Source organism: Helicobacter pylori, assembly GCA_008032955.1.
Taxonomy (GTDB): domain Bacteria; phylum Campylobacterota; class Campylobacteria; order Campylobacterales; family Helicobacteraceae; genus Helicobacter; species Helicobacter pylori_DC.
On sequence record CP032046.1, the window covers coordinates 1153432 to 1207559 of the forward strand.

69 protein-coding genes, 7 pseudogenes and 1 riboswitch (2 of these 77 only partly in view) are annotated in these 54128 nt (G+C 40.0%); of the genes and pseudogenes, 30 read left to right on the forward strand and 46 right to left on the reverse strand.

Going from position 1 to position 54128, the window contains the following annotated elements; genetic code table 11:
- The 5 genes and pseudogenes from D2C72_05580 to D2C72_05600 all read left to right on the forward strand — a co-directional run.
- Positions 1-344, forward strand: partial view of an NADH-quinone oxidoreductase subunit M gene (locus D2C72_05580; protein QEF43754.1) — the 3' portion only. The gene continues 1195 nt to the left of window position 1, outside the view; only the last 344 of its 1539 coding nucleotides appear in the window; the start codon falls outside the window, past its left edge; the stop codon is at positions 342-344.
- Positions 331-1803, forward strand: a complete 1473-nt coding sequence (gene nuoN / locus D2C72_05585) for an NADH-quinone oxidoreductase subunit NuoN (protein ID QEF43755.1) — start codon at positions 331-333, stop codon at positions 1801-1803. The genes D2C72_05580 and nuoN overlap by 14 nt, the downstream gene beginning before the upstream one ends.
- On the forward strand, positions 1793-4198 hold the full coding sequence (locus D2C72_05590) for a flagellar protein (GenBank protein QEF43756.1): 2406 nt from the start codon (positions 1793-1795) through the stop codon (positions 4196-4198). Before nuoN ends, D2C72_05590 begins: the two co-directional genes overlap by 11 nt.
- Position 4199: 1 nt before the next feature.
- Positions 4200-5579: a phosphomannomutase/phosphoglucomutase gene (locus tag D2C72_05595; GenBank protein QEF43757.1), complete on the forward strand. Its 1380-nt coding sequence runs from the start codon at positions 4200-4202 to the stop codon at positions 5577-5579.
- Positions 5580-5755: 176 nt separating this feature from the next.
- A pseudogene (locus tag D2C72_05600) lies at positions 5756-6176 on the forward strand (hypothetical protein).
- Between the two features lie 232 nt (positions 6177-6408).
- Here D2C72_05600 and D2C72_05605 read toward each other — a convergent pair.
- Entirely contained in the window at positions 6409-6651 is a 243-nt protein-coding gene (locus D2C72_05605) for a hypothetical protein (protein ID QEF44193.1), read from the reverse strand.
- On the opposite strand from D2C72_05605, the pseudogene D2C72_05610 reads away from it, so the two are divergent.
- Positions 6566-6837, forward strand: a pseudogene (locus D2C72_05610) (hypothetical protein). The gene D2C72_05605 and the pseudogene D2C72_05610 sit on opposite strands and share 86 nt — an antisense overlap.
- 6 nt (positions 6838-6843) lie before the next feature.
- On the opposite strand, the gene D2C72_05615 reads toward D2C72_05610, so the two are convergent.
- The 4 genes from D2C72_05615 to D2C72_05630 form a co-directional block, all read right to left on the reverse strand.
- Positions 6844-7458, reverse strand: coding sequence for a thiamine diphosphokinase (locus D2C72_05615; protein ID QEF43758.1), 615 nt, complete (start codon positions 7456-7458; stop codon positions 6844-6846).
- Positions 7446-8108, reverse strand: coding sequence for a nicotinamide riboside transporter PnuC (locus tag D2C72_05620; GenBank protein QEF43759.1), 663 nt, complete (start codon positions 8106-8108; stop codon positions 7446-7448). Before D2C72_05620 ends, D2C72_05615 begins: the two co-directional genes overlap by 13 nt.
- A riboswitch (TPP riboswitch) is annotated at positions 8097-8208 on the reverse strand. It overlaps the preceding gene by 12 nt.
- A gap of 84 nt (positions 8209-8292) precedes the next feature.
- Positions 8293-8763: a hypothetical protein gene (locus D2C72_05625; protein QEF43760.1), complete on the reverse strand. Its 471-nt coding sequence runs from the start codon at positions 8761-8763 to the stop codon at positions 8293-8295.
- A 23-nt stretch (positions 8764-8786) separates the two neighbouring features.
- Entirely contained in the window at positions 8787-9167 is a 381-nt protein-coding gene (locus D2C72_05630; protein QEF43761.1) for a pantothenate kinase, read from the reverse strand.
- Positions 9168-9849: 682 nt separating this feature from the next.
- Between D2C72_05630 and tenA the strand changes: the two genes are divergently transcribed.
- A complete protein-coding gene (gene tenA / locus D2C72_05635) occupies positions 9850-10503 on the forward strand; it encodes a thiaminase II (GenBank protein QEF43762.1) in 654 nt (217 codons plus the stop codon).
- Between the two features lie 64 nt (positions 10504-10567).
- On the opposite strand, the gene D2C72_05640 is transcribed toward tenA, so the two are convergent.
- A complete protein-coding gene (locus D2C72_05640; GenBank protein QEF43763.1) occupies positions 10568-11116 on the reverse strand; it encodes a polyisoprenoid-binding protein in 549 nt (182 codons plus the stop codon).
- Positions 11117-11239: 123 nt separating this feature from the next.
- Here D2C72_05640 and D2C72_05645 point away from each other — a divergent pair, with 123 nt between their 5' ends.
- From D2C72_05645 to D2C72_05685, 9 genes are all read left to right on the forward strand, one after another.
- Positions 11240-11977, forward strand: coding sequence for a 5'-nucleotidase, lipoprotein e(P4) family (locus D2C72_05645; GenBank protein QEF43764.1), 738 nt, complete (start codon positions 11240-11242; stop codon positions 11975-11977).
- A 67-nt stretch (positions 11978-12044) separates the two neighbouring features.
- On the forward strand, positions 12045-13103 hold the full coding sequence (locus D2C72_05650; protein QEF43765.1) for a lipopolysaccharide heptosyltransferase family protein: 1059 nt from the start codon (positions 12045-12047) through the stop codon (positions 13101-13103).
- 230 nt (positions 13104-13333) lie between these two features.
- On the forward strand, positions 13334-14836 hold the full coding sequence (gene trpE, locus D2C72_05655) for an anthranilate synthase component I (protein ID QEF43766.1): 1503 nt from the start codon (positions 13334-13336) through the stop codon (positions 14834-14836).
- Positions 14833-15417 carry an aminodeoxychorismate/anthranilate synthase component II gene (locus D2C72_05660; protein QEF43767.1) on the forward strand — a complete coding sequence of 195 codons (585 nt, stop codon included), beginning with the start codon at positions 14833-14835 and terminating at the stop codon, positions 15415-15417. Before trpE ends, D2C72_05660 begins: the two co-directional genes overlap by 4 nt.
- The gene (gene trpD, locus D2C72_05665) at positions 15414-16421 is read left to right on the forward strand and encodes an anthranilate phosphoribosyltransferase (protein QEF43768.1); all 1008 of its coding nucleotides are present in this window, start codon (positions 15414-15416) and stop codon (positions 16419-16421) included. The genes D2C72_05660 and trpD overlap by 4 nt, the downstream gene beginning before the upstream one ends.
- Positions 16414-17772, forward strand: coding sequence for a bifunctional indole-3-glycerol-phosphate synthase TrpC/phosphoribosylanthranilate isomerase TrpF (trpF, locus tag D2C72_05670; GenBank protein QEF43769.1), 1359 nt, complete (start codon positions 16414-16416; stop codon positions 17770-17772). The genes trpD and trpF overlap by 8 nt, the downstream gene beginning before the upstream one ends.
- 1 nt (position 17773) lies before the next feature.
- Entirely contained in the window at positions 17774-18961 is a 1188-nt protein-coding gene (trpB, locus tag D2C72_05675) for a tryptophan synthase subunit beta (protein QEF43770.1), read from the forward strand.
- Complete coding sequence (locus D2C72_05680) at positions 18951-19739, forward strand: tryptophan synthase subunit alpha (GenBank protein QEF43771.1); 789 nt, start codon at positions 18951-18953, stop codon at positions 19737-19739. The genes trpB and D2C72_05680 overlap by 11 nt, the downstream gene beginning before the upstream one ends.
- A 358-nt stretch (positions 19740-20097) precedes the next feature.
- Complete coding sequence (locus D2C72_05685) at positions 20098-20346, forward strand: hypothetical protein (protein ID QEF43772.1); 249 nt, start codon at positions 20098-20100, stop codon at positions 20344-20346.
- Here the strand turns inward: D2C72_05685 and D2C72_05690 are convergent.
- Positions 20341-20578, reverse strand: a pseudogene (locus D2C72_05690) (hypothetical protein). The gene D2C72_05685 and the pseudogene D2C72_05690 sit on opposite strands and share 6 nt — an antisense overlap.
- A gap of 38 nt (positions 20579-20616) precedes the next feature.
- Here D2C72_05690 and D2C72_05695 point away from each other — a divergent pair.
- Positions 20617-20838 (forward strand): annotated as a pseudogene (locus D2C72_05695) (hypothetical protein).
- 213 nt (positions 20839-21051) lie between these two features.
- Here the strand turns inward: D2C72_05695 and rplQ are convergent.
- From rplQ to D2C72_05840, 29 genes are all read right to left on the reverse strand, one after another.
- Positions 21052-21402: a 50S ribosomal protein L17 gene (rplQ, locus tag D2C72_05700; protein ID QEF43773.1), complete on the reverse strand. Its 351-nt coding sequence runs from the start codon at positions 21400-21402 to the stop codon at positions 21052-21054.
- A complete protein-coding gene (locus D2C72_05705) occupies positions 21402-22436 on the reverse strand; it encodes a DNA-directed RNA polymerase subunit alpha (protein QEF43774.1) in 1035 nt (344 codons plus the stop codon). The genes rplQ and D2C72_05705 overlap by 1 nt, the downstream gene beginning before the upstream one ends.
- An 11-nt stretch (positions 22437-22447) precedes the next feature.
- On the reverse strand, positions 22448-23074 hold the full coding sequence (gene rpsD / locus D2C72_05710; protein QEF43775.1) for a 30S ribosomal protein S4: 627 nt from the start codon (positions 23072-23074) through the stop codon (positions 22448-22450).
- 9 nt (positions 23075-23083) lie between these two features.
- Positions 23084-23479, reverse strand: coding sequence for a 30S ribosomal protein S11 (locus D2C72_05715; GenBank protein QEF43776.1), 396 nt, complete (start codon positions 23477-23479; stop codon positions 23084-23086).
- A 22-nt stretch (positions 23480-23501) separates the two neighbouring features.
- Entirely contained in the window at positions 23502-23864 is a 363-nt protein-coding gene (locus D2C72_05720) for a 30S ribosomal protein S13 (GenBank protein QEF43777.1), read from the reverse strand.
- 3 nt (positions 23865-23867) lie between these two features.
- Positions 23868-23981, reverse strand: a complete 114-nt coding sequence (gene rpmJ, locus D2C72_05725; protein ID QEF43778.1) for a 50S ribosomal protein L36 — start codon at positions 23979-23981, stop codon at positions 23868-23870.
- A gap of 78 nt (positions 23982-24059) precedes the next feature.
- A complete protein-coding gene (locus tag D2C72_05730) occupies positions 24060-24278 on the reverse strand; it encodes a translation initiation factor IF-1 (protein QEF43779.1) in 219 nt (72 codons plus the stop codon).
- Positions 24278-25039 carry a type I methionyl aminopeptidase gene (map, locus tag D2C72_05735; GenBank protein QEF43780.1) on the reverse strand — a complete coding sequence of 254 codons (762 nt, stop codon included), beginning with the start codon at positions 25037-25039 and terminating at the stop codon, positions 24278-24280. The genes D2C72_05730 and map overlap by 1 nt, the downstream gene beginning before the upstream one ends.
- Complete coding sequence (locus D2C72_05740) at positions 25039-26301, reverse strand: protein translocase subunit SecY (protein QEF43781.1); 1263 nt, start codon at positions 26299-26301, stop codon at positions 25039-25041. Before D2C72_05740 ends, map begins: the two co-directional genes overlap by 1 nt.
- A 39-nt stretch (positions 26302-26340) precedes the next feature.
- The gene (locus tag D2C72_05745) at positions 26341-26742 is read right to left on the reverse strand and encodes a 50S ribosomal protein L15 (protein QEF43782.1); all 402 of its coding nucleotides are present in this window, start codon (positions 26740-26742) and stop codon (positions 26341-26343) included.
- A 17-nt stretch (positions 26743-26759) separates the two neighbouring features.
- Positions 26760-27203 (reverse strand): 30S ribosomal protein S5, encoded by a 444-nt coding sequence (gene rpsE, locus D2C72_05750; GenBank protein ID QEF43783.1) that lies wholly within the window; start codon positions 27201-27203, stop codon positions 26760-26762.
- Between the two features lie 14 nt (positions 27204-27217).
- Complete coding sequence (locus tag D2C72_05755; GenBank protein QEF43784.1) at positions 27218-27574, reverse strand: 50S ribosomal protein L18; 357 nt, start codon at positions 27572-27574, stop codon at positions 27218-27220.
- A gap of 13 nt (positions 27575-27587) precedes the next feature.
- The gene (locus D2C72_05760; GenBank protein QEF43785.1) at positions 27588-28124 is read right to left on the reverse strand and encodes a 50S ribosomal protein L6; all 537 of its coding nucleotides are present in this window, start codon (positions 28122-28124) and stop codon (positions 27588-27590) included.
- A 10-nt stretch (positions 28125-28134) separates the two neighbouring features.
- The gene (locus tag D2C72_05765; protein ID QEF43786.1) at positions 28135-28530 is read right to left on the reverse strand and encodes a 30S ribosomal protein S8; all 396 of its coding nucleotides are present in this window, start codon (positions 28528-28530) and stop codon (positions 28135-28137) included.
- 9 nt (positions 28531-28539) lie between these two features.
- Complete coding sequence (locus D2C72_05770) at positions 28540-28725, reverse strand: 30S ribosomal protein S14 type Z (protein QEF43787.1); 186 nt, start codon at positions 28723-28725, stop codon at positions 28540-28542.
- Between the two features lie 10 nt (positions 28726-28735).
- Entirely contained in the window at positions 28736-29281 is a 546-nt protein-coding gene (locus tag D2C72_05775) for a 50S ribosomal protein L5 (GenBank protein QEF43788.1), read from the reverse strand.
- Between the two features lie 12 nt (positions 29282-29293).
- Positions 29294-29515: a 50S ribosomal protein L24 gene (locus D2C72_05780; GenBank protein QEF43789.1), complete on the reverse strand. Its 222-nt coding sequence runs from the start codon at positions 29513-29515 to the stop codon at positions 29294-29296.
- Positions 29515-29883 (reverse strand): 50S ribosomal protein L14, encoded by a 369-nt coding sequence (locus D2C72_05785; protein QEF43790.1) that lies wholly within the window; start codon positions 29881-29883, stop codon positions 29515-29517. The genes D2C72_05780 and D2C72_05785 overlap by 1 nt, the downstream gene beginning before the upstream one ends.
- Positions 29884-29885: 2 nt before the next feature.
- Positions 29886-30146 carry a 30S ribosomal protein S17 gene (rpsQ, locus tag D2C72_05790; protein ID QEF43791.1) on the reverse strand — a complete coding sequence of 87 codons (261 nt, stop codon included), beginning with the start codon at positions 30144-30146 and terminating at the stop codon, positions 29886-29888.
- 14 nt (positions 30147-30160) lie between these two features.
- Entirely contained in the window at positions 30161-30361 is a 201-nt protein-coding gene (locus D2C72_05795) for a 50S ribosomal protein L29 (protein ID QEF43792.1), read from the reverse strand.
- Positions 30348-30773, reverse strand: coding sequence for a 50S ribosomal protein L16 (locus D2C72_05800; protein QEF43793.1), 426 nt, complete (start codon positions 30771-30773; stop codon positions 30348-30350). The genes D2C72_05795 and D2C72_05800 overlap by 14 nt, the downstream gene beginning before the upstream one ends.
- Positions 30774-30775: 2 nt before the next feature.
- Positions 30776-31480: a 30S ribosomal protein S3 gene (gene rpsC, locus D2C72_05805; GenBank protein QEF43794.1), complete on the reverse strand. Its 705-nt coding sequence runs from the start codon at positions 31478-31480 to the stop codon at positions 30776-30778.
- Positions 31481-31483: 3 nt separating this feature from the next.
- Positions 31484-31852, reverse strand: coding sequence for a 50S ribosomal protein L22 (gene rplV / locus D2C72_05810; protein ID QEF43795.1), 369 nt, complete (start codon positions 31850-31852; stop codon positions 31484-31486).
- 9 nt (positions 31853-31861) lie between these two features.
- Positions 31862-32143, reverse strand: a complete 282-nt coding sequence (gene rpsS / locus D2C72_05815; GenBank protein QEF43796.1) for a 30S ribosomal protein S19 — start codon at positions 32141-32143, stop codon at positions 31862-31864.
- A gap of 11 nt (positions 32144-32154) precedes the next feature.
- Positions 32155-32985 carry a 50S ribosomal protein L2 gene (gene rplB / locus D2C72_05820; GenBank protein ID QEF43797.1) on the reverse strand — a complete coding sequence of 277 codons (831 nt, stop codon included), beginning with the start codon at positions 32983-32985 and terminating at the stop codon, positions 32155-32157.
- 15 nt (positions 32986-33000) lie between these two features.
- Positions 33001-33282: a 50S ribosomal protein L23 gene (locus D2C72_05825; GenBank protein ID QEF43798.1), complete on the reverse strand. Its 282-nt coding sequence runs from the start codon at positions 33280-33282 to the stop codon at positions 33001-33003.
- Positions 33283-33285: 3 nt separating this feature from the next.
- Entirely contained in the window at positions 33286-33933 is a 648-nt protein-coding gene (locus D2C72_05830; protein QEF43799.1) for a 50S ribosomal protein L4, read from the reverse strand.
- Between the two features lie 34 nt (positions 33934-33967).
- The gene (locus D2C72_05835; protein ID QEF43800.1) at positions 33968-34543 is read right to left on the reverse strand and encodes a 50S ribosomal protein L3; all 576 of its coding nucleotides are present in this window, start codon (positions 34541-34543) and stop codon (positions 33968-33970) included.
- 36 nt (positions 34544-34579) lie between these two features.
- Positions 34580-34894: a 30S ribosomal protein S10 gene (locus D2C72_05840; protein QEF43801.1), complete on the reverse strand. Its 315-nt coding sequence runs from the start codon at positions 34892-34894 to the stop codon at positions 34580-34582.
- 164 nt (positions 34895-35058) lie between these two features.
- Between D2C72_05840 and D2C72_05845 the strand changes: the two are divergent.
- Together D2C72_05845 and D2C72_05850 are read left to right on the forward strand one after the other, a co-directional pair.
- A pseudogene (locus D2C72_05845) lies at positions 35059-36188 on the forward strand (ATP-binding protein).
- Between the two features lie 241 nt (positions 36189-36429).
- Entirely contained in the window at positions 36430-36867 is a 438-nt protein-coding gene (locus D2C72_05850; GenBank protein QEF43802.1) for a hypothetical protein, read from the forward strand.
- On the opposite strand, the gene D2C72_05855 is transcribed toward D2C72_05850, so the two are convergent.
- The 4 genes and pseudogenes from D2C72_05855 to D2C72_05870 form a co-directional block, all read right to left on the reverse strand.
- Positions 36841-37470 (reverse strand): ribonuclease HII, encoded by a 630-nt coding sequence (locus D2C72_05855; protein QEF43803.1) that lies wholly within the window; start codon positions 37468-37470, stop codon positions 36841-36843. The genes D2C72_05850 and D2C72_05855 overlap by 27 nt on opposite strands.
- 15 nt (positions 37471-37485) lie before the next feature.
- Positions 37486-37716 carry a hypothetical protein gene (locus D2C72_05860; GenBank protein ID QEF43804.1) on the reverse strand — a complete coding sequence of 77 codons (231 nt, stop codon included), beginning with the start codon at positions 37714-37716 and terminating at the stop codon, positions 37486-37488.
- 21 nt (positions 37717-37737) lie between these two features.
- Entirely contained in the window at positions 37738-39129 is a 1392-nt protein-coding gene (gene fumC, locus D2C72_05865) for a class II fumarate hydratase (GenBank protein QEF43805.1), read from the reverse strand.
- A pseudogene (locus tag D2C72_05870) lies at positions 39084-39267 on the reverse strand (hypothetical protein). The gene fumC and the pseudogene D2C72_05870 overlap by 46 nt, the downstream one beginning before the upstream one ends.
- Before the next feature lie 36 nt (positions 39268-39303).
- Between D2C72_05870 and D2C72_05875 the strand changes: the two are divergent.
- From D2C72_05875 to D2C72_05890, 4 genes and pseudogenes are all read left to right on the forward strand, one after another.
- Positions 39304-39681, forward strand: coding sequence for a copper resistance protein (locus D2C72_05875; GenBank protein ID QEF44194.1), 378 nt, complete (start codon positions 39304-39306; stop codon positions 39679-39681).
- Positions 39682-39685: 4 nt separating this feature from the next.
- Positions 39686-40924 carry a hypothetical protein gene (locus tag D2C72_05880; protein ID QEF43806.1) on the forward strand — a complete coding sequence of 413 codons (1239 nt, stop codon included), beginning with the start codon at positions 39686-39688 and terminating at the stop codon, positions 40922-40924.
- Positions 40921-41946, forward strand: a complete 1026-nt coding sequence (locus D2C72_05885) for an efflux RND transporter periplasmic adaptor subunit (GenBank protein ID QEF43807.1) — start codon at positions 40921-40923, stop codon at positions 41944-41946. The genes D2C72_05880 and D2C72_05885 overlap by 4 nt, the downstream gene beginning before the upstream one ends.
- A pseudogene (locus D2C72_05890) lies at positions 41947-45059 on the forward strand (efflux RND transporter permease subunit).
- Here the strand turns inward: D2C72_05890 and D2C72_05895 are convergent.
- From D2C72_05895 to dnaJ, 3 genes are read right to left on the reverse strand one after another with little or no spacing between them, the layout of a single operon-like run.
- Positions 45056-45403, reverse strand: coding sequence for a hypothetical protein (locus D2C72_05895; GenBank protein QEF43808.1), 348 nt, complete (start codon positions 45401-45403; stop codon positions 45056-45058). The pseudogene D2C72_05890 and the gene D2C72_05895 sit on opposite strands and share 4 nt — an antisense overlap.
- Positions 45397-46083 (reverse strand): azaleucine resistance protein AzlC, encoded by a 687-nt coding sequence (azlC, locus tag D2C72_05900; protein ID QEF43809.1) that lies wholly within the window; start codon positions 46081-46083, stop codon positions 45397-45399. The genes D2C72_05895 and azlC overlap by 7 nt, the downstream gene beginning before the upstream one ends.
- Before the next feature lie 10 nt (positions 46084-46093).
- Positions 46094-47203, reverse strand: coding sequence for a molecular chaperone DnaJ (gene dnaJ / locus D2C72_05905; protein QEF43810.1), 1110 nt, complete (start codon positions 47201-47203; stop codon positions 46094-46096).
- A gap of 124 nt (positions 47204-47327) precedes the next feature.
- Here dnaJ and D2C72_05910 point away from each other — a divergent pair, with 124 nt between their 5' ends.
- The gene (locus D2C72_05910) at positions 47328-48464 is read left to right on the forward strand and encodes a hypothetical protein (protein ID QEF43811.1); all 1137 of its coding nucleotides are present in this window, start codon (positions 47328-47330) and stop codon (positions 48462-48464) included.
- A gap of 40 nt (positions 48465-48504) precedes the next feature.
- Here D2C72_05910 and mnmA read toward each other — a convergent pair whose 3' ends face one another.
- Positions 48505-49533 carry a tRNA 2-thiouridine(34) synthase MnmA gene (gene mnmA / locus D2C72_05915; protein ID QEF43812.1) on the reverse strand — a complete coding sequence of 343 codons (1029 nt, stop codon included), beginning with the start codon at positions 49531-49533 and terminating at the stop codon, positions 48505-48507.
- 139 nt (positions 49534-49672) lie between these two features.
- On the opposite strand from mnmA, the gene D2C72_05920 reads away from it, so the two are divergent.
- Positions 49673-50434 carry a J domain-containing protein gene (locus D2C72_05920; protein QEF43813.1) on the forward strand — a complete coding sequence of 254 codons (762 nt, stop codon included), beginning with the start codon at positions 49673-49675 and terminating at the stop codon, positions 50432-50434.
- Here D2C72_05920 and nadD read toward each other — a convergent pair.
- A complete protein-coding gene (nadD, locus tag D2C72_05925) occupies positions 50431-50955 on the reverse strand; it encodes a nicotinate (nicotinamide) nucleotide adenylyltransferase (GenBank protein QEF43814.1) in 525 nt (174 codons plus the stop codon). The two genes, D2C72_05920 and nadD, sit on opposite strands and share 4 nt — an antisense overlap.
- Positions 50939-51385, reverse strand: a complete 447-nt coding sequence (nikR, locus tag D2C72_05930) for a nickel-responsive transcriptional regulator NikR (GenBank protein ID QEF43815.1) — start codon at positions 51383-51385, stop codon at positions 50939-50941. Before nikR ends, nadD begins: the two co-directional genes overlap by 17 nt.
- A gap of 121 nt (positions 51386-51506) precedes the next feature.
- Between nikR and D2C72_05935 the strand changes: the two genes are divergently transcribed.
- The 5 genes from D2C72_05935 to D2C72_05955 form a co-directional block, all read left to right on the forward strand.
- Entirely contained in the window at positions 51507-51698 is a 192-nt protein-coding gene (locus tag D2C72_05935; GenBank protein QEF43816.1) for a hypothetical protein, read from the forward strand.
- On the forward strand, positions 51649-52149 hold the full coding sequence (gene exbB / locus D2C72_05940; GenBank protein QEF43817.1) for a TonB-system energizer ExbB: 501 nt from the start codon (positions 51649-51651) through the stop codon (positions 52147-52149). The genes D2C72_05935 and exbB overlap by 50 nt, the downstream gene beginning before the upstream one ends.
- A complete protein-coding gene (exbD, locus tag D2C72_05945; GenBank protein QEF43818.1) occupies positions 52146-52535 on the forward strand; it encodes a TonB system transport protein ExbD in 390 nt (129 codons plus the stop codon). The genes exbB and exbD overlap by 4 nt, the downstream gene beginning before the upstream one ends.
- Complete coding sequence (locus D2C72_05950; protein ID QEF43819.1) at positions 52501-53364, forward strand: energy transducer TonB; 864 nt, start codon at positions 52501-52503, stop codon at positions 53362-53364. The genes exbD and D2C72_05950 overlap by 35 nt, the downstream gene beginning before the upstream one ends.
- Before the next feature lie 189 nt (positions 53365-53553).
- Positions 53554-54128, forward strand: partial view of an outer membrane protein gene (locus D2C72_05955; GenBank protein QEF44195.1) — the 5' end (the start) only. It continues 1501 nt past the right edge of the window; the window shows 575 of its 2076 coding nt (coding positions 1-575); it begins with the start codon at positions 53554-53556; the stop codon falls past the right edge of the window.

Below are 54128 nucleotides of genomic sequence, written 5' to 3' on the forward strand. Positions count from 1 at the left end.
TGTTAGGGTTTTTTGCCACTTACCCTCTTTTGGCTATCATTGCCGGGACAAGCATCATCCTGTCAGCGGTTTACATGCTCACCTCATATAAAGATGTCTTCTTTGGCAATTTGAAAACCGGGAACAACCAAATCAGCGTGTTTGAAGATTTGAACGCTCGTGAGGTAGGGGTTTTGAGCGTGATTTTAGCTTTGATCTTAATTTTAGGGATTTATCCTAAAATGCTTTTAAAACCGATTGAGCAAGGCTCTAAGCAGCTTTTAGAGGTGATAGAAATCCGCTCGCTCCCTTTTTTAGGTTCATTGGATACTAAGATAAAAGAGGTCTCTTATGTTAATAGATAGTCTCCACATCTCTTTTGATAGCTTTAATTTTGAGAGCATTTTGCCCATGCTGGTGTTGGTGTGTGGGGGGATTTTCACGCTCTTAATCAACGCTTTCACTTCCAGGTTTTCACGCAATTTGAATGTGTTTTTATGCATGCTCTTTTTGGTTTTAGATTTTTTGGTGGTTTTAGGATTAGAAGAGCAAGAAAACGCCTTTTTTGGGTTTTTGAGCGTGGATACGCTCTCGCTCATCTCTCAAAGCATTGTCTTGATTTCAGCCTTTTTGCTCATTTTCTTAGCCCTTTCAAAAGAACGCTTCAACGAATTTCAAACCGCTGAATTTTATTCCTTATACTTGCTTATTGTTGCTGGCTTTCAGTTCATGGTTTCAAGCAACCATTTGTTGTTAATCCTTATTGGGTTAGAGACAGCGTCCTTACCCCTTTGTGTGTTAATGGCGTTGAGCGATAAACGCTACGGCTTAGAAGCAGGGATCAAGTATTTCACCATGGGGGCAATGGCGAGCGCGTTTTTTGCTATGGGGGCTATGGCCTTTTACTTGCTTACAGGGAGCTTGAATCTTGAAGTCATTACCCTATACTTACACACTGAGGGCATCACAAACCCCATGCTCTTTGCGATGGGCGCTATCTTTTTGATTGGAGCGATTGGCTTTAAGGTTTCTTTAGTGCCTTTCCATACCTGGATGCCTGATGTGTATGAGGGCAATAACCCGGTCTTTGCGAGCTATATTTCCATTGTGCCTAAAATCGCTGGCTTTGTGGTAGCGACTCGCCTTTTTGGGGCGTTTATAGACACTCGCATCGCTTGGGTAGAAGACATTTTTTATGTTTTGATTCTTATGACTATCACCATCCCTAATTTCATTGCTTTATGGCAAGAAGATGTCAAAAGAATGCTCGCTTACAGCTCCATTTCGCATTCTGGGTTCGCTTTAGCGTGCGTGTTTATCCACACTGAAGATAGCCAACAAGCGATGTTTGTTTATTGGTTCATGTTCGCTTTCACTTACATTGGGGCTTTTGGCCTTTTATGGCTCTTAAAAAGCTGGGAAAAAACATGGGATGAACGCTACGATCACCCTTATTCCAAATTCAACGGCCTTATCAAAACCCACCCTTTAGTGGCGATCTTGGGCGCTATTTTTGTTTTTGGGCTTGCAGGGATCCCGCCTTTTAGCGTGTTTTGGGGGAAATTTTTAGCCGTTGAAAGCGCTTTAGAGAGCAATCACATTCTTTTAGCGGTGGTGATGTTAATTAATAGCGCGGTGGCTGCGTTTTATTATTTCCGTTGGCTCGTGGCGATGTTTTTCAATAAGCCCTTACAAAGCTACGCTCAAAACGATATTTACACCCAAAACGCTACCATGCCTATTTATGCGGTCATTATTGCTATGGCGTTAGCGTGCTTGTTCTCTGTGTTTATGATGCGAGGGCTTTTAGAGTTTGTGGCTTAAGTCAAAAATCTTTCTTTTAATGGGCTTACTCTCCCATTCGCTCAACGCCTTAAGCCTCACGCTCACGCAAGGCAAAGAAGGGGGGGAAGATTTTTCGGTTTTAACCTTACGACACAATAAGGCGTTTTCTTGCTCTTACGTTAATGAAAAACCGCCAAGCGGGATTGAAGCGTCTTTATCCATTATACGCGCTAAACGCCCCATAGAATGCGTGATAGACTCCATTCCTAAAGAGGGCTTTACCCCTTTAGAAAACGCTTTTTTCAATATCACCTATTCTATGCACCAACAACAATTCATTTTACATATTAAACCCAAAGTGATGCGAAGGCTCACCCTTTTTTCTTTTGATAGGGATTATAAAAAAGCGATCCCCCTTTTTGTGGAAAACGATCCTAAAGCCAAAACGTGGCAAATCATAGGCTATGATCAAAACATCCCTTTTTTGAGCGAAAAAGACAACGCTCAAAAAGGCTTGAATTTCCCCATTGTCATTAAAGACGCTCAAACCCCTATCATTCAAGAACTGGATGTGAATAACAAACCCCTACTCACCACAAAGGGCTATGATTTAAACGCTTATTTAGAGGCTAAAAAACAAATGGATTCGCAAGCCTATTTTGACGCTTTACGCACGATTAGCCGCGCGTTTAAAAACTACCCTCAAACGATTTTTAAAAAAGATTTGTATTTATTAGAAATTATCGCATTAGGCCAATTAGGCATTAAAAAACCCTTACTCATAGACATTGGCGCCAAGTGGATTAAAAATTACCCAACTGATCCCAGTATCCCTGAAGTGTTATACTATGTCGCCAAAGCTTTAGACGAAAACAACAATTACAAACAGGCCATGCGCTATTACAAACGCATTCTTTTAGAATATAAGAACTCGCGCTACGCTCCTTTAGCCCAAATGCGTTTAGCCATTGAAGCGGCTGAAGGCTCTGATTTGAGCAACGCTAGCATGCTTTTTAAAGAAGCTTTTTCTAACGCCAAAGACAAAGAGAGTGCGAGTGAAATCGCCCTTAATTGGGCTGAAGCAGAGATAAACTATCAAAACTTTAACAACGCTAAATACCTCATTGATAAGGTGGTTCAATCCAACCCTGATTATATTTCTATGCATAGCGAATCAGCCCTAGACTTGCTCAAGTTATTGAAAAAAAACCAGATGAATGCAAGCGCAATTGAAATCGCTCACTTGCTCCTTAATCAAGATGATGATTTAAAAGCTAAAGAGCAAGCGCTTTATGATTTAGGGGCGTTGTATGCAAGGATCAAGGACTTTAAAAACGCCCACCTTTACAATCTGCAATATTTGCAAGACCATGCAGAATTGGATAGAGCTTCTGTCGTTAGAGCACGCGATGAAAAAGCCCTTTTTTCAATGGAGGGGAACACGCAAGAAAAAATCGCCCACTACGATAAAATCATTCAAAATTTCCCTAATTCTAATGAAGCCCTAAAGGCTTTAGAATTGAAAGCCCAACTCTTGTTTGACAACAAGCGTTATGCTGAAGTGTTAGGCATGCAAAAAAATTTGCCTAAAGATTCCCCTTTGATCCAAAAAACGCTCAATATCCTTGCTAAAACCCCACTAGAGGACAATCGTTGTGAAGAAGCCTTAAAATATTTATCCCAGATCACAGCCTTTGCATTCAGCCCCAAAGAAGAAATCCAAGCCTTTGATTGCTTGTATTTCGCATCGCTCAAAGAAAAAGCGCAAATCATTGCCCTAAACGCTTTAAAAGCGGCTAAAACCCCTAGCGAGAAATTGGTATGGCTTTATCGTTTGGGGCGCAATTACTACCGCTTAGGGGATTTTAAAAATTCCACTCTGGCCTCTAAAGACGCTTTAACTCTCGCTCAAAACTTGAATAAAAAAGAATTTTACGATATTGCTTTTGTTTTATTTTCAGATTACATGCAAAACAATGAAAAAGAATTGGCCCTTAATTTGTATGCGTTTTTAGAAAAGCATTTCAAAGACGATAAACGCATGGCGTTGGTTTATTTTAAATTGCTAGAAAATGAAAAAGACCCTAAAAGCGTCAAAATTTATGCCACAAGCTTACTCAAACTCCAAGACGCTTATAAGGACTATTCTTACACGCCCTTTAGCGAATTTGCCCTCATTGACGCTTACAGAACCACCAAAGACTATTTAAAAGCGCTAGAAACGCTAGACAAGCTTTTAAACCGCAGGCTTTCTTTAGAAGATCACCAAAAAGCCTTATACTTGCAATCTGGCTTATTGGATCTAACCAATCAAAAAGCAAAATCTAGAGCCAGTTTGGAAAAATGCGTTCAGTTAAAGCAAAAAGATCAAACAAACGCATGGCAAAATTTATGCGAACAGGGTTTAAATTTATTCAAAAACAAGGAGTCATAACATGGACATTAGCATTTTTAGAGAATATGATATTAGAGGCATTTACCCCACCACTTTAGATGAAAAGAGCACCTTTAGTATCGGCGTAGAGTTAGGGAAAATCATGCGAGAATACGATAAAAGCGTGTTTGTAGGGCATGACGCCAGGGTGCATGGGCGATCGCTTTTTGAAGCTTTGAGCGCGGGGTTACAATCAAGCGGCTTGAAAGTGTATGATTTAGGGCTAATCCCCACACCGGTAGCGTATTTTGCGGCCTTTAATGAAATAGACAACATCCAATGCCCCAATTCCATCATGATCACTGGCTCTCACAACCCCAAAGAATACAACGGCTTTAAAATCACGCTCAATCAAAACCCGTTTTATGGCAAGGACATTCAAGCTTTAAAAGACACGCTTTTAAACGCCAAGCATGAAATAAAACCCCTAAAAGAAACACCAAAGAAAGCCAATGCCCTAGAAGCGTATCAGCGCTATTTGATCAAGGATTTTAAGCATTTAAAAAACCTTAAATACAAAATCGCCCTGGATTTTGGTAATGGCGTGGGAGCGTTAGGCTTAGAGCCTATTTTAAAGGCTTTAGACATTGATTTTTGCAGCCTTTATAGCGATCCTAATGGGAATTTCCCTAACCACCACCCAGACCCTAGCGAAGCGAAAAACTTAAAAGATTTAGAAAAACACATGCAAGAAAACGCTATTTCTATAGGCTTTGCTTTTGATGGCGATGCGGACAGAATTGCGATGTTAAGCTCTCATCATGTTTATGCGGGCGATGAATTAGCGATTTTATTCGCTAAACGCTTGCATGCTCAAGGCATCACCCCCTTTGTGATCGGCGAAGTCAAATGCTCTCAAGTGATGTATAACACGATCAATGCTTTTGGCAAGACACTCATGTATAAAACCGGGCATAGCAATTTAAAAATCAAACTCAAAGAAACCCATGCGCATTTTGCGGCTGAAATGAGCGGGCATATCTTTTTTAAAGAGCGCTATTTTGGCTATGATGACGCTCTTTATGCATGCTTAAGGGCTTTAGAATTATTGCTTGAACAAACCCCAAGCGATTTGGAAAGCACCATTAAAAACCTCCCCTATTCCTACACCACGTCTGAAGAAAAAATCGCCGTGAGCGAAGAAGAAAAATTTGAAATCATTCATAACCTGCAAGAAACGCTTAAAAACCCGCCAAGCCATTTCCCTAAAATCAAAGAAATAATCAGCATTGATGGCGTGAGAGTGGTTTTTGAACATGGCTTTGGGCTTATTCGTGCAAGCAACACCACCCCCTATTTAGTCAGCCGCTTTGAAGGCAAGGATGAAATAACGGCGTTAGAATATAAAAGGGCGTTGCTCAATTTATTAGAAAAACTTTAAAATAGAGCTTGGGATAATCTCATTTCTTATCCCTTACTCTTAAAAATATTAGATCAATTAAACAAATCGCTTTAAAACTACACATAAAATCATAAGATCTCAAATTTTTTGCACTATTTAAGCTAATCCTAAGCTTATTATAATGAAAAGTTTTAAATTAATTGTAAAGGATTTTTATGAATACAAATAATCATAACAATGAGAAAAAGAATACTATTACTCGTAGGATGAAAATCGCTCACAATAGTCTTCCGGAAACAGACATGAAAGCCCACATGGAACCGAAGTGGCGCAAACTAGCTAACATAAGATCTGAAATGCTTGTAGAAAAGGAAAAACAACTTGAAGAAAGAGGTATTCAACTTGAAATAAAAGAAAAAAGCGAGGCGCAAGGACGAGAATTTTTTACACAAGAACGAGAATCTTTTAAGAGAGAAAAAGAATCTGTTGAAAGAGAAAAGAAACTTATGAAAGAAGAATTTCAAGTTCAAAGAGAACTTCTAGAAATCTATTATGGTTACCCAACACAAAAAAAATAAACCTGGAATTAAATATGATGACACAATAGATATAGAACCCGAAGATGAAAAGGAATAAACAATCAATGGTTCTGCGATTTTAGCCGCTATCAACCACACTACAAGGCTACTTTTATATTGTTGTTAGGCTTATGGCAGTATTTCCTACGCTAACGCCTGACTACGCTACACATTTGGTGAATGGTATGCCTAGAATCGGAAAGCCCAATACAACAAGAACAGTGTCTTTCACAGATTTATAAAAATACACCCAATAATAACACGCATGCAATAAAACCTGATGATGATTGTTAGTCTATAATCTTTAATTTTTTGACGCAACAAATCCTAAAAGCCTTAAAGAATAAATTAGTAGCCATAACAAACCAAACCAGCACCATAAAGGGGTAAATTGACAACACAAAAAGGGATTTTGTTGCTATTCTTGGGATCTTTGCTGCTATCTTTATGGCGTTTGATAGTGGGCTTAAAATTAATTTGGCTATTTTTGATAAGAAAGGGCTAGATGGTTTAATTGCCTTATGCTTATTCATGTTCGCATCGTTTTTCACTCTCATTTTGTTACACTCTCTCTCTATCGTTTTGTAAAAGATATTGCAAGTAGCAATCAAAATTTCAATAAAACTAACTCAAAAGAATATAAGGTCTCCATTGTTTTGCCTATCGTAATTTTTATTGCAGTGGCAGTGGTTGTAGGTGTAAAGACTTATAAGAATTAAACCCACTTATGAAAACTTTTGATACACCAACACCACCGATTTAGGTGTAGAGCTAAGGCTAAAAAAATGATCTGTAGCTTCATTGAGCGATCCAGAAAAGAGCGTTTTTAAACGCAAGTTTTTTAAGGGGTATTTGAGGTTTTTAGAAGTGAATTGGGCTTTAAGATCTAAGCTAAAAAGCGAGATTTGTTCCCCTTTAAAACTAGGTAAAGTGAAAGGGGTTTCTAACACCCTAAAAAGACCATAGTCGCTTACGGATTGGATTTTTTGGCAAAATTTAAAATACTCCAACAATAAAAAAGTGTTCGCTAAAGCGTGATCTTCTCGCTTGCCATTCAACCCTAAAAAAATAAAATCATCACAGCCTTTATTCAAAGCATAAAAAAAGGCTTTGGATAAATCGTTGCTGTTTTGTTCGCTCATGCGTATAGGGTTATACAAGGCTTTCAAATGCGAATCAATGCTATCTAGATCGCCTATAACAACGCTGGGTTTGAATTGAAGCGCATGCAAGGACTGGACAGCCCCATCGCATGCGATTAAAAAGGGAGCGTTTTTTAAAAGGCCTAAGCATTTTTGAGATTTAGGAAACTCCCCATTCGCTAAGATCACTGCTTGCATGACTTATTCCAGCGGTTAAAATAATACAAACCAATAAAAAGGTATAGGATCGTTGTGAAGAGTTGCACCAAGCTCTCTGTAGAAATTTGAAAAATACAAAACCACACGATAATGGATACGATATTCCCCAAAGTTACTAGCGCATAATTCTCCACATAGCGCAAAACCTGTAAAATAAAAGCAATAATAAAGATGACGAAATTAAAACTCTCTGCCCATAAAAAATTCGTTTTAATCTCTTTAAAAAACAAAGCGCTCACATAAGTTAAAACCCCTATGCCTAAAACGAGCGCAAAACGCCAATTTTTGGGAAGTTTTTGAGCCTTAATAACGCCCTCATGCTGCTCTGTCTTTTTCCATGCGAACAGCCCATAAATCGTTACCGGCATATACAAAAAAAGGCATAAAATCACATCAGCGTTTAATTTCCACTGATAAGCGACATAAGCGTAACTCAAATTATAAACAAGACCAAACACAAAGCAAATTGTTTGCCTTTCTCCGGCAAAAAACGCATACAAAACCCCGCTAAGCCCTGCTAGTAGGTTAATAAACGAGCCTTTGACAAGAATATTAGTAACGATCAAAAACACACAAGAAAGAATGAGCGTGGCGTAAAATCGTTTGGATAGTTGGGTGGTTATTAACATGCTATTTCCTTACGCAAGAATTACCTTGACAAGTTCTACGGGTTTGATCTCAGCCTTTTAAAAACTTGAGCGTTTTTAAAAAGCACCCCTTAAACGCTCCTTATTGTAACACAAATCAGTGAGAACGCGCTTTAAAGTTTTTTAATTTTTTATACCCCCTCCATTTAATGCTATTTGGGTTAAATCACCACCCTAATTTAGCGCAAAGCCTAACACAAATCCCAAAACACACAAGAAAGCCAAGCATAACCAAACCCTCTATAAGGAGATTGCTAGGATGCCCACAATACGCCGAGATCTCATGGATAGCGGCAATAAAGGGCATCGTTAAAAGCATCACATAAAAATCCCTTAGTCTTGATCCTAACACAGCGTTATAAAACGCGCCAAAAAACCTAGCCTTAAAAATGGCTTTGAGAAACCTAGGGTATCTTACTTGGAAAGACTTATAACAATCCCTACCTCGAGGGTCAAATAAAAGGTTAGACAACAAAGCCGCTATTAAGATTGTTAGCCACGCGTAATAGCTGTCTTTAGGGTTAAAAAGTGGATCGCTAGCGCCTTGGCTATAACGCAATGTGGATATGCATCCCGCATAGACTATAGCCACTGCCCATTGATATTCCCAGTCGCTCAAACGCTTTTTGATGTTCATGCTCTCTCCTTTCTTGCCCAAAGCTACCTATCATACACGAAATGACGATCATAGGTGGGTTCTCTTGGAGCTTGCGGCTCTCTATCAACGCCACGGATATAATCTTCTACCCTATCGCCTATTTCACGACCAAATTCTCTCCCTATTTCATGACCAAAACTTCTACCTATGGCACTACCCACTGGACCTCCAGGAGCCCCAATTGCTCCGCCCATTACACCACCCATTGCACCCCCAAAAATTCCCCCTACAAATCTGCCTAATTCACCCCTTGCCTCTATTTTAGGACTAGCTATAGCTACATTAGCCATTGCACCGCATAAAACCACTACACAACTGAATGTTCTTAATCCACTCATAACAAATCCTTTCATAAATTTAGATTCAAGGCATGTTTGACACACCTTGATAAGAATATTTATACCACAACCCTATTAAAAGCATTGTTATAGATCGGAAAAATATCACAAGAAGCTCAATAAATGTTTTGTTTATTCACAAATTACAAGATTAAGGTAAATGATTAGTTTTTATGGTTTTAGCATTTTTTAAGCGTTTTAGAGCGTTAAGTTTCAAGCATTAAAGCCTTTAATTGCGTTTTTACACCAACCGCTTAAAAATTGAACGCCTATTTTGAATATATTAGACGCTTTTTTATTTTTATGCTAAACTATTTTAAGTTTCAGCCGATATGACTTCATACAGAGTTTAAACCAACCATAAATGGTAGGGTTAATTCCATCTCGCTCTGTAATAGGTTTGAAACCATGCATCTAGGATTGACTCCTATCTTGTAAGTGCCATACTACAAGTTCCCATAATAAAAACTTCTAAAAATAAAAACCTACAGAGTGAGATGGAATTAACCTTTTTATGATTACAAATGATAGCCAGTCTTAAATAACACAAAGGCAATACAAGCCTTGTAATATCATTAATCGCTATTCAAAATCACAGATATTTTGATATATCGTTCAATTTTAGATAGCAGGGCTTACTCACAAATCTTTTAAAAACAAATTTTTATACCATATTTGCGAGCTTTCGTGTTAGAATGCGTGTTGAATTGATTTTAGGAGTGTAAAAATGCAAGTTTCACAATATCTGTATGAAAATGCGCAATCTATTTGGGGGGATTGTATTTCCCATCCGTTTGTTCAAGGCATTGGGCATGGGACTTTAGGAAGAGATAAATTCCGTTTTTATATCATTCAAGATTATTTGTTTCTTTTAGAATACGCTAAGGTGTTTGCTTTGGGTGTAATTAAGGCTTATGATGAAGCGCTGATGAGGGAGTTTTCTAACGCCATACAAGACATTTTGAATAACGAGATGAGTATCCATAACCATTATATTAGAGAACTTCAAATCACTCAAAAAGAATTGCAAAATGCGTGCCCCACTCTAGCGAATAAATCCTATACAAGCTACATGCTCGCTGAAGGGTTTAAGGGCTCTATCAAGGAAGTTACGACGGCTGTTCTAGCCTGTGGCTGGAGCTATTTAGTGATCGCGCAAAATTTGAGCCAAATCCCAAACGCTTTAGAGCATGCCTTTTATGGGCATTGGATTAAGGGCTATAGTTCAAAAGAATTTCAAGCGTGCGTAACTTGGAACATTAATTTGCTTGATTCCCTCACCCTCGCTTCTTCAAAACAAGAAATTGAAAAATTAAAGGAGATTTTTATCGCTACAAGCGAATACGAATACCAATTTTGGGATATGGCGTATCAAAGTTAAAATAAAAGTTTTTGTTTCGTTAGAAAAACGCAAGAGAAGAAAATATCTATCTCTTGCAAAACGATTATTGAGCGTAAGCTTCTAGTTTGATCTCAATCTTTACCTCATCTCCAACGACCGCATCGCTAAAGGTTTTGCCGATACCAAAATCCTTGCGGTTGATTTTGCCTTCAGCTTGTAACACCATGAATTCTTTTTTATTCATGGGGTTTTGTAAGGGGGCTTGGATTTTGGCTTCCAATACGACAGGCTTAGTGACGCCACGAAGAGTCAAATCCCCATAGATTTTACCATCTTCGTATTTGGTCATCTTAAAACTCCCTTTGGGGTATTTCACCACATCAAAAAAATCCGCTGTTTTCAAATGGTTATCTCTTTTTCTGTCCCTAGTATTGACGCTTTTCACATCAATATTGCCTTCAAAAACGCTGAGCACTTTAGTGTTAGGCTCTAGATCAATTTTGCCATCAAAATTATCAAACGCGCCTCTTGTTTCATTGAACGTGAAGTGCTTAACCTCAAACCACACGCTAGAGTTTGCTTTATCAATCGTGTAAGGTTTTGCAAACGCCAAACTAACGCCTAAAAGAGTGAACATTAACGCTTTTTTCATTGTTTCCTCGCTTCATTTTGAATTAAAAACGCCAACTATACAACAAATTGGTTAATGGTAAAATACTCCTAATCGTCTGTTTTAAGGTATAATACAAAAAATCCCCATTAGGTAGGTGTTGTTATGATAGAAAAGACCCTTGCATCGGTTTTATTAGGATTGAGTTTGATGAGTGTGTTAGACGCTAAAGAGTGCGTTTCGCCGATAACAAGAAGCGTTAAATATCATCAGCAAAGCGCTGAGATTAGAGCCTTGCAATTGCAAAGTTACAAAATGGCGAAAATGGCGCTAGACAATAATCTTAAGCTCGTTAAAGACAAAAAGCCAGCCGTTATCTTGGATTTAGATGAAACCGTCTTAAACACTTTTGATTATGCGGGCTATTTGGTCAAAAATTGCATTAAATACACCCCAGAAACTTGGGATAAATTTGAAAAAGAAGGCTCTCTTTCGCTCATTCCTGGAGCGCTAGACTTTTTAGAATACGCTAATTCTAAGGGCGTTAAGATTTTTTACATTTCTAACCGTACCCAAAAAAATAAGGCATTCACTTTAAAAACGCTCAAAAGCTTTAAGCTCCCCCAAGTGAGTGAAGAATCCGTTTTATTGAAAGAAAAAGGCAAGCCTAAAGCCGTTAGGCGGGAGTTAGTCGCTAAGGATTATGAGATTGTTTTACAAGTGGGCGACACTTTGCATGATTTTGATGTGCTTTTTGCTAAAGACGCTAAAAACAGCCAAGAACAACAAGCCAAAGTCTTGCAAAACGCTCAAAAATTCGGCACAGAATGGATCATTTTACCCAACTCTCTTTATGGCACATGGGAAGATGAGCCCATAAAAGCATGGCAGAATAAAAAATAGAATTTATCCATCGCATAAGAACGATTTTTGCTAACATGACAAAAAATTTGACCTCTTAGGCGGAGCTATGGATTTTGTAGGGTTTGAAGATTTAAAATGCAAAGATAAGGAAAACTCTCAAAAAGTTTTTGTGATCCGTAACGATAAGTTAGGCGATTTTATTTTAGCCATACCCGCTTTAATCGCTCTAAAGCATGCTTTTTTAGAAAAAGGCAAGGAGGTGTATTTGGGCGTGGTTGTGCCTAGCTATACCACCCCAATCGCTTTAGAATTCCCTTTCATTGATGAAGTCATTATAGAAGACAACCATTTGAGTGCTACTCTCAAAAGCAAATCCATTGACGCTCTTATCTTTTTATTTTCTAATTTTAAAAACGCCAAACTCGCTTTCAGTTTGAGAAAATCCATTCCTTATATCCTAGCCCCAAAGACTAAAATCTATTTTTGGTTTTATCAAAAGAGCGTGCACCAAAACCGCTCTTTATGTTTAAAAACCGAATACGAATACAATTTGGACTTAATCCATGCGTTTTGTAAAGACTACGATCTCCCTAACGCTTCAATTAAAAAAATCGCATGGAAGCTTAAAGACAAATCCAAAGAGCGAACCATCATCGCTTCAAAACTCAACGCTAATATTGATCTATTGTGGATTGGCGTGCATATGCATAGCGGAGGCAGTTCGCCCGTATTGCCCGCTTCGCATTTCATTGAGCTGATTGCAATCTTGCATGAAAAATTAAGTTGTGAGATCATTCTTATTTGCGGGCCAGGCGAGAGGAAAGCCACAGAAGAACTCCTTAAAAAAGTCCCTTTCGCTCATCTCTATGATACGAGCCATAGTTTAGTGGATTTAGCCAAATTGTGCGCGAATTTAAGCGTCTATATCGGGAACGCTTCAGGCCCTTTGCATGTGAACGCTTTATTTGACAACCAATCTATCGGGTTCTATCCTAACGAACTCACCGCCTCTATTGCCAGATGGCGGCCTTTCAACGAACAATTTTTAGGCATCACCCCGCCTAATGACTCAAACGACATGAGTTTGATTGACATTCAAAAAGAAAGCGAAAAGATTATGGGATTTATCACAAAAAATCTTTCTCATCACGCGCAAGAAAGATAACCGCAACAAACATTACGCAAGCGATCTTAAAACGCTCAAAAATTTAATCGGATTGAAGCAGTTTTTCGCATTCTCATTAAAATTTCTAATTTCCTCATAAATTGAGCCTTGAGGGATTCAATTTGAGTTTAAGTTAGATTAGCCCTTGCAAGCTCTATAAGGCTATTAATTTATTTCCCATTTATCTATTTCTTGTAAAATACAAGTTTATTTTTAGTGTGAAGAAATTGATGGTTAGTCTTATAGAAAAAGCCCCTTACATTCCTTACCCCCTAGCTCTTTATGAAAAATTAGAGCGCGAGTACACCTTGCTTTTTGAAAGCGCTGAGATTGAGAGCAAAGCGCACACCAAATCCCTATTAATGGCTAAAGCCTGTTTGAAGCTCATTTGCAACCACAATATCGTAACTATCACTAGCCTGACGCCTAATGGTGGGGCGTTTTTGCAAAAATTGAGCGCGTTTTTTAAAACGCCTATACAAGACAACGCCCTAACCTTAACCTACACCAAACATAAAAAAATCCAAGATGAGTTTTTAAAACTCTTTGAGCCTAGCCCTTTTGACGCTTTAAGGGGGCTTTTTAAAAGCGTTAAAACAAAACCCAAACACCCTTTTACGCTTTTAAGTGCGGGCGTTTTTTCTTTTGAAATGCTCAATTTTTTTGAAGATTTGCCCCACTTAAAAGCACAAGACAACACAGCGCATGACTTTATTTTTTATCTCGCACAAAATTTGATCATCATAGACCATAAAGAAAAAAGCGCTGAAATCTTGGGGGCGTGTTTTGATGAACGCTTTAAAACAGAGATAGCCCAGGAATTACAAGACTTAAAAGAGTTGGCTAAAAACATCAAAAGCGACTTTATCCCTAAAAAATCCAAGCAAAGCACAGAAGTTAGCGTTAGTTGTGATGATAGCGAGTTTGAAAAAAAGGTGCTATCCTTACAAGAAGAAATCAAAAAAGGCGAGATTTTTCAAGCGGTGTTGTCGCGCAGTTTTTACATGGAGTGCTTGGAGAGTTTGAGCACGTATTACCATTTAAAGCTCTCTAACCCTAGCCCTTATATGTTCTATATTAAAGACAGCGATTTTATCCTTTTTGGGGCAAGCCCTGAGAGCGCTTTAAAATACAACGCCCTAATGAATACGGCTGAAATTTATCCCATTGCTGGCACCCGTTTAAGGGGCAAGGACAAGCAAGGCAATATTGATTACGATTTAGATAGTAAAATGGAATTTGATTTGCAACACGACTATAAAGAAAGGGCTGAACACATCATGCTAGTGGATTTAGCCAGAAACGACATGGCCAGGGTTTCAAAAAAACGCTATTGTGACAAGCTTTTAAAGGTGGATAAATATTCCAATGTCATGCATTTAGTCTCAAGGGTTGTGGGGGAATTGAAAAAAGGGTGCGATAGTTTGCATGCTTACAGGAGCTTTATGAACGCCGGCACGCTCAGCGGAGCGCCTAAAATCTCTGCGATCAAGCTCATTTACCAATTAGAAAACCAAAGGAGAGGCTCTTATGGAGGGAGCGTGGGGTATTTAAACAGCGAGGGTTCTATGGATTCTTGCATCACTATCCGTTCATGTTTTGTCAAAAACAATAGAGCGCTGATCCAAGCAGGAGCTGGCATCGTGTTAGACAGCGTGCCACAAAACGAAGCGAATGAAACAAGAGCCAAAGCGCAAGCCCTTATTGATGCGATCAGGAAAACAAGCTTATGAAAATCTTTTTTATAGACAATTTTGATTCCTTCTCTTATAACTTGGTGTATGAATTAGAGTGTTTGGGTTATGAAGTGGCCGTTTATCAAAACGATATTGAGCCTGATTACCTTATGGATTTGATGAAAAAAGAATCAAAAACCCCCTTATTGTTCATTTCACCCGGGCCTGGTAACCCTAATAGTTCAGGCAATCTTTTAAAAATCATTGCAATGGCCAAAAAGAAATTCCCCATTTTAGGGGTTTGTTTAGGCTTGCAAGCTTTAGCGCAAAGCTATGGGGCTAAAATCATAAGGAGTAAAGAAATCGTGCATGGCAAAGCGACGACTATCGCGCTCAAAAAGCATGCCGTTTTTAAAGGCTTAGGGGAGAGCATGGTGGTGGGGCGTTACCATTCTTTAATGGCGAGCGGATTGCCTAAAAATTTAGAAGTGATCGCTGAGCATGACAATATCCCTATGGCTATTGTCAATGAAGAAGATAAAATCTTAGCCTATCAATTCCACCCTGAAAGCATCATGACTTTACAGGGGAGGGCGTTGTTAGAGCAAAGCGTGGGGTTTTTAAGAGAGTTGTCATGAAAGATATTTTAAACACTCTCTATCATCAAAAAGACTTGAACGATGGAGAAGTCAAGAAGTTATTCACTCTTATTATCCACGAAAAAGTAAGCCCAGTGCAACTTGGGGCCATTTTATGCGCTTTAAAAATCAAGGGCGAGAGCTTTAAGGAGATTAGCGTTGCTGCAACCACGCTTTTAGAGCATGCCCCTAAGCCTTTTGATAGCGGCGTGGATTTAATAGACAATTGCGGCACAGGAGGCGATGGGTTAAAAACGATTAATATTAGCACGATTGCCGCGCTCATTGCCAGCTCTATGGGGTTATCTATGGCCAAACACGGATCAAGGAGCGTGTCCAGTCATAGCGGGAGCGCGGATTTGTTGGAAAACTTAGGCGTGAATATTGAAATGAACCCCACGCAATTAGAGAATTGTTTCAAACAAACGCATTTTGGGTTTTTATTCGCGCCTTTATACCATCAAAGTTTTAAAAAATCCGCCCCCTTAAGAAAAGAGCTTTTCACTAAAACGATTTTTAATTGCTTAGGACCTTTAATCAACCCCTTAAGGCCAAAAATCCAGCTTTTAGGCGTGTATGACAAATCCTTGTGTAAGACTATGGCGCTAGCGTTGAAGGCTTTAGGCGTTAAAAGGGCGATGGTGGTTAATGGAGGGGGGACAGATGAAATCGTGTTGCATGACATTACGCATGCGTGTGAATTGAAAAATAACGAAATTTTAGAGTATGACTTGAGCGCTAAAGATTTTGATTTACCCCCCTATGATTTGAAAGAATTACAGATTGAAAACGCACAAGAAAGCGTTCAGGCGTGTTTAGATATTTTAGAAAATAAAGGCAAAGATTCGCACACGATGGTGGTTGTGGCGAATGTGGCGAGTTTGTTGTATTTAAGCCATAGGGCTAAAGATTTAAAAGAGGGCGTGGGCATGACTTTAGAGCATTTAAAAACCAAAGTGCCTTATACGCATTTGCAAAAAATCATAAGGCTAAGCCATGCCTAGCGTGTTAGAAAACATCCTTAAAGACAAGCTCTTAGAAGTTTCTGCACTCAAAAAAAATCACACCTTGCCCGCAAACATAACCCCAAGCGATAGGGATTTTAAAAAAGCGTTATTGGAAAAAAGGACAAGCTTTATTTTAGAATGTAAAAAAGCATCGCCCTCTAAAGGTTTGATCAGAAAAGATTTTGACTTGTTGAAAATAGCCAAGACTTATGAAAAATTTGCCTCCTGTGTTTCAGTTTTAGCCGATTCTAAATATTTTTTAGGCTCTTATGAAAACATTAAGATTGTCTCGCAGCATTCCACCAAGCCCATTTTGTGTAAAGATTTTATCATTGATGCTTTTCAGATCAAACTCGCTAGAATGATGGGGGCTAATGCGGTGCTTTTAATGTTAAGCGTGTTAGATGATAAAAACTATTTAGAGCTCTTTAATCTCGCTAAATCCTTAAACATGAGCGTGCTGACTGAAGTTTCCAACCAGCAAGAAATCAAGCGCTTGCTCAAACTCCAATACGACATTATCGGCATCAATAACAGGGATTTGCACACCTTAAAAACCGACATTGACAACACGCTCAAATTACGCCCCCTTTTGCCTAAAGACGCGCTTGTGGTGAGCGAGTCCGGTATTTATTCGCACACGCAAATCAAAGCCCTAGCGCCTTATGTGAATGGCTTTTTAGTGGGCAGCTCTTTAATGAAAGAAAAGGATTTGAAAAAAGCGTGTATTAAATTGATTTTAGGCGAAAATAAAGTGTGCGGGCTTACAAGAATTAAAGACGCTAAAGCCGTTTATAAAAACCACTTTATTTATGGGGGTTTGATTTTTGAAAAATCTTCGCCCAGATACATCAAGCCTAAAGAAGCCCTAAAAATCACAAAAGCGGTTAAAGAATTGGATTTTGTGGGCGTGTTTGTGAAAGATAAGATTAAAAAAATTCAAAAAATCGCTAAAAAGCTTGATTTAAAAGCGGTGCAGCTTTATGGCTATTCGCAACAAGAAATCGCTCAATTAAAAAAATCGCTCCCTAAAACTTGTGCGATTTGGCAAGTAGGGAGTGTGATGAACGCTAACGATTTAGCGCCTAAAGTTAAAGAAGCCTCTCTAATCTTATACGACACTAAGGGGGATAAAATGGGAGGCAATGGCGTGAGTTTTGATTGGGGTATTTTAGAAAATGTCAAAACGCCTTTCATGTTAGCTGGCGGGCTTAATTTGGATAATATTCAAAAAGCCTTGAAAGTTAAAGCGTTGGGTTTGGATTTCAATTCAGGTTTAGAAACAAGCCCCGGGATTAAAAATAAGGATAAAATCAAGCGATTAGCCCGAATTTTAAGAGAGTATTAAAATGAATAAAAAAGCGTATTTTGGGGAGTTTGGAGGGAGTTTTGTTTCAGAATTGTTAGTGCCTGCATTAAGAGAGTTAGAACAGGCGTTTGATGCGTGTTTGAAAGATGAAAAATTCCAAAAAGAATATTTCCATCTTTTAAAAGATTTTGTGGGCCGTCCTAGCCCCTTAACCTTGTGTCAAAATATCGTTTCTAACCCTAAAGTTAAGCTTTATCTAAAACGAGAAGATTTAATCCATGGCGGGGCGCACAAGACTAATCAGGCTTTAGGGCAAGCCCTTTTAGCAAAAAAAATGGGTAAAACAAGGATTATTGCTGAAACAGGTGCTGGGCAGCATGGCGTGGCGACGGCTATTGCTTGCGCGTTGTTGGGTTTAAAATGCGTGATTTTTATGGGGGCTAAAGACATCAAGCGCCAGGAAATGAATGTTTTTAGAATGCGCTTATTAGGCGCTGAAGTCAGAGAGGTTAATTCAGGGAGCGCGACGCTTAAAGACGCTGTGAATGAAGCCTTAAGGGATTGGGCGAGCAGTTACAAGGACACGCATTATTTGCTAGGCACAGCCGCCGGGCCACACCCTTACCCCACAATGGTTAAAACCTTTCAAAAAATGATAGGCGATGAGGTTAAAAGTCAAATTTTAGAAAAAGAAAACCGCTTGCCTGATTATGTTATCGCATGCGTTGGAGGGGGGTCTAACGCTATAGGGATATTTAGTGCGTTTTTAAACGATAAAGAGGTTAAACTCATAGGCGTAGAACCGGCGGGTTTAGGGCTAGAAACCAATAAGCATGGGGCGACTTTGAATAAGGGGCGTGTGGGGATTTTGCATGGGAATAAAACCTATCTTTTACAAGATGATGAAGGCCAGATTATAGAAAGCCATAGCATTAGCGCCGGGCTTGATTATCCAGGAGTGGGGCCAGAACACAGCTATTTAAAAGAGAGCGCTCGTGCGATTTATGAAAGCGCAAGCGATCTTGAAGCGCTAGAAGCCTTTAGTTTGTTGTGCCAAAAAGAAGGCATTATCCCAGCGCTAGAAAGCTCACACGCTTTAGCGTATGCCTTAAAACTCACTCAAAAATGCGAAGAAGAAAGCATCATTGTAGTGAATTTAAGCGGTCGGGGGGATAAGGATTTAAGCACCGTTTATAACGCTTTAAAAGGAGGTTTAAATGAGGTATAAAAACATGTTTGAAACCTTAAAAAAACAAGACAAAATGGCGTTTATCCCGTTTGTAACCTTGGGCGATCCTAATTATGAGTGGAGTTTTGAAATCATTAAAACCTTAATTGCTAGCGGGGTGAGCGCTTTAGAATTGGGGTTTGCTTTCTCAGATCCCGTAGCGGATGGCATTACCATACAAGCGAGCCATTTAAGGGCGTTAAAACACGCTTCTATGGCTAAAAATTTCCAGCTTTTAAAAAAAATTAGAGGCTACAACCATGATATTCCCATAGGGCTTTTAGCGTATGCGAATTTAATTTTTTCTTATGGCGTTGATGGCTTTTACGCTCAAGCTAAAGAATGCGGTATAGATAGCGTTTTAATAGCGGATATGCCCCTAATAGAAAAAGAATTAGTCATCAAATCCGCTCAAAAACACCACATTAAACAAATCTTTATCGCCAGTCCTAATGCGAGCGTTAAAGATTTAGAACAAGCCGCTACGCATTCGCAAGGCTATATCTACACTTTAGCCAGGAGTGGGGTTACAGGGGCGAGCCATACTTTAGAAAATGATGCGAGCGCGATCATTAAAACCCTAAAAACTTTTAGCCCTACCCCCGCATTACTAGGCTTTGGCATTTCCAAAAAAGAACACATCAAAAACGCTAAAGACATGGGTGCTGATGGCGTGATTTGCGGCTCAGCGTTAGTCAAAATCATAGAAGAAAATTTAAACAATGAAAACGCCATGCTAGAAAAAATTAAAGGGTTTATAGGAGGAATGATTTTTTAAGGCTTTTAGGATTTGTTGCGTCAAAAAATTAAAGATTATAGACTAACAATCATCATCAGGTTTTATTGCATGCGTGTTATTATTGGGTGTATTTTTATAAATCTGTGAAAGACACTGTTCTTGTTGTATTGGGCTTTCCGATTCTAGGCATACCATTCACCAAATGTGTAGCGTAGTCAGGCGTTAGCGTAGGAAATACTGCCATAAGCCTAACAACAATATAAAAGTAGCCTTGTAGTGTGGTTGATAGCGGCTAAAATCGCAGGTATTTTGATAATAAAAAAGCTGATTTTTATTAGAGGGTTTTAGTTAGGAAGCCCTTTACTTTAGCAAGGGGCGGTTTCACACATACCAAGCCATAAGCGATTATGGCCTTTTTAGGGTGTTAGAAACCCATTTTACTTTGCCCAGTTTTAAAGGGGAGCAAATCTCACTTTTTAGCTTGGATTTTAAAGCCCAATTCACTTCTAAAAACCTCAAATACCCCTTAAAAAACTTGCGTTTAAAAACGCTCTTTTCTGGCTCGCTCAATGAAGCTACAGATAGTTTTTTTAGCCTTAGCTCTACACCTAAATCGGTGGTGTTGGTCTATCAAAAATTCTTATGAGCGGATTTTGTTAGGCAAGTTTTTGTCTGTATATTGTGTCAAGTTAAGAAGCATTTGAGTTAGCAAGTAGAGAAAGATTGATTCAGTCCCGCTTTGGCGTGGTGGCGGTTCGGTTTATAGTCTTTAGTGTATCTTGTGTGGCTTTCACAAGATAGGAGTTTGTATCTTGTGTCTTTTTTATAAAACCACTACAAAGCGAACAAATCAACCCATCACCTACATCGGCTAAAATCCAAAGCAGTTTAGCATAAAAAATAACCAAGATCTAGCATGTCTAAAAAAACAATCCATCTAACTTAATCTTCAGCAGTTGGATTTCTTAAAATCATCAAACCAATTAGAAGCCTCAATAAAAATGTAAGGAATACCGCTCAAGCAAAGACAGAAAAATCTATTTGAACGATGAAGTTTAGGCGATTCAAGAATACAACAGGGTCATTAAAGGGTGGGATAAAAGCCAGTGCGAGTTTTGAGTTTATTTTGATTTTTTAAAAATGGGGTTTTAGTTACTTTATTTTTGCAGTTTGGAGGTTATCGCTTAACTAAGCTCTTTTATATTTTGATTACAGAAATGCTTTTTAGTATTTTTTAAATTTCATGATCAATAAAACAAGACCAAAGCTTTTAAGCACTTCTTTTAAAAAGATAAAATCAAAGCGATAACCACCAACCAAGACTAAATCTTGGCTAGCAGTTCATCAAATTTCATACAAATTCAATGGTAGCTAGAGTGGAAGCGTCCCCTCTTCTAAAAGTGGTGCGTTGGATCCTGGTGTATCCGCCATTCCTTTGCACGTATTTGGGCGCGATTTCAGTTACAAGCTTGTGGGTGGCTTCTTTGTTTTGCAAATATGCAAAAACATAGCGGTGCGCGTTAAAATCGCCCACACGAGCCGCTGTCGTTAATTTCTCAATGTAACTGCGCAACTCCTTAGCTTTATAAATCCCTGTTTCAATTTTGTTATGCTCAATCAAAGCGATCGCTAAATTCTTTAATAACGCCTTTCTGTGCGAGCTGGTTCTCCCAAGCTTGCGGTATCCGTGTTTGTGTCTCATCAGTCGTTACCTCCTTTATCTTCTAATTTTTCTAATCTTTTCTTTAAACTCTCTCTTTGTTCAGGGCTTAATTCTGTGCCTACCGGATAGCCCAAATCATTCAATTTTTCAGCGATTTCATCATAGGATTTTTTACCCATGTTTTTCACGCCTTTAAGCTCTTCTTCGCTCATCAACACGAGTTCGCCCACATACTTGATGCCGATTTTATCCAAGCAATTAAAACACCTAGCGCTCAAATTCATGCTTTCAATCTTAGTGCTCAAATCTTTAGCGTCATCTCTTTGAGCGTAATCTCCTGAATACTCCGTATTAGCAATGGGTCTTTCGCCAAAAACGCCTAGTTGCTTGCTCATCACTTTCACCGCTGACAAAAACGCTTTATAAGGGTCAATCTGCCCGTCTGTTTCAATATCAAAAATGATTTTTTCATAGTTGGGATCGCCCTCAACCAGAACATTTTCAATCTCATAAACGACCTTTTTAATCGGCGTGAAAGAGCCGTCTAGTGGCATGTAGCCCTCAGGCATCAATTCCCTTGTGTTTTCGCTTGGGACATACTCCATTCCTTTATAGATAATGAGCGAAAAATTCAATTGGGCGTCTTCGTTGATTGTGGCTAGAGGCATTTCCGGATTGACGATTTCTATATGATCAGAATTCAAATCCCTAGCCCTAAGCTCCATAGGCCCTTTAAAAGAATAATCCACCACAACCGATTGGTTTTCTAAAGAGCTATCCTGCCCCACTAACGCCTTAGCTATAAAGCGGATATTCTTTAAATTCATGATAAAAAGCGACACATCTTCAGTAACCCCCCTTAATGAGTCAAACTCATGATGGACGCCTTCAATCTTTAAACCTACAGGAGCATACCCCACAGAGCTTAAAAGCAAGAGCCTTCTAATAGGATGAGCGAGCGTAACAGCGTAACCAAACTCAAATGGAGCTAGAGAAATCTTAACCCGATTGCCCTCTTTCTCTAGCACCTTAATTTCTGATGGGATCAAAGGTGCTGTTTTGATAACTTTCATGCTCTAACCCCTTACTTAGAATACAATTCTACAATGAGTCTTTCTTCAATAGGGACAACCACTTCTTCTCTTTCAGGGTAGCGGGTGAATATGCCGTATTTTTTATCTTTTTCCACATCAATCCATGGCACAATCCCTGTTTGAGCTGTCAATTCCATCGCGCGCACCACTTGAGGGTTGCTCTTGGTTTTTTCTTTGATCTCAATTTTTTGCCCTGAACGCACGAAATAAGAGGGAATATCCAAACGCTTACCATCCACAAGCACATGCCCATGCGTTACCAATTGCCTAGCAGAGCTTCTGGTGGTCGCAAACCCCATGCGATAGACAACATTATCCAATCTTCTTTCAATCAAGCGGATAAGGTTTTCACCCGTATTGCCGTCCAAACGATTGGCTTCCACAAAAATACTCCTGAATTGCTTTTCAGAAATGCCATACATCATTTTAGCTTTTTGCTTTTCTTTCAATTGCAACCCGTAATCAGAAGTCTTAGCGCGCCTTTGCCCATGCTGACCTGGCCCATAAGCCCTTTTATCTAACGCACTCTTCCCGCTCAATCGCCTTTCACCTTTTAAAGCTAAAGAAACCCCAAAACGCCTTTCTAGTCTCTCTACTGCGCCTCTATATCTTGCCATAAAGCCTCCTTACACTCTTCTTCTTTTAGGGGGTCTGCAACCATTATGAGGGAGCGGGGTGATGTCTTTAATCCAAAGCACTTTAACGCCCTCTGTCGCGCCCACGCTCTTAATAGCGGTCTCACGCCCACTGCCTGGCCCTTGAACCTTAATGCCCACTTCTTTAACGCCATGCTCTTTAGCCTTGCTTAGAGCGCTTTCTACAGCTTGTTGGGCCGCATAAGGGGTGGATTTTTTAGAGCCTTTAAACCCTAAACCGCCCGCCGTGCTCCAGCAAATCACATTGCCCATTTCATCAGTAATCGTGATGTTGGTGTTGTTAAAGGTCGCTGAAATATAAACAACCCCTCTAGCAATATTCTTTTTGACTACTTTCTTTTTAGTCGTTACATTTCTCTTAGCCATTAAATCATCATCTCCTTATTTGCTACTTGCTGCCCACGGTTTTTTTCTTACCCTTACGAGTCCTAGCGTTATTTTTAGTGGTTTGGCCTCTCACAGGAAGACCCTTACGGTGCCTGATCCCACGATAATTCCCTAAATCCATTAAAGATTTAATATCCATTTGAACTTTTTTACGCAAATCGCCCTCTACTAGGTAGCTTTGTTGGATTTTTTTAGCGATACTAGACACTTCATCTTCGCTCAATTCATGCACGCGTTTGTCAAAAGAAATGCCTACTGCTTCTAAAATCTCTCTGGAACTCTTAAGCCCAATCCCATAAATATAGGTAAGGGCATACTCTACTCTCTTCTTTTTTGGTAAATCCACACCAGCAATCCTTGCCATGCTTTATCCTTGTCTTTGTTTGTGTTTAGGGGTAGCGCAGATCACTCTAATAACACCCCTTCTTTTAATGATTTTGCACTTATCGCACATCTTTTTCACTGATGGCCTGACTTTCATGATTTTTCTCCTTTGAAAAAATTAGGCACTACTAAAAGCTTTTATGCTAACATATTTTCATTGAAATAACCCTTAAATTCATTTATATCTAAAAGTTATCCGACCCTTGTCTAAGCTATAGGGCGTAAGCTCTAGCTTGACCCTATCGCCTAAAGCAATCCTAATGTAGTGCATGCGCATCTTTCCAGAAATACGGCACAACACCACATGCTTATTGTCTAACTCCACCTTAAAAGTAGCGTTAGGCAACGCCTCAATCACTTTCCCATCCACTTCTATAACATCATCTCTTGCCATTAACGCTCCGTAAGAATCACTGCTTTATTGCCAACTATGGCGATAGTATGCTCATGGTGGCTTGTGTTAAGCCCATCCACTGAAACCACGCTCCACTTATCCGCTAGTATTTTAGGCTCGCCCTGTTTTTGACACACCATAGGCTCTAAGCAAAATACCATGCCCTCTTTGATTTTAGGGCCGCTATTAGCTTTGACGCCTTTTTCTAGGTAGTTGGGGATTTCTGGCTCTTCATGGGGTTTTTTACCAATGCCATGCCCGCAAAACCCCTTCAAAGGCACAAAGCCTCTTTCTACAATAGCGCCCTCTAAAATCTGACTCAATTCTTTAAAATGCATGCCCACTCTAATTGAGCTAATGGCATGCATCAAGCTCTCTTGAGAGCAAGCGAGCAATTTTTCATCTTGAGGGCTTATCGCGCCTATGGGGAGAGTGATTGCCGAATCGCCATAATAACCATCCACCTCCACCCCCAAATCCAAGCCTATAATATCCCCTTCTTGTAAAACATAATCCGTGGGAATGCCATGAATGACCACCTCGTTTAAGGACATGCACACAGAGTTAGGGAATCCATATAGCCCCTTAAAAGCAGGCCTAGCATGAGAGGATTTGATAAAATCTTCAGCCATTTTATCCAGCTCTAAAAGTGAAACCCCAGGCCTTACTTCTCGCTCTAAAAGGGCTAACGCTTGCGCGGTTAATTCCCCGGCTTTTCTTAGGGCTTTGATTTCCTTTGGGCTTTTAATAGAGATCGCCATTAAAAGCCTACCGCGCTTAAAGTTTTATACTTGCTCATATAAATTTGCGCTTCAATCTTTTTCATGGTGTCAATAGCGACTTGAACCACAATCAGCACCGCTGTGCCTCCAAAGTAAAAAGGCACGCCCATAGCCTTAACCAAAATCCAAGGCACGGTAGAAATGAGCGCTAAATACAATGAACCCCACAAAGTGAGCTTGCTCGCTACAGAATTTAAAAACGATGAAGTCCCCTCTCCAGGCCTAAGCCCTGGAATATACCCGCCATTACGCCTTAAATTATCCGCAATATCCTTAGAATTGAACACGATAGAGGAATAAAAGTAAGCGAAAAAGATGATGAGTAAGAACATCAAAATATTATACGCATACCCTTGCGGGCTTAAAAAATCCGCAATCGCTTGCAAGGTTTTGTTGCTTGTGGCTTGCTGTAAAATCGTAGAAGGGAACACGAGCAACGCTGAAGCGAAAATAGGGGGAATCACCCCGCTTAAATTCAACTTAATAGGAATGTAATTCATGATGCGCTTGTTTTGGTTTTGCATCACCACTTTACGCGCATAAGAAATAGGGATTCTGCGCTCAGCTAATTCCACATAGATGATCGCAAAAATAGTCGCTAAAACAATCAGCACAATACCAATGAGCATTAAGATATTGATCACGCCTGTATTGACCAAATTGAATGTGCCTGAAATAGCTGATGGAATCCCTGAAACAATCCCGGCAAAAATAATAAGGCTGATCCCATTCCCCACGCCCCTTTGCGTGATTTGCTCCCCTATCCACATAAGTAGCATCGTCCCTGTAAGCATAGAAAACGCTGAAACGATCATAAAGACTTGCATATCAATCATGATCGCTCCATTGGCTCCTCCACTAATACTCCTTAAGCCCACTGAAACGCTCACCGCTTGGATTAGGGTGATTAAAATGGTCAAATAGCGCACAATTTGCATGTATTTTTGCATGCCGTCTCGCTCTTTTTTCATTTTAGCCAGGTTAGGGAAAGTCGCGCTCAAAAGCTCCATGATAATTGAGGAAGTGATATAGGGCATGATACCCAAAGAGATGATGCTCAAGCGAGAAACCGCATTCCCGCTAAACATGTTAAACAACCCCAAAGCGTTGTTGGAATTGCTGTCAAAAAAAGCCTTGATCGCTGCTAAATCTACGCCAGGAATGGGGATATAAGCTAAGACTCTGTAGAGAAATAAAAAACCCAAAGTGATGAGTATCTTACTAGCAATGGCCTTATTCATAACTTATTCCTCTTAAATCAAGCTGATACAACAGGGGCATTATTTCTGCCCGCTTGTTTTGATTCTCTCATCTTTAATTTTAGAAGCCAAGTTTTTAGCGTCTTTACCGATCAACTTCACGCCTTCAATATAAAGGGGGAAATGGTGCAAAGCACGCAAGCTTGAAAAAGTGATTTCTTCTAAATTTTTAATCGTTTCATTCTTTTCTACATTGATAGAATAGATATGAGAATCTTTAGTCCTAAAACCTATTTTAGGCAAACGGCGTTGTAAGGGTTGTTGCCCTCCTTCAAAGCCTCTTTTAGCCTTATAGCCTGTCCTTGCGGTTTGACCTTTACCGCCCCTTGTAGCGGTTTTTCCCATGCCGCTTCCTTGACCACGGCCCACTCGTTTGATTTTTTTAACGCTACCTTTAGCCGGTTTTAAATTTTCTAATCCCATTACAATATCCTTTTTAACTACGCCTTGATTTTCGCTAGAGCGTCAAAAGTCGCGCGCACCACATTATAGGGGTTATTAGAGCCTAAAGATTTGGTTAGAATATCCTTAATGCCTGCTAATTCCACGATAGGGCGCGTTGAACCCCCAGCAATCACCCCCGTTCCCTCACTTGCCGGTTTGAGTAAAATACGGCTTGCGTTGTATTTATGTTCAATGTCATGAGCGATAGTCGTGCCTTTGATCGTTACATGGATTAGGTTTTTAAACGCATCATCTACCGCTTTTTTAATCGCATCAGGGACTTCTTTAGCCTTGCCCAAACCAAAGCCCACAAGCCCATTTTTATTGCCCACAACCACTAAAGCGTTAAAACGAAACCGCCTACCGCCCTTAACCACTTTGGTTACACGGCCAATATTCACAACGACTTCTTGAAACTCTTCTCTGTTAATCTCTTCCATACCTTTCCTTTCTGTCATAGAGCGATCCCGTTCTCTCTCAAGCTTTCAGCAAACGCTGCCACCACGCCATGATAGAGGTAACCATTCCTGTCATAAACCGCTCGCTCAATCCCTGCTTTTTTCAATTCTTCAGCAAAGAGAGCGCCTAATTTTTTAGCGTCTTCTTGCGTGTTTTTAAAGCCCATTTTCCTGCCGTCAATATGCGTTATAGTGCTTTGTTTAACATCATCAATCGCTTGTGCATAGAAATAGCGATTCGAACGAAAAACGCTCACCCTAGGCCTTAATTTATCGCCCAAGAGTTTGCTTTTAATCCTTAATTTTCGGCGATCCCTTAAGGCTTTCTTTTTATACAATGCTTTCGCGTTCATCACTCCACCTTATTTATTTTTTAGCTGTCTTACCAGCTTTTCTAATAATGACTTCATTGCTGTATTTCACGCCCTTACCCTTGTATGGCTCTGGGGGTCTGAAGCTCCTGATTTCAGCGGCGACTTGCCCTACTTTTTGCTTATCGCTCCCTTTGATAGTAATCGTGTTTTTTTCCACCACCATTTCAATCCCTGCTGGAATGGGGTATTTCACTGGGTGGCTAAAACCCAAACTCAAATCCAAAGTTTTATTGCCCAAAGCCACCTTATAGCCCACGCCATTGACTTCTAAAGTCTTACTAAAGCCGGTGCTTAAGCCTATTACAATGTTGTTGGCTAACGCCCCATAAGTCCCCCAATAAGCCCTAGACTGCGCGTCTTCGCCCACAGGCTGGAAACTCAATTGGTTGTTTTCAAGCGTGATTTTCACTCGGTTGTGAGTTTCTAACTCATGCTTTTCTTTGCTGTTTTTAAAAAGAAGCTTGCTCCCTTCAACGCTCGCTTGCACAGAGCTTGGAATTTCAATGATTCTTTTCCCAATTCTTGACATTTTTAATCCTTTACCAAATACTGCAAAGCACTTCGCCACCGACATTCTGTCTGTAAGCTTCTTCGTTAGTGATCACACCCTTAGAAGTGCTTACCACAATCACGCCATAGCCATTTTTAAAGCGCTTCAACTCGTTTTTTTGCTTATACACACGACGACCGGGCTTGCTTAGACGCTTCACTTCGCTGATTTTTGAATGCCCTTTTTCATCATAAGCCAACTGCACATAAACCGATTGTTTCTTGTCTTTATCTTTGACATTGAAATCTTTAATGAAACCCTTTTCTTTAAAAATCTCTAAAATAGAAACCACGATCTTTGCGTAATAAAGCTGTGTGAATTCTAAGCGGCGCATAGAAGCGTTTCTCAAACGAGTTAATGAATCTGCAATTATATCATTTACCATATCTTATCCTTACCAACTGGCTTTTCTCAAGCCTGGGATGAGTCCCTCACTGCCCATTTTTCTTAGGCACACCCTACAAAGCCCAAAATCCCTATAAACCGAATGAGGTCTCCCACAAATGCGGCATCTCGTATAAGCCCTTACTTGGAATTTTGGTTTCCTTTGAGCCTTTGCTATCATTGATTTTTTAGCCATAATTAACCCCTTATCTCACTTTTGCAAAAGGCAATCCAAGCAATTCTAACAACTTGAACGCTTCTTTATCGTTGTCCGTAGAAGTTACCATAGTGATGTTCATGCCATGACTGACCATAATATCATCATAAACCACTTCCGGGAAAATCAACTGCTCATTGATCCCAAAGGTGTAATTCCCACGCCCATCAAAGCCATTCCGTGAGATCCCTCTAAAGTCTTTCACTCTGGGTAACGAAATCACAATCAGCTTTTCTAAGAAATTATACATGCGTTTATTCCTTAAGGTAACTTTCGCCCCTACCGCCATGCCTTCTCTGATCTTAAAACCCGCAACGGATTTTTTCGCTTTAGTGATAACGGCTTTTTGCCCTGCAATCAAAGAAATCGTTTGTGCGATATTTTGCATGATTTTCATGTCTTTTGCATGCGCTCCAGCGCCCACGCTGATAACGATTTTTTCTAGCTTGGGTAAAAGCATGGGGTTTTTGATGTCTAATTCTTGAGCGAGTTTTGTTCTCACTTCATTTTGATAAAATTGTTTCAAACCAAACATGTATCCAACTCCTTAGGCTTTCTTCACATTGGAAATGTGCATGGGCTTTTCTTTATGGATAAAGCCCCCTTTAGGGTTATCATCAGTAGGTTTAATCGCTTTTTTCACCACTTTACACCCTTCAACAACCACTTGAGAAGTCTTAGGCAACACCGCTAAAACCTTAGCGACCTTACCCTTATCGTCTCCTGCAATGACTTTCACCATGTCATTTTTTTTGATTTCACTTTTCATTATACAACCTCCGGCGCTAGAGAAATAATTTTCATGAAATTAGCGTAACGCACTTCTCGGCTCACTGGCCCAAAAATCCTTGTGCCAACAGGATCTTTTTTAGCGTCCAAAATCACCGCTGCATTGTCATCAAAACGCACCAAAGAACCATTTTTCCTTTGGATTTCTTTTTTCGTTCTCACCACAACGGCTTTGACGACTTGACCGCGTTTCACCTTGCCATTAGGGATAGCTTTTTTCACAGAAGCCACGATCACGCTACCCACGCTCGCATAGCGTTTGTGGCTGCCTCCTAACACCTTAATGCACATGATTTCTTTAGCGCCGCTATTGTCAGCGACATTCAATCTTGTAAAACTCTGTATCATGCTTATACTCCCACTACTAAAATTTCTTTAAGCGTGAAGGACTTGGTTTTAGAAAACGGTCTGCACTCAATCGCGCTCACAAAATCCCCTACTTTCACCTGATTGTTTTCATCATGGATGGTGTATTTTTTGAACTTTTTAACAATCTTTCTGTATTTTTCATGCACCACTTTTCTTTCCACAAGAATCACAGCACTTTTTTCAGCAAACTTGCTGATAACCTTGCCTTGCACCAGCCTTTTATGCGGCTCTTTTGTATTCATTGCTTACCCTTTTTTTACTCAACGCTAGAAGAATAATACGCATTAATGGCCGTGTTAATGCGAGCGATATTTCTTCTGGCTTTCTTAATCTCGTTAGGATTACTCAATTGCATGGTCTTTAACTTAACGCGCAACTCAAAAAGCTCCGCCTTTTTAGCATGCAACAACTCTTCTAATTCCTTGATACTCTTATCTTTCAATTCAGTATATTTCATTTTCGCTCTCACAAGTTACAATTTTGGTTTTAAAAGGAAGTTTGCTCTGAGCTAACGCTAAAGCTTCTCTCGCTAATCCTTCTTCAATGCCTAGCATTTCATAAACGATCCTGCCCGGCTTGATATTCATCACCCATTTTTCCACAGAGCCTTTACCTTTACCCATCCTCGTTTCTAAAGGTTTGGCGGTCAAAGGCTTATCAGGAAACACTCTAATCCACACCTTACCCGCTCTTTTAATATGCCTTGTCATAGCCACCCTTGCGGATTCAATCTGGCGCGAATCAATCCTCCCATGCTCTATGGCTTTAATCGCAATATCCCCAAACGCAATAGAGTTACCACGATGGGCTTTCCCACGATTGCGCCCTTTCATTTGCTTTCTGTATTTTGTTCTTTTTGGCATTAACATGATTATTGTCTCCCTCTTCTGCTTCTTCTAGGCTCTCTTTCTTCTTTAGCCTCTTCTTTTTTCTCAAATTGGATGCCTTTTTGCAAAACTTCCCCTTTGAAAATCCACACTTTCACGCCAATAATACCATATACCGTCATCGCTTCAGCAAAGCCATAATCAATCTTAGCCCTTAAAGTGTGTAAAGGCACGCGCCCTTCCATATACCATTCGGTGCGAGCGATTTCAGCCCCTGCTAAACGGCCAGAAACGCGCACCTTGATTCCTTTAGCGCCGGATTTTAACGCCGCTTGCATGACCTTTTTCATCGCGCGACGGAAAGCGACCCTTTTTTCTAATTGGGTGGCTACATTTTCTGCGGCTAATTGGGCGTCAGCTTGGGGGCGTTTGACTTCTTTAATATTAATGGAGACTTCTTTTTTGATGAGCGTTTTTAGGCCTTCTTTGACTTTTTCAATATCCACGCCTTTTTTACCAATGATAAGCCCTGGGCGAGCCGCTACGACCGTAACGCGCAGTTTTTTAGCCGCTCTTTCAATCACAATCTCGCTCACGCCGGCATAATAAAGCTCTTTTTTAAGGAATTTCCTAATCTTATTGTCTTCATCAATATTGCTTGGAGCAGTGCGAGTGCTAGGGAACCATCTGGAAGTCCAATTCCTATTAATACCTAATCTTAAACCTACCGGATTAACTTTTTGTCCCATGCCCTACTTACCTTCTGCTTGATTTTTTTTATGGCTTTTAGAAGATTTCATTTCTTTCCCTTCTGCTACTTCTACGAATACATGAGATGTTGGCTTTCTAATGGCTGTGGCTCTGCCTTTAGCCCTTGGAATGGAGCGCCTAAGCACAGGGCCAGCATCCACTCTGCAAGAAACAATCAGAGTGCTCTTGGCGTCTAAAGAGCCGTTAGCGACCGCAGAAGCCACCACTTTTGAAAGCACTCTGGCCGCTTTATTGGGCGTAAATTCCAAACTAGCGATCGCTAATTCAGCGTTCATGCCTTGAATCTGTCTTGCAATCAATCTGGCTTTAGTAGGAGATAACCGCACAAATCTTAATAACGCTTTACTCATTCTACCCCCTTACTTGCCAATCTTTTTTTGGACACTGCCTTTGTGCCCTTTAAAAGTTCTTGTAGGAGCGAATTCCCCCAACTTATAACCCACATGGTTTTCTGTGATATACACAGGGACAAAAACCCTTCCGTTATGCACATTATAAGTAAAACCAATCATTTCAGGCAAAATGGTGCTTCTTCTAGACCATGTTTTAATCGGGCGGTTATCCTTACCCTCTTTTGCCTTGAGCGTTTTTTTCATCAAGTGGTCGTCTATAAAAGGACCCTTTTTAATTGACCTAGACATTCTTTAACCCTTTATTTATGTTTCTTTCTGGAAATGATGAGCTTGTCGCTAGCTTTTTTCTTTCTAGTTTTATAGCCCTTAGCTGGAGTGCCCCAAGGCGATACAGGATGACCGCTTGTCCCTGTTTTACCCTCACCCCCACCATGCGGGTGATCCACTGGGTTCATCGCGCTACCACGAGTTTGTGGGCGAATCCCTCTATGGCGGTTACGCCCTGCCTTACCGATAGAGACATTGATAAAATCCTCATTCCCTACCACGCCAACACTCGCCATGCATTCGCTTAGAATGTAGCGCATTTCAGAGCTTGGCATCCTAAGAATGGTGTATTTATTTTCCCTACCCATGATTTGAGCGCTCATTCCTGCACTTCTGGCTAATTGCCCACCAGCCCCTGGATGCATTTCAATGTTATGCACCACCGTTCCTATGGGGATATTTTTTAACTTCATCGCAAAGCCCACTTTAATATCCAAACCGCCTTCAGCAGCGATAACGCTATCGCCCACTTTCAAACCGCTTGGCTGTAAAATATAGCGTTTGTCCCCATCAGGATAGACTACAAGAGCGATGCGCGCGTTTCTGTAAGGATCATACTCAATCGCAACTACTTTCCCTTCAATGTTGTATTTGTTGCGCTTGAAATCAATAATGCGGTAGAGTTTTTTAGCCCCTCTCTCTTTGTGGCGGCTAGTGATTCGCCCGTTATTGTTCCTCCCTGCTGTCGCTTTAAGCTTAGTGAGTAAGCCTTTGACACTGCTTTTTGCGGTAATGTCTTTAGAGTCCAACACCGACATGAAGCGTCTGCTTGGGGTGTAGGGCTTATAAGTTTTAATCGCCATAACGCTTTCTCCTTTCTACGCGCCAAGGGCGGCAATGCTAGCGCCCTCTGGAACTTTCACATAAAATTTCTTAAACGACTTTCTTTGTCCAAGCTTCCCTCTAAAGCGTTTCACCTTACCTTCTTGTTTCAAAGAATTGATTTTCAAAGGCTCAAAGCCAAAGTAAGTTTTAAACACTTCTTTGAGCTGGTTTTTGGTTACATTTTGAGCCGTTTGGACCACTAAAACACCTTTTTCTTGCAATCCTAATGACTTTTCAGTGTAAAGAATTGACTTTATATCCATGATGTCTGCCATTTTTTACTCCTCTGTCTTATCTTGCACCGCATGCTGAAACGCCGCTTCTTCCATCACGACAGAGCTAAACGCCGCTAAAAGATAAGCGTTTAACTCGCTCACATCAACAATAAGGCATTTTTTAAGGTTACTAAAGGCTAACTCGGTGTATTCGTCCATGTTCATGCACACAAACAAAGTGTCTCGTTGCTCTAAAGCCTGGAACATTTGGTTGGCTTCTTTAGTCAAATGCTTTCTTTTATTGTCTTCAACCACACCCTTTATAGCAATTTTTTCCACCACAAAAAGCTTATTCGCTTGCGCTTTTTCTTCTAAAGCGTATTCTAAAGCCAAGCGTTTTTGTTTTTTGTTGATTTTAAGATTGTAATTGCGCTTATTTGTAGCCCCATGAGAGACACCCCCACCCACAAACACAGGCGAAGTGATGCTCCCTGCTCTGGCTCTCCCGCCCCCTTTTTGCGCCCAAGGCTTCCTACCGCCCCCGCTCACTTCAGCACGGTTTTTACTTTTAGCGGTATTAGCGCGCGCAGAAGATAAATAATGTTTCACGTAAAGATAGAGGTTATGGCTGTTGATGCCCTCATATCTTTTAGGTAACTCCACGCTACCCTTTTCTTTCAAATGGCTGTCTAAAACGATGGCCTTACTCATATCAAACCCTTTATATTATATTCAGTGTATGGTTTTATACCGCTCTGATGCGTCCATAAGCCCCAGAAAAGCCGGCCACTGAACCCTTTAGCACTAACACCATACTTTCTTTATCAAAAGAGAGCACCTCGTTTTGGCAAGTAACTAGCTCATTGCCATAATGCCCTGCCATTTTCCTACCCTTTTGCACTCTTCCTGGCCATTCTCGGTTACCAATAGAACCAGGGCGGCGGTGGAAACGGCTCCCATGCGCTGCAGGCCCGCCTTGGAAATTCCAACGCTTCATCACCCCCGCAAAGCCTCTTCCTTTCGTTTTAAAGCTCGCTTTAACCCTTTTAAGCGTTTCTAAAGCGCTCAAATCCAAATCGCCCAACTCTTGTTGTTGGGAAGCTTTTAAGGTGGCGAAGCGGTTAAACTCTTTGCTGAGCTGGTATTTCTTTTGCTGGCCTTCAATCGCCTTATTGTGTTTTTTATGCATCGCATAGGCCACTAAAGCTTTCCCGTTTTCTAGCTGGCACACTTTCGCTTGCAAGACTTTAAGCAAGGTTACAGGCGTGCTGTTAGCGTCAATGGTGCGGCTCATGCCTATCTTTTGAACTAAAAATTCCATATCTAACCCTTATTTTATTATCTCAATGCGTTAGGACTACTTCGTTTCCATAGAAGTTACTTCTACATCCACTTCAGGAGCTAAATCCAACTTCATCAAGCTATCCACGGTTTCTGGGGTGGCCGAGATAATATCAATCAACCGGCTATAAACCCTAATCTCAAACTGCTCTCTTGAATCCTTATTGACATGCGGGGAGCGTAAAACGGTGTAACGCTTATTCTTAGTCGGTAAAGGGATAGGCCCTCTAATTTCAGAACCTGAACGCTTTACAGCTTCCACGATAGCCACAACAGAGCGATCCAACACTCTATGGTCATAAGCTTTGAGCTTCAACCTGATTTTTTCCATAAACTCTCCTAAAAGAACTCGTTTCATTCGTTACTCAAAACAGAATAAAACAATAAAATAAAAACTGAAATACTACTCAAAATGCGCCATTTAGTCAATAACTTTTGCTATTTTTAGGGCTTTTTAGAGATTTTTACTTCCTTTTTATAAGGAAATATAAAAAAATGCGCTACGATTATCTTAATCCAATCCCCTTTGTAAGGAAGTTCATGCCCCTTTCTTGCTTGCACCCTTTTGGGCCTTTTGAAACCCCTAAAGAGCCGGCTTTAAACAACCCGCTTTTAACCCCACCTTCAAGCGATAAAATCTGTCTTTTAGGGCCGATGAAATCCGGTAAAACCACTTTCGCCCTCAAACTAGCGAAGGACTTTAAAAACCCTGTGTATATCAATTACAATGACATGCGTTTGAATAAAAATATCTTAAGCTCGTGGCTTTTAAAATGGCATTTAGAAAAGAAAATGGACTTGCTCATTTTAGACAATATAGAGCGCTTGGATTTCAGCCTGCCTAAGCTCCCTAAAATCGTTCTTATCCCTAATTATTTAAGCCCCATAACAGCGCCCGATTTTAGTTTGCGCTATGCGTTAGGGTTGGATTTTAAAGAATACACTAGCTTTTTCAAACCCAACACCCCTAAAACACTCTGTTTAACCGCTTTTTAAGAGACGGCAACGCTTTAGATTCGCTTTTTGTAGAAAACGAGCAAGAAAAAATCCTAAAAAAACAAGAAAATATCAAACTAGCCTTTCAAACTTACGCCCCCCTAATGGCTAAAATCTGCGCGCATCAATCTAAGTTTGTGAGCGCTTTTTATCTTTATACGCAATTCAAAAAGGAGTTGAAAACCTCTAAAGACACCCTTTATAAATTTTTACATGCGCTAGAAAAACAACGCATCCTTTTTTTAGTCCCTAGCTTTGAAAATCATAAAACCAAATTGTATCTGTGCGATTTTGCCTTGCCTTATAGCCTGACTCCTAGCCCTTCGCTTTTAAATGTTTTTGAAAACATGGTTTTTTTAGAGCTTTACAAGCAATTCCCAAATCATGAGCTTTACTCCCATGACAATGGGATCTTTATCTTGCGAAATCCTACCAACAAGCTCGCCCTCATCGCCCACGCTTTCCCCACGCCCCATTTTTTAGAAAAACAGCTTCTATGGTGCCACAAACATGGGTTTTTAAAAATTGCAGTCGTTTCTATCAACGCCCCCATTTCAGCAACCAATACCCCCTACAAACACCTTAATTTCATTGATTTTTCTTTGGATATTCAATCTATTTTGGTATAATAGTTATTATGTATTTATGTATTTATGTATTTATGTATTTATGTATTTATGTATTTATGTATTTATGTATTTATGTATTTATGTATTTATGTATTTATGTATTTAATATTATTATTTTTAAATTATTATTACATATTTTTATTTTTTCTTAAGCTAACTCGCTATAAGCTATCCCAGTATTTCGCTTTTTTGAGAAATACCACATACCCTAAAAATACCCTAAAAGCGTAGGGCGTTTTTAATATTCTTTTATAGAAAGGAAGTTATAATGAACGCATTGAAAAAATTAAGTTTCTGTGCCTTGCTATCCCTAGGCCTCTTCTTGCCCCCTGAAAAGAACGCTGAAAAAGTGGCTTTTTTAAGGGCTAAAATGAACGCTTATAGCGCTTTAGAAAGCATTTTAATCACTAAAATGCACCATCGTATTGTTAAAGCGCTTCAAATTAAAAATAACTCTATCAGCTATTTATTCGGGTTGGTTGATTTTTTAATGTCTAAATCCATTTTGGCTAAAAGGTTCGTGGATACCATCAACCATCGTGTGTATGTTATGGTGCAATTCCCTTTCATTCAGCCTGAAGATCTCATCGCTTACTTTAAAGTAAAGCATATCAACCTTTCTTCAACGAGCGCTACCCATCTCAGCGCCATTTTAAACAAGGCGTTGTTCCACATCTAAGAGTTTGGGAATTAACAAGCGGTTTTTAAGCGTGAAGCTATGCCGATGAAAAGGCGTAGCCCCTAGCTTAATAATCGCTTCTATATGCTGTTTAGTCCCATACCCGCAATTCTTATCCCAGCCGTATTCCTTAAACAAAGCGTGCAATCCTAGCATTTCTTTATCCTTAGCAGCTTTTGCTAAAACAGACGCCATAGCGATTTGAGCGACTTTTTCATCGCCCTTGATGATGGTTTGTATATTAGGGTAGCGTTTATCCAAGCCAAACGCCGTGTTGCCGTCTATTTTTATTTCATTAGCTAAAGAGCAACCATTTTCTAAAATTTCTTCAATAGCGAGCCTCAAACACGCCCCTAAGCCCAAGCTATCAATTTCATTCGCGCTTTTTTTGACCACCCAAAACTTGACCTCGCCATGCGTTTTGATTTTATCTTCCAAGAAAAAGCGTTTTTTTGGGCTGAGCTTCTTGCTATCCTTAAGACCCATTTCTAAAAACTCTAAGGCTGTTTTTTCACTACACACCACCCCAGCCACAAAAAGCGACCCGGCCAAACACCCCCTCCCCGTCTCATCAATGCCTAAAATCATTTTTACGCAACCCAACCGGTATCAAAATCCCTACTCACACGCTCCATGCGTTATCCTGTTTCCTCTTAGCTTCTTAATAAACTCTGTCAATTCTTTTTCAAAGTTTTTCGCGCTTTTTCTGTCGCTTGGCGATGAAGAGATCGTCAAAAAATGCACTCCATCAGTCAGCTTGGCATGCTTGCCTCCAGATCCCAAATAAAGATTCAAATCTTTATTGTCATGCAATGCTTCTTTTAAAATCTTACGAATATCTTTTTTCATCTCATGCTCCCACCCAAGGTTTCAAGCCTTAGGCCCGATCATCTTTTCAGGCACCACGAATTTGTCAAAATCTTCAGCGCTCAAGAGTTTCAGTTCCACCGCGCTTTCTTTTAAAGAAATGCCTTTTTTGTGGGCGTTTTTAGCGATTTTAGCGGCGTTTTCATAGCCCACATGCGGGTTAAGGGCGGTTACTAGCATTAAAGAATGGTGCAAGTAATAATCAATTTTTTCTTTATTAGGCTCAATACCGCTCGCGCAATGGGTATTGAAACTTTCCATGCTGTCGCTCAATAGCCTTAAACTTTGCAAGAAATTATAAATGATCACCGGCTTGAACACATTCAATTCAAAATTACCCTGACTGGCCGCAATGCCAATAGCGGTATCATTCCCCATCACTTGCACGGCTACCATTGTCATCGCTTCGCATTGCGTGGGATTGACTTTACCGGGCATAATAGAGCTGCCCGGCTCGTTTTCAGGGATATTAAGCTCGCCCAAACCACAGCGCGGCCCGCTCGCAAGCCATCTAATATCGTTAGCGATTTTCATTAAATTCGCCGCTAAAGCCTTAAAAGCCCCATGCACATAAGCGATAGCGTCATGGCTAGTGAGCGCGTGGAATTTATTGGGCGCAGAGATGAATTTCACGCCGCTAAACTCGCTCAATTCTTCAGCCACTTTTTCACTCAATTCTTTATGAGCGTTTAGCCCTGTGCCTACGGCCGTCCCACCTATGGCTAATTCCCTTAAATGCTCCAAACTCTCTAAAATTTGTTGTTTAGAATGCTCTAACATGCTCGCATACCCGCTAAATTCTTGCCCCAAAGTTAAAGGCGTAGCGTCTTGTAAATGCGTGCGCCCGATTTTGACAATCTCTTTAAATTGTTGGCTTTTGTCTTTAAAGGTCTTTAACAGATTCTCCAAACTAGGGAGCAGTTTATGCGTGATTTCTAGCGCACTCACAATATGCATTGCGGTAGGGAAAGTGTCGTTGGAGCTTTGAGACATGTTCACATCATCGTTAGGGTGGATGAGTTTTTTCTCTCTAAAATTACCCCCTAAAATTTCGGTAGCCTTATTGGCAATGACTTCATTGAGGTTCATGTTCGTTTGAGTCCCGCTCCCTGTTTGCCATATCGCCAACGGGAATTCGCCGCACAACTCGCCTTTTAAAATGCAATCGCACGCCTTGATAATGGCTTGCGATTTTTCTAGGCTTAATTTCCCTAACTTGTGGTTGACTACCGCCAAACTCCTTTTAAGTTTGGCAAACGCGCCAATGAGTTCTTTAGGCATTTTTTCAGTGCCGATCTTAAAGTTTTCAAGACTGCGTTGCGTTTGAGCCCCCCAGTATTGGCTATCATCTACTTTGATTTCGCCCATCGTGTCATGTTCGATTCTAAATTGCATGCTAATCCTTTGAAATTTGATTTTAAAACCTTAAAAAAATAGCATAAACTCTTATACCTTCTACTTAAAAACCTTAATTTTTTAAACACCATTTCCACAATTTTTACACAAAAGAGGGTTATTATCCGTTTGCAACAAGAATTTTCTTGTTATCTTAATGTAAAGGTCAAAACGATGAAAAAGTTAGCCGCTTTATTTTTAGTAAGCGTGTTGGGAGTTATGAGTTTGAACGCATGGGAGCAAACCCTAAAAGCCAATGACTTGGAAGTGAAAATCAAATCCGTGGGTAACCCCATTAAAGGCGATAACACTTTTGTGCTTAGCCCCACCTTAAAAGGTAAGGCTTTAGAAAAAGCTATCGTTAGGGTGCAGTTTATGATGCCTGAAATGCCCGGCATGCCAGCGATGAAAGAAATGGCGCAAGTGAGTGAAAAAAACGGCCTTTATGAAGCAAAAACCAATCTTTCCATGAACGGGACATGGCAGGTTAGGGTGGATATTAAATCTAAAGAGGGTCAGGTTTATCGCGCTAAAACAAGCCTGGATTTATAAGCGCATGCTATCTTTTATAAGCGCGTTTGATAAAAGGGGCGTTTCAATACGCCTTTTAACAGCCTTGTTACTGCTTTTTAGTTTGGGTTTGGCTAAAGATTTAGAGATCCAAACTTTTGTGGCTAAATACCTTTCTAAAAATCAAAAAATACAAGCCCTACAGGAGCAAATTGACGCCTTAAATTCTCAAGAAAAAGTCGTTAGCAAATGGGATAACCCCATTTTGTATTTAGGCTATAACAACGCTAATGTGAGCGATTTTTTCAGGCTGGATAGCACCTTAATGCAAAACATGAGCTTGGGTTTGTCTCAAAAAGTGGATTTAAATGGTAAAAAACTCACGCAATCTCAAATGATTAATTTAGAAAAACAAAAAAAAATATTAGAGCTTAAAAAAACCAAGCAGCAATTAGCGATTAATTTAATGATAAACGGCATTGAAAATTATAAAAACCAACAAGAAATAGAGCTTTTAAAGACAGCGATTAAAAATTTAGAAAACACCCTTTATCAAGCCAACCATTCTAGCTCGCCCAATTTAATAGCGATCGCCAAGTTAGAAATTTTAAAATCGCAATTAGAAATCAAAAAAAACAATTTAGAAGAAGCACTCTCTAGCAGCCATTATTCTATGGGTGAATTGACTTTTAAAGAAAACGAGCTTTTAAGCATTGCCCCTAAAAATTTTGAATTCAATAACGAGCAAGAGCTATATAACATTAGCGCCACTAATTACGATATTGCGATCGCTAGGCTTGATGAAGAAAAAGCGCAAAAAGACATCACTTTGGCTAGAAAAAGCTTTTTAGAAGATGTAAACGTTACCGGGGTGTATTATTTCCGCTCCAAACAATACTATAACTATGACATGTTTAGCGTCGCTTTGTCTATCCCTTTGCCCATTTATGGCAAGCAGGCTAAATTAGTGGAGCAAAAGAAAAAAGAAAGCTTAGTGTTTAAAAGCGAAGTGGAAAACGCCAAAAACAAAACGCGCCACCTGGCCCTAAAACTCCTTAAAAAATTAGAAACCTTGCAAAAAAACTTGGAAGCGATCAATAAAATCATCAAGCAGAATGAAAAAATCGCGCAAATTTATGCGCTTGATTTGAAATCTAATGGCGATTACAACGCTTATTACAACGCTTTTAACGACAAAATCACCATTCAAATCACCCAGCTTGAAACCTTGAGTGCTCTCAATAGCGCTTATTTGTCCTTACAAAACCTTAAAGGATTAGAATGAAACGGCTTTTATTGTTAGCCATGACCCTATTTTTTAGCCTCTTATTGGCTAACGCTCAAGAAATTAAAGAAACTCAAGAGACTAAAAAAACTAAAGAAATTAAAAGCCAAACCCGTTTTAACATTTCCACCACTAAGGTCATAGAAAAAGAATTCGCCCAAAGCCGGCGCTATTATGCGATTTTAGAGCCTAATGAAGCGCTGATTTTTTCTCAAACCCTGCGTTTTGATGGCTATGTGGAAAAGCTTTATGCGAATAAAACCTATACCCCCATTAAAAAGGGCGATAGGTTATTGAGCGTGTATTCCCCTGAATTAGTGAGCGTTCAAAGCGAATTGCTATCGTCATTGAAATTCAACCAGCAAGTGGGAGCGATTAAAGAAAAATTAAAACTACTAGGGCTAGAAAACTTTAGCATTGAAAAAATCATTAGCAGCCATAAAGTCCAAAATGCAATCACTATTTACTCTCGCTTCAACGGCGTTATTTTTAAAAAAAGCCCGGATCTCAATGAGGGGAGCTTTTTTAAAAAAGGGCAAGAGCTGTTTCAAATCATAGATTTAAGCCAATTGTGGGCGCTTGTTAAAGTCAATCAAGAGGATTTAGAGTTTTTAAAAAACACGCATCAAGCGATCTTGTTTGTAGAAGGGGTTAAAGGCAAGCAAGAAATCACGCTTGAAAACATCAACCCCATCATAAACCCGCAAGATAAAATGCTAGAAGCGCGCTTCAATGTGCCTAATGCTAAACAGCTTTATTACCCTAACATGTTCGCTCAAGTAGAAATCTTTCAAAAACCCCAAAAAATGAAGATTTTGCCTAAAGAAGCGGTTTTGATTAAAGGGGGAAAAGCTATCGTGTTTAAAAAAGACGATTTTGGCTTAAGCCCATTAGAAATTAAAGCCGTCCGCTTGAGCGATGGGAGTTATGAAATTTTAGAGGGTTTAGAAGCGGGCGAAGAAGTCGCTAATAACGCTTTATTCGTGCTAGACGCTGACGCTCAAAACAATGGGGATTATTGAATGATAGAAAAAATCATTGATTTAAGCGTTAAAAACAAACTCCTTACCACTTTAGTAACCCTACTCATTTTTTTAGCCTCTTTGTGGGCGATAAAAAGCGTTCGTTTAGACGCTTTGCCGGATTTAAGCCCCGCTCAAGTGGTCGTGCAGATCACTTACCCCAATCAAAGCCCTAAAATCGTGCAAGAGCAGGTTACTTACCCGTTAGTTTCTACTTTCATGAGCATCGCTAACATTGACACGGTTAGGGGGATTTCTAGCTATGAAAGCGGCTTGATTTACATCATTTTTAAAGACGGCGTCAATTTGTATTGGGCTAGGGATAGGGTTTTAGAGCAATTAAACCGAGTGAGTAATCTCCCTAAGGACGCTAAAGTAGAAATAGGGAGCGATTCCACCTCTATTGGCTGGGCGTATCAATACGCTCTATCTAGCGGCAACAAGAATTTAAGCGATTTGAAAGTCTTGCAAGATTTCTATTACCGCTACGCGCTTTTAGGGGTTGATGGGGTGAGTGAGGTTGCAAGCGTGGGGGGCTTTGTGAAGGATTATGAAGTAACGCTTCAAAACGATTCTCTGATCCGCTATAACTTGAGTTTGGAACAAGTCGCTAACGCGATTAAAAATTCCAATAACGATACCGGTGGGGGCGTTATTTTAGAAAACGGGTTTGAAAAAATTATAAGATCGCATGGCTATATCCAATCTTTGAAGGATTTAGAAGAAATTGTGGTTAAAAAAGAAGGGGCTATCCCTTTAAAGATTAAAGATATAGCCAGCGTTAGGCTAGCGCCCAAACCACGCCGAGGAGCGGCTAATCTCAATGGCGATAAGGAAGTAGTGGGGGGATTGTTATGGTGCGCTATCACGCTGACACCTATAAGGTGCTTAAAGCCATTAAAGAAAAAATCGCCACCTTACAAGCGAGTAACCCTGATGTGAAAATCACCAGCGTGTATGACAGGAGCGAATTGATTGAAAAAGGCATTGACAATTTGATCCACACGCTCATAGAAGAAAGCGCGATTGTGTTAGTCATTATTGCGATTTTCTTACTGCATTTTAGGAGCGCTTTAGTGGTGATTATCACTCTGCCTTTAAGCGTGTGCATCAGTTTCTTGCTCATGCGTTATTTCAATATTGAAGCGAGTATTATGAGTTTAGGGGGCATTGCGATCGCTATAGGGGCGATGGTGGATGCGGCGATTGTGATGGTGGAAAACGCTCACAAGCATCTGCAACACATTGATGTAAAAGACAACGCTCAAAGGGTTAATGCCATCATGCAAGGGGTTAAGCATGTGGGGGGCGCGATATTTTTTGCTTTAATGATCATCGTGGTTTCTTTCTTGCCTATTTTTGCGCTCACCGGTCAAGAAGAAAAGCTTTTTGCCCCTTTAGCTTACACCAAAACCTTTGCCATGCTAGTAGGAGCCCTGCTTTCTATCACTATGGTCCCTATTTTAATGGTATGGCTCATTAAAGGGCGGATTTTAGAAGAGTCTAAAAACCCTATTAACGCTTTTTTCATGAAAATTTATGGCGTGAGTTTGAATGTTGTGCTTAAGTTCAGATACGCTTTTTTAATAGCGAGCGTTGTGGGTTTAGGGGGCTTGTATGTAGCGTATCAAAAACTCAACTGGGAATTTATCCCCCAAATCAATGAAGGGGTAGTGATGTATATGCCTGTAACGCTTAATGGCGTGGGCATTGACACCGCCTTAGAATATTTGAAAAAAAGTAATAGCGCTATCAAGCGATTGGATTTTGTCAAACAAGTTTTTGGTAAAGTGGGGCGCGCTAACACCAGCACCGATGCTGCCGGTTTAGCCATGATAGAAACCTACATTGAATTAAAGCCGCAAAACGAATGGAAAGAAAAGCTCAGTTATAAAGAAGTTAGGGATAAATTAGAAAAGACCCTGCAATTAAAAGGCTTGACTAATTCATGGACTTACCCCATTCGTGGGAGAACGGACATGCTCTTAACCGGGATTAGAACGCCCCTAGGCATCAAGCTCTATGGTAATGACACGGATAAATTACAAGAATTAGCGATCCTTATGGAACGACAGCTCAAAACCCTAAAAGAGAGTTTGTCCGTCTTTGCGGAGCGATCCAATAATGGTTACTACATCACGCTGGATTTGAACGATGAAAATCTGGCTCGTTATGGCATCAATAAAAACGCCGTGTTAGATGCGATTAAATTCGCTTTGGGCGGAGCCACGCTCACTACCATGATTAAGGGCGTAGAAAATTACCCCATTTCTTTACGCTTAGAAGACACCGAAAGAAACACCATTGAAAAATTACAAAACCTCTACATCAAAACCGCTTACAATTACATGCCCTTAAGGGAGTTAGCCCGCATCTATTACGACAACTCGCCGGCGGTGTTAAAGAGCGAAAAGGGCTTGAATGTGAATTTTATTTATATTGTGCCCCAAGCCAATATCAGCTCTGATACCTACAGACAACTGGCTCAAAAAGCGCTAGAAAAAATCCAATTGCCTAGCGGGTATTATTATGAATTTAGCGGTGAGAGCCAGTATTTAGAAGAAGCGTTTAAAACCTTACAATACATCGTGCCGGTGAGCGTGTTTATCATTTTTATTTTAATTGTCTTTGCTTTAAAGAATCTCACTAATTCCTTACTATGCTTTTTCACTCTGCCTTTTGCGTTTTTGGGGGGGTTAATTTTTATGAATATCATGGGATTTAACATGAGCGTGGCAGCGTTAGTGGGCTTTTTAGCCCTTTTAGGGGTAGCGAGCGAAACGGCTATTGTGATGATTATTTATTTAGAAGACGCGTTTCAAAAATTCATCAAAACCCCTTTAAAAGAACAGACGACTACCGCCTTAAAAGAAGCTATCATGCATGGGGCGGTGCTTAGGGTAAGGCCCAAGCTTATGACCTTTTTTAGCATTTTAGCTTCACTCATTCCGATCATGTATAGCCATGGCACAGGAAGTGAAATCATGAAATCCATCGCTGCGCCCATGCTAGGAGGCATGATAAGCAGCGTTGTTTTAACGCTTTTTATTATCCCTACGGCGTATTTTGTGATTAAAAACGCTAGGGTTAAAAGCCATCAAACACCATTTTAGGGATTAAAAAAAGCCTTTTCTAACGCATGGCTTTGGACTAAAACCATATAGAGAATGGTAGGGAGCGTAATGCTTAAAACAAACACCTTAAAAATGCGGTGCAAAAGGATAACGGATAAAAAAGCGATGATTTCATTGATTCCATAAGGGGGTTTTAAAATTTGAATGTCTTTAAAACAATAAACCACGAGCATGCCTATCACTGAGCATGATAAAGCCCTACCCAAATAACGCACAAAGTCGTTGGGCGGGTTTTTAGCGTTAAACACCATAAAAGGCCAGATGCGCGTGAAATAAGTCGTTAATATGATGACTAAAATAATGAGTATAGAATGCATTAACATTCTAACTGCTTTTTAAACAAAATAAGAGCAAGCACCATTAAAACTAAAGCGATGAGCAAAAAGTATTCAGTCCCAAAGAGCGCTAAACAAACAACCGCAATAAAAATCCCAAGCCATGCGTTTTTGTGGTTTGTGTTTCGTTTGTATTGCTCCATAAACAGCACGATAAAAATCGCTGTCATCACAAATTCCATGCCTTGAGTGTCAAAAGAAAAATGCGTTCCCACCAACGAACCCACCAACGAGCCAAAAATCCAATAAGAGTGGTTGAGTAAGGAAATGCTAAAAATAAAGTCTTTTTCACTAACCCCCTCTTTAGGAGCGTATAAATTCAATAGAGCAAAGGTTTCATCCGTGAGCGCATGCGCTAAATAGGGCAAACGCCATTGGGTGTTTTTAAATCTGTCTAGCATAGAAAACGCATAACAAGTCTGTCTCGCATTCACCAACAAGCTCACAATAACGACATTCATCAAGCTCGCTTGCGCGCTTAAAAGCGTGATCGCTACAAATTGCACCGCCCCAGCGTAGATGAATAACGACATGAACAGGGCGACTCTATAATCATACCCTTGCTGGGCTAAAAGCATTCCAAAAGTCATTCCCATAAGCAAATACCCTAACAAGATAGAAATGGTATGAGGGAAAGCGTCTTTAAAGGCTTTTAGAAACTCATGCATCCACAACCTTTCATTTGAACCAGTCTTTAATTTTAGAAATACAAGTTTCTAAAACGCTTTTATGCGGCTCGCCCTCATAGCCAAAACTCGCATGCAACTTTTCTAGTAACCCTTGCTGCTCTTTGTTCAAACTTTTAGGGTAAATCACTTGCAATTCCACGATCAAACTCCCTCTATAAGAGCTTTCCGGGTGTTTCACGCCCTCGTTTCTAAACGCAAAAGTCTGCCTGTCTTTGGCGTTTCTAGGGATTTTTAATTCCAATTCGTCCCCTTTTAAAGACGGCACTTTAATCGTATGCCCTAAAGCGATAGTGGTGAAAAATACCGGCGCTTCAATAAACAAATCACAGCCTTCGCGCTTGAAATGCTCATCTTCTTTGACTCGCGCTTCTAAATACAAATCCCCTCTTTTTCCCTTCTCGTATTCATTGCCTTTATTTTTAAGCACCATGCGGTTTTGATCATCAATGCCCTCAGGGATTATCGCATCAATTTCTTCATCTTTAAGGATGTAGGTTTTACCCTTACACGCTTGGCATGGGGTTTTAATGGTTTTACCCTTGCCTTTACACGCCCCACAAGTTTGCGCAAAACTCATAAAACCTTGGCGCATAAACACCTGCCCCTGCCCGTTGCATTGCTTGCAAGTCTCTAGGGCTTTGTCTTTAGCGCCCGTGCCATCGCAACTTTCACAGACACTCTGGTATTGGACCTTAATGGTTTTTTTACAGCCAAAAACCGCTTCTTTAAAACTCAATTCAAGGGTTTGCAAATAATCCGGCGCGATAGAGCTTTTTTGCCTTTTACCTCCCCTAGCGCCAAACCCAAAAGCGTCTTCAAAAAACGAGCCTAAATCTTCAAAAAAATCAGAAAAATCGCTCTGGCTCGCGCCGGCTTGGTTTAAGCCTTTTTTACCATACCTATCGTATAAGGCCCGTTTCTTTTCATCGCTTAGCACCCCATAAGCTTCATTGATGAGCTTGAACTTTTCTTCGGCTTCTTTATCGCCGGCGTTTCGGTCTGGGTGGTATTTTAAAGCTAGCTTTCTGTAAGACTTTTTAATGGTCTCTTGGTTGCTGTGTTTTTCCACTTCTAAAATTTCATAATAACTCAATTCCACGATCGCTCCAAAAATGGCATCAAAACGCTTATTTTATCTTAAAAGCGATAATTTTGCGTGTTTTAGCGCATGCCAAAACTTAGATAAAATAACACGATGAAACTATAGTAATAAAGATAACCTTATGAGATTTTTTTGCTTCTTCTTATTCTTTCTAACCTTTTCAAACGCGCAGATAATGATGACTTTTGATTCTCAAACTAACGCCAAGCTCTCGCGCTCCAACGAACAGCTTTCTGACATGCTTTACAAACTCAATGAAAGTTTAAGAATCTATCAAAATGTGCTTTCCAATAACCAGGATCAACTCAAAGAAATCAAAAAGGCTAACAGCACCCTAACTAGCCAAAGGCGTTTTTTTAACGCCAGCCAAATCCGCCTTATGGACACGGATGCGTTATTGAAACAAAGCGCTTTGGAATTAGAAAAATTACAAGCTTTAGAAAAACGCTTAAAAGAGAGCATGGAGCAAGAACGCTTAATCAAAGAATCCCAAACGCTTTTCTTGCAAGAGCATTGCCCTTATTTGAGCGGCGTTAAGAGTTTAGAAGAGGCGTCAAACGCTTTAGAAGTCCAAGAAAAAAACAACGCCCTTTTCTTGCTCAAAGAGCCTAAACTCGCCCATTTGCTCTCGCAATTGGATTTGATGAGCGCTTTAAACGCCTTATGCGATCAAGTTTTAGAAAACCAAGCCCATAACCAACAATCCCATAACAAAACCCTAGAATACAACGCTCTCATAAACCATGATTTTCAAGCCTATAAAGCCATGCGTTTGAAAAAATTTAAAAACAAGCTTCAAAGCCAAATCCAAGCCCAAGAAGACGCTCTAAAAACCTTTTTACCCTTAGAAAAACGCCTGGAAACTTTAAAAACGCGCTTTTTATGCGATAAAGAAAATCTCAAATCATGCGCTAAAGAATTGCACCAACGCTACCAAAACGCCCTAATAGAGCGAGACAAAGAATTAAAAGACGCTAAAAACAATAAAGAAAAGCATGCTTTAATCTTAGCCAATTACGAGCATACTTTAAAAACCTTGAATATAGAATTTTTAAGCGAATTAAATAAGCAAATGGCGTTTTTGAATGAAACCATGGCGTTAAACGCCCAAGTTTTAGCCCTTTTAGCCAAACAGCATGCCAAAACGCCAAAGCCTTCCAATTTGAGCGGTGATTTGAGCGATAAAAAGGCTTCCATTAAAAATATCCGCCTAGATCCGCATGGATTCCCTAGCTTTGAAAATTTTAAGCAAGAGTGAGTTAAAAAAGCGATCAACTAGGATACAAACGCAAAAAGCCTTAAACGATCACGCCACCGCCAAGCAAGATGTCATCTTGATAAACCACTAAGGCTTGCCCTTTAGCCACGCCATAAAAAGGCTCTTTAAACTCCACTTCAATCACCTCATCTTTCAAGCTGACAAACGCTTTAGCAGGCACGCTCCTGTAACGAGCCTTGATAAAATATTTGCCATCTTTAAAATCTTTCATTAAAGATTTGTTTTTAGCCTTAAGCGAATGCGTGGCGAGATCTTCTTTTTTGCCTACAATTAGCTCGTTCTTTTTAGCGTCAATCCCCACCACAAAATGCGGCTCTAACGCGCCTTTAATACTAAAGCCTTTGCGTTTGCCAATCGTGTATTGCATATAGCCCTTATGCGTGCCAATGATTTCGCCTTGTAAGTTTTTCACCACGCCCTCTTTTTCCACTTCAACATGTTTTTTTAAAGTGTCAATGTAGCTTTTTTCCACAAAGCAAATTTCTTGAGATTCCTTATAAGTCTCTAGAGTGCCTAAAAAAGGCATCGCGTTCAAGGCTAAAGGCTTAATGTCTTTTTTTAACAAATCCCCTAAAGGGAACACCAATTTAGCGATAACTTCATGCTCTAAAGCGTATAAAAAATAGCTCTGATCTTTCGTTTTATCCAAAGCCTCTTGGATATAACTCACCTTGTCAATTTCTTTGACCCTCGCATAATGCCCGGTAGCGATCTTTTCACACCCTAATTTTAAAGCGTGATCTAAAGCTAGCCCAAACTTCATTAAAGGGTTGCACAACGCGCATGGGTTAGGGGTTTGCCCTTCTTCATACGCGCTGATAAATTCATCATAAACCGCGCTTTTAAAATCCTTTTGAAAATCCAACACCTCTAAAGGAATGCCTAAAAACTCGCACGCTTTTTGAGCGTTTTTAATGTATAAATCATGCTTTTTTTCACTCGCATGGAGTTTTAAATAAATCCCCACTAATTCATGCCCTTGCTCTTTTAAGCTATAAGCGCTATAAGAACTATCCACCCCCCCACTGAGTAATACCGCTATTTTCATTTTTAATCTTTCATTATGAGTTATGGCTCGTAGTCTAGCGCAAAAACCATTCATAACCACCTTTTTTTAACCATTGGCATGCTAAAATACCTAAAGATTTTTAAAAATCGCATCAAAACGCATGGAGAAAATAAGGGCAATGGCCAAAATTGAATTGTTAGCCAAATTCACGCAAATCGCGCTCCCTAACAGCCACCCTTTATTGAAAAAAGTTTTACACTACGCCAAAAAGCATTTCAGCCAATGCCACATGCTCTCTTCATCGCTACTCATCTTAAACGACACGGAATGCTTTAAAAAAAACTACTTGCTTAATTGGGTCTATCATGCCCTTGAATGCACGCATGAGAAAGATATTAGCATGCATTCTTTAGAAGAGGTTTTACAAAAAAGCCACCTGCCCATACGCATCAAAATCATAGCTCAAAACACGCTTTTAGAAAAGATAGAGGTGAAAGTTTTAACCTTTGGGGCAGAATACGCGCTTTTTATCACCAAGCACCCTATCGCTAAGCGCTTTTTACGCCAGAAATTTAGCGGCTATGTGTTTTTAGAAACCCAAGATGAATTGCATATAAGGGGCGATTCAGAGCGTTTTTGGGAACTCATTGTAACGCTCAATGAAAATAGAATCGTCCATAACGCATGCTTAGATTTCATCTACCCTAATGGCTTTGGCAAGGACAGCTACACCACCTTGGCTGAACGCAAATTAAAAGAATGCTATAAAACGCTAGGGTTTATCAAACATGAAAATTTCAGCGAAGTCAAAAAGCGCTATTTGGAGTTGGCTAAAACCTACCACCCTGATTTATGCGATCTGAAAGAAAAAAAGGCTCTTTATGCCAAACGTTTTGCTATCATTCAAGAAGCCTATAGCCACATTAAAAAACACGCCTAAACCCCCAAACTAGCCCTAATCGCGCTAGAAGAAATCGGCGCGTCAATGCCTTTTAAAGGGAAATAACGCCCCTTAAATTGGATTTCTTCATAGCCAATCCTTTCAAAAACCACTAATTCCACCCTTTTTAAAAGCTCTTTAGCGTTAGTCCAAGAAGAAAGATGCCTCAAGCAATCCGCTCCTATGACTAAATAAAGCGTTTTAGGGCGATAGAGTTTTTGGAAATGAAGAACGCTTTCTATCGTAGGCACGGCCCTTTCTTGCTTGATTTCAAAATCGCTCAACAGTACCCTAGGCATTCCCTTTAAAGCTAATTCTAATTCCTTAAAACGGGTTTTTGCGTCCAAAAAACATGGCTTTTTGAAAGGGTTTTGATAAGCGGGCAAGACAATCAGCTGAGCGAATGGCAGTAATTCTAAAGTTTGCTCAATAATGGCTAAATGAGCCTTGTGCAAGGGATCAAAACTCCCTCCATAGAGCGCTAATTCTTTGTATTTTAAGACGCTATTCATTGTATTCAAAGCTAGACGCCTTAGTCAATTTAGCGAATTTAACCCCCCTAAGCCCCCCAATTTCTAATTGCAAGCGTTGGATTTCAAACGAATTGCCTTGTAAAATAATCGTCTCCAAACAATTATGCTCATCCATATGAATGTGCGTGGTGCATAAAACATGCGTCCCGCTGGCATGCTGAATGTCTATCATGCGCTGGTTTAATTCCCTTTGGTGGTGATCATAAATCACCACAAGCACGGCGATTTTACCCTCATCATTAGGATTATCTTCGGCCCAATTGTCTTCTACTAATTTTTCTCTGATCATGTCGCGCACCAATTCTGAGCGAGAAGAATAGCCGTTTTTAATGATGCGGTTGTCTAATTCGTCTAATAAATTTTGTTGTAAAGAAACCGAAAAGCGGATGATTGAATCGTCTTTATTGGGTGTATCCATTTGAGAAAAATCCTTTTTTGGCATGAGTTTGTTAAAAGCCGCTCATGCTAGTATGATTGAATTAATTTAAAATGAACAATTATAATACAGATTGGATTTAAATGGTTGGTCATGAGAGCGTTTGAATTTGATTGTGATTATTGGCTTAATCATCATTGACTTGTTATTATTAAAACAATATAATCAACAAACCAACATTCCTTTATCATTTTGGAGCATTTATGCGAACGAATGCTTCTTAAAGAGTGCATGCTCTTTAGAGTATGTCTGTATCGCATGTTGCTTTAATCTTAAGGGAATTGTTTTATCATAGACAAGGAGTTTTTATGGGCAGTTTTTCAGTGGGAATGTTGAAAGATTATGTGGACATATTTGTTTTTGCGGTGCTTGGCGTGGCGAGTTTTTTAGCTTTGTGGTTTGTGATTGAAAGGGTTATTTTTTATTCCAAAGTCAATTTGAAGGCTTACGATGATATAGACGCCCTAAATTTGGATTTAACCAAGAATCTAACCATTCTCTATGTGATTTTTTCTAACGCGCCTTATGTGGGCTTATTAGGGACGGTTTTAGGGATCATGGTGATTTTCTATGACATGGGCATGAGTGGCGGGATGGACGCTAAAACGATCATGGTAGGTTTGTCTTTAGCTTTAAAAGCGACCGCTCTAGGGCTTGCTGTGGCGATTCCCACTTTGATCGCTTACAATAGCTTGTTGAGAAAATCCGATGTTTTGAGTGAAAAATTTAGGATCATGAAAAAATGAAAAGCATCAGAAGAGGCGATGGGCTGAATGTTGTCCCTTTTATTGATATTATGCTCGTTTTGCTAGCGATTGTGCTAAGCATTTCTACTTTTATCGCGCAAGGTAAGATTAAAGTCAATCTCCCTAACGCTAAAAATGCGGAAAAAACGCAGTCAAACGATCAAAAAGTGGTGGTCATCTCTGTAGATGAGCATGACAATATTTTTGTAGATGACAAACCGACGAATTTAGAAGCTTTGAGCGCTGTAGTCAAACAAACAGACCCTAAAACCCTTATAGACTTAAAAAGCGACAAAAGCTCTCGTTTTGAAACTTTTATCAGCATTATGGATATTTTAAAAGAGCATAATCATGAAAATTTCTCCATCTCCACGCAAGCTCAGTAAAGTTTCAACGAGTGTTAGCTTTTTAATCTCTTTTGCCCTATACGCTATAGGGTTTGGCTATTTTTTACTGCGCGAAGACGCCCCAGAGCCTTTAGCGCAAGCGGGGACCACTAAGGTTACCATGAGTTTAGCCAGCATTAACACTAATTCCAATACAAAGACTAATGCTGAGTCGGCTAAACCCAAAGAAGAGCCTAAAGAAAAACCCAAGAAAGAAGAGCCAAAAAAAGAAGAGCCCAAAAAAGAGGTTACAAAGCCTAAACCCAAACCCAAGCCTAAGCCTAAACCCAAACCTAAACCCAAACCTAAACCCAAACCTGAGCCCAAGCCAAAACCCGAGCCTAAGCCTGAACCTAAAGTTGAAGAACCTAAGAAAGAAGAGCCTAAAGAAGAACCCAAAAAAGAAGAAGCTAAAGAGGAAGCTAAAGAAAAAAGCGCTCCTAAACAAGTAACGACTAAAGATGTAGTCAAAGAAAAAGACAAGCAAGAAGAGTCTAACAAAACCTCTGAGGGTGCAACTTCTGAAGCTCAAGCTTATAACCCAGGGGTGAGCAACGAGTTCTTAATGAAGATCCAAACCGCTATTTCTTCTAAGAACCGCTACCCTAAAATGGCGCAGATTAGGAGCATTGAGGGCGAAGTGTTAGTGAGCTTTACAATCAATGCTGATGGGAGCGTTACGGACATTAAAGTCGTCGAAAGCAACACGACAGATATTTTAAACCATGCGGCTTTAGAGGCCATTAAAAGCGCGGCGCATCTGTTCCCTAAACCAGAAGAAACCGTGCATCTAAAAATCCCTATCGCTTATAGCTTGAAAGAAGACTAGCTAGCCTTTCTTTTAAGGGCGATTCAAGCCTTAGAAGCCGGGTCAAAATCCCCATTTTTCCCAATTTTTACAAAAAAAAAAAACAAAATCTCTAAAATTTGGCGCTAAAATTAGTTAAAATTCCATTCATCGCTTATAATATAAGCTTCTTTTAAGAAGAAAAATCTAATAAAAGGAGAAACCATGAAAATCAAAAAATCTCTCTTACTCTCTCTTTCTCTCATGGCTTCATTATCAAGGGCTGAAGATGACGGATTTTATATGAGTGTGGGCTATCAAATCGGTGAAGCGGTTCAAAAAGTGAAAAACACTGGAGCATTGCAAAATCTTGCAGACAGATACGATAACTTAAGCAACCTTTTAAACCAATACAATTACTTAAATTCCTTAGTCAATCTAGCCAGCACGCCCAGTGCGATCACCGGTGCGATTAATAATTTAAGCTCAAGCGCGATCAACCTCACTAGCACTACCACCACTTCTCCGGCCTATCAAGCTGTGGCTTTAGCGCTCAATGCGGCTGTGGGCATGTGGCAAGTCATAGCCCTTTTTATTGGCTGCGGCCCTGGCCCTACCAATAATCAAAGCTACCAATCGTTTGGTAACACACCAGCCCTTAATGGGACAACCACCACTTGCAATCAAGCGTATGGGACAGGCCCCAATGGCATCCTATCCATTGATGAATACCAAAAACTCAACCAAGCTTATCAAATTATCCAAACCGCTTTAAACCAAAACCAAGGAGGCGGAATGCCTGCCTT

Excerpts from the sequence above, each read along its gene's own strand:
- nuoN (QEF43755.1), top strand. The coding sequence starts at position 331 with ATGTTAATAGATAGTCTCCACATCTCTTTTGATAGCTTTAATTTTGAG.
- D2C72_05595 (QEF43757.1), top strand. The coding sequence starts at position 4,200 with ATGGACATTAGCATTTTTAGAGAATATGATATTAGAGGCATTTACCCC.
- D2C72_05605 (QEF44193.1), bottom strand. The coding sequence starts at position 6,651 with ATGAATAAGCATAAGGCAATTAAACCATCTAGCCCTTTCTTATCAAAA.
- D2C72_05615 (QEF43758.1), bottom strand. The coding sequence starts at position 7,458 with ATGCAAGCAGTGATCTTAGCGAATGGGGAGTTTCCTAAATCTCAAAAA.
- D2C72_05620 (QEF43759.1), bottom strand. The coding sequence starts at position 8,108 with ATGTTAATAACCACCCAACTATCCAAACGATTTTACGCCACGCTCATT.
- D2C72_05625 (QEF43760.1), bottom strand. The coding sequence starts at position 8,763 with ATGAACATCAAAAAGCGTTTGAGCGACTGGGAATATCAATGGGCAGTG.
- tenA (QEF43762.1), top strand. The coding sequence starts at position 9,850 with ATGCAAGTTTCACAATATCTGTATGAAAATGCGCAATCTATTTGGGGG.
- D2C72_05640 (QEF43763.1), bottom strand. The coding sequence starts at position 11,116 with ATGAAAAAAGCGTTAATGTTCACTCTTTTAGGCGTTAGTTTGGCGTTT.
- D2C72_05645 (QEF43764.1), top strand. The coding sequence starts at position 11,240 with ATGATAGAAAAGACCCTTGCATCGGTTTTATTAGGATTGAGTTTGATG.
- D2C72_05650 (QEF43765.1), top strand. The coding sequence starts at position 12,045 with ATGGATTTTGTAGGGTTTGAAGATTTAAAATGCAAAGATAAGGAAAAC.
- trpE (QEF43766.1), top strand. The coding sequence starts at position 13,334 with ATGGTTAGTCTTATAGAAAAAGCCCCTTACATTCCTTACCCCCTAGCT.
- D2C72_05660 (QEF43767.1), top strand. The coding sequence starts at position 14,833 with ATGAAAATCTTTTTTATAGACAATTTTGATTCCTTCTCTTATAACTTG.
- trpD (QEF43768.1), top strand. The coding sequence starts at position 15,414 with ATGAAAGATATTTTAAACACTCTCTATCATCAAAAAGACTTGAACGAT.
- trpF (QEF43769.1), top strand. The coding sequence starts at position 16,414 with ATGCCTAGCGTGTTAGAAAACATCCTTAAAGACAAGCTCTTAGAAGTT.
- trpB (QEF43770.1), top strand. The coding sequence starts at position 17,774 with ATGAATAAAAAAGCGTATTTTGGGGAGTTTGGAGGGAGTTTTGTTTCA.
- D2C72_05680 (QEF43771.1), top strand. The coding sequence starts at position 18,951 with ATGAGGTATAAAAACATGTTTGAAACCTTAAAAAAACAAGACAAAATG.
- rplQ (QEF43773.1), bottom strand. The coding sequence starts at position 21,402 with ATGAGACACAAACACGGATACCGCAAGCTTGGGAGAACCAGCTCGCAC.
- D2C72_05705 (QEF43774.1), bottom strand. The coding sequence starts at position 22,436 with ATGAAAGTTATCAAAACAGCACCTTTGATCCCATCAGAAATTAAGGTG.
- rpsD (QEF43775.1), bottom strand. The coding sequence starts at position 23,074 with ATGGCAAGATATAGAGGCGCAGTAGAGAGACTAGAAAGGCGTTTTGGG.
- D2C72_05715 (QEF43776.1), bottom strand. The coding sequence starts at position 23,479 with ATGGCTAAGAGAAATGTAACGACTAAAAAGAAAGTAGTCAAAAAGAAT.
- D2C72_05720 (QEF43777.1), bottom strand. The coding sequence starts at position 23,864 with ATGGCAAGGATTGCTGGTGTGGATTTACCAAAAAAGAAGAGAGTAGAG.
- rpmJ (QEF43778.1), bottom strand. The coding sequence starts at position 23,981 with ATGAAAGTCAGGCCATCAGTGAAAAAGATGTGCGATAAGTGCAAAATC.
- D2C72_05730 (QEF43779.1), bottom strand. The coding sequence starts at position 24,278 with ATGGCAAGAGATGATGTTATAGAAGTGGATGGGAAAGTGATTGAGGCG.
- map (QEF43780.1), bottom strand. The coding sequence starts at position 25,039 with ATGGCGATCTCTATTAAAAGCCCAAAGGAAATCAAAGCCCTAAGAAAA.
- D2C72_05740 (QEF43781.1), bottom strand. The coding sequence starts at position 26,301 with ATGAATAAGGCCATTGCTAGTAAGATACTCATCACTTTGGGTTTTTTA.
- D2C72_05745 (QEF43782.1), bottom strand. The coding sequence starts at position 26,742 with ATGGGATTAGAAAATTTAAAACCGGCTAAAGGTAGCGTTAAAAAAATC.
- rpsE (QEF43783.1), bottom strand. The coding sequence starts at position 27,203 with ATGGAAGAGATTAACAGAGAAGAGTTTCAAGAAGTCGTTGTGAATATT.
- D2C72_05755 (QEF43784.1), bottom strand. The coding sequence starts at position 27,574 with ATGAACGCGAAAGCATTGTATAAAAAGAAAGCCTTAAGGGATCGCCGA.
- D2C72_05760 (QEF43785.1), bottom strand. The coding sequence starts at position 28,124 with ATGTCAAGAATTGGGAAAAGAATCATTGAAATTCCAAGCTCTGTGCAA.
- D2C72_05765 (QEF43786.1), bottom strand. The coding sequence starts at position 28,530 with ATGGTAAATGATATAATTGCAGATTCATTAACTCGTTTGAGAAACGCT.
- D2C72_05770 (QEF43787.1), bottom strand. The coding sequence starts at position 28,725 with ATGGCTAAAAAATCAATGATAGCAAAGGCTCAAAGGAAACCAAAATTC.
- D2C72_05775 (QEF43788.1), bottom strand. The coding sequence starts at position 29,281 with ATGTTTGGTTTGAAACAATTTTATCAAAATGAAGTGAGAACAAAACTC.
- D2C72_05780 (QEF43789.1), bottom strand. The coding sequence starts at position 29,515 with ATGAAAAGTGAAATCAAAAAAAATGACATGGTGAAAGTCATTGCAGGA.
- D2C72_05785 (QEF43790.1), bottom strand. The coding sequence starts at position 29,883 with ATGATACAGAGTTTTACAAGATTGAATGTCGCTGACAATAGCGGCGCT.
- rpsQ (QEF43791.1), bottom strand. The coding sequence starts at position 30,146 with ATGAATACAAAAGAGCCGCATAAAAGGCTGGTGCAAGGCAAGGTTATC.
- D2C72_05795 (QEF43792.1), bottom strand. The coding sequence starts at position 30,361 with ATGAAATATACTGAATTGAAAGATAAGAGTATCAAGGAATTAGAAGAG.
- D2C72_05800 (QEF43793.1), bottom strand. The coding sequence starts at position 30,773 with ATGTTAATGCCAAAAAGAACAAAATACAGAAAGCAAATGAAAGGGCGC.
- rpsC (QEF43794.1), bottom strand. The coding sequence starts at position 31,480 with ATGGGACAAAAAGTTAATCCGGTAGGTTTAAGATTAGGTATTAATAGG.
- rplV (QEF43795.1), bottom strand. The coding sequence starts at position 31,852 with ATGAGTAAAGCGTTATTAAGATTTGTGCGGTTATCTCCTACTAAAGCC.
- rpsS (QEF43796.1), bottom strand. The coding sequence starts at position 32,143 with ATGTCTAGGTCAATTAAAAAGGGTCCTTTTATAGACGACCACTTGATG.
- rplB (QEF43797.1), bottom strand. The coding sequence starts at position 32,985 with ATGGCGATTAAAACTTATAAGCCCTACACCCCAAGCAGACGCTTCATG.
- D2C72_05825 (QEF43798.1), bottom strand. The coding sequence starts at position 33,282 with ATGGCAGACATCATGGATATAAAGTCAATTCTTTACACTGAAAAGTCA.
- D2C72_05830 (QEF43799.1), bottom strand. The coding sequence starts at position 33,933 with ATGAGTAAGGCCATCGTTTTAGACAGCCATTTGAAAGAAAAGGGTAGC.
- D2C72_05835 (QEF43800.1), bottom strand. The coding sequence starts at position 34,543 with ATGGAATTTTTAGTTCAAAAGATAGGCATGAGCCGCACCATTGACGCT.
- D2C72_05840 (QEF43801.1), bottom strand. The coding sequence starts at position 34,894 with ATGGAAAAAATCAGGTTGAAGCTCAAAGCTTATGACCATAGAGTGTTG.
- D2C72_05860 (QEF43804.1), bottom strand. The coding sequence starts at position 37,716 with ATGAAAAAAGATATTCGTAAGATTTTAAAAGAAGCATTGCATGACAAT.
- fumC (QEF43805.1), bottom strand. The coding sequence starts at position 39,129 with ATGCAATTTAGAATCGAACATGACACGATGGGCGAAATCAAAGTAGAT.
- D2C72_05875 (QEF44194.1), top strand. The coding sequence starts at position 39,304 with ATGAAAAAGTTAGCCGCTTTATTTTTAGTAAGCGTGTTGGGAGTTATG.
- D2C72_05880 (QEF43806.1), top strand. The coding sequence starts at position 39,686 with ATGCTATCTTTTATAAGCGCGTTTGATAAAAGGGGCGTTTCAATACGC.
- D2C72_05885 (QEF43807.1), top strand. The coding sequence starts at position 40,921 with ATGAAACGGCTTTTATTGTTAGCCATGACCCTATTTTTTAGCCTCTTA.
- D2C72_05895 (QEF43808.1), bottom strand. The coding sequence starts at position 45,403 with ATGTTAATGCATTCTATACTCATTATTTTAGTCATCATATTAACGACT.
- azlC (QEF43809.1), bottom strand. The coding sequence starts at position 46,083 with ATGCATGAGTTTCTAAAAGCCTTTAAAGACGCTTTCCCTCATACCATT.
- D2C72_05910 (QEF43811.1), top strand. The coding sequence starts at position 47,328 with ATGAGATTTTTTTGCTTCTTCTTATTCTTTCTAACCTTTTCAAACGCG.
- mnmA (QEF43812.1), bottom strand. The coding sequence starts at position 49,533 with ATGAAAATAGCGGTATTACTCAGTGGGGGGGTGGATAGTTCTTATAGC.
- D2C72_05920 (QEF43813.1), top strand. The coding sequence starts at position 49,673 with ATGGCCAAAATTGAATTGTTAGCCAAATTCACGCAAATCGCGCTCCCT.
- nikR (QEF43815.1), bottom strand. The coding sequence starts at position 51,385 with ATGGATACACCCAATAAAGACGATTCAATCATCCGCTTTTCGGTTTCT.
- exbB (QEF43817.1), top strand. The coding sequence starts at position 51,649 with ATGTCTGTATCGCATGTTGCTTTAATCTTAAGGGAATTGTTTTATCAT.
- exbD (QEF43818.1), top strand. The coding sequence starts at position 52,146 with ATGAAAAGCATCAGAAGAGGCGATGGGCTGAATGTTGTCCCTTTTATT.
- D2C72_05950 (QEF43819.1), top strand. The coding sequence starts at position 52,501 with ATGAAAATTTCTCCATCTCCACGCAAGCTCAGTAAAGTTTCAACGAGT.